Annotated in this window: 55 protein-coding genes and 2 pseudogenes (1 of these 57 running past the window's edge); 26 read left to right on the top strand and 31 right to left on the bottom strand. The window is 63.9% G+C overall.

Annotation, left to right across the window (positions count from 1 at the left end; translation table 11 throughout):
• The 4 genes and pseudogenes from ACNSN4_RS13840 to ACNSN4_RS13825 form a co-directional block, all read right to left on the bottom strand.
• Positions 1–136: pseudogene (locus ACNSN4_RS13840) on the bottom strand (SDR family NAD(P)-dependent oxidoreductase) (it extends 611 nt beyond the left edge of the window).
• 183 nt (positions 137–319) lie between these two features.
• Positions 320–1,624, bottom strand: a complete 1,305-nt coding sequence (locus ACNSN4_RS13835; RefSeq protein ID WP_418286429.1) for a TRAP transporter large permease — start codon at positions 1,622–1,624, stop codon at positions 320–322.
• The gene (locus ACNSN4_RS13830; protein WP_418286428.1) at positions 1,621–2,205 is read right to left on the bottom strand and encodes a TRAP transporter small permease; all 585 of its coding nucleotides are present in this window, start codon (positions 2,203–2,205) and stop codon (positions 1,621–1,623) included. The genes ACNSN4_RS13835 and ACNSN4_RS13830 overlap by 4 nt, the downstream gene beginning before the upstream one ends.
• 32 nt (positions 2,206–2,237) lie before the next feature.
• Complete coding sequence (locus ACNSN4_RS13825; protein ID WP_418286427.1) at positions 2,238–3,317, bottom strand: TRAP transporter substrate-binding protein; 1,080 nt, start codon at positions 3,315–3,317, stop codon at positions 2,238–2,240.
• 85 nt (positions 3,318–3,402) lie between these two features.
• On the opposite strand from ACNSN4_RS13825, the gene ACNSN4_RS13820 reads away from it, so the two are divergent.
• A complete protein-coding gene (locus ACNSN4_RS13820) occupies positions 3,403–4,809 on the top strand; it encodes an NAD(P)H-dependent oxidoreductase (RefSeq protein ID WP_418286426.1) in 1,407 nt (468 codons plus the stop codon).
• Between the two features lie 188 nt (positions 4,810–4,997).
• Positions 4,998–5,447, top strand: a complete 450-nt coding sequence (locus ACNSN4_RS13815) for a universal stress protein (protein ID WP_418286425.1) — start codon at positions 4,998–5,000, stop codon at positions 5,445–5,447.
• A gap of 756 nt (positions 5,448–6,203) precedes the next feature.
• Here ACNSN4_RS13815 and ACNSN4_RS13810 read toward each other — a convergent pair.
• Both ACNSN4_RS13810 and ACNSN4_RS13805 read right to left on the bottom strand, forming a co-directional pair.
• Positions 6,204–6,956: an IclR family transcriptional regulator gene (locus ACNSN4_RS13810; RefSeq protein ID WP_418286424.1), complete on the bottom strand. Its 753-nt coding sequence runs from the start codon at positions 6,954–6,956 to the stop codon at positions 6,204–6,206.
• Positions 6,957–7,284: 328 nt separating this feature from the next.
• Positions 7,285–7,656, bottom strand: coding sequence for a cyclophilin-like fold protein (locus ACNSN4_RS13805; RefSeq protein WP_418286423.1), 372 nt, complete (start codon positions 7,654–7,656; stop codon positions 7,285–7,287).
• A 297-nt stretch (positions 7,657–7,953) separates the two neighbouring features.
• Here ACNSN4_RS13805 and ACNSN4_RS13800 point away from each other — a divergent pair.
• The 3 genes and pseudogenes from ACNSN4_RS13800 to ACNSN4_RS13790 all read left to right on the top strand — a co-directional run.
• Positions 7,954–8,353 (top strand): annotated as a pseudogene (locus ACNSN4_RS13800) (transposase domain-containing protein); the annotation flags it as partial.
• Between the two features lie 189 nt (positions 8,354–8,542).
• Complete coding sequence (locus ACNSN4_RS13795; RefSeq protein WP_418286422.1) at positions 8,543–9,223, top strand: bactofilin family protein; 681 nt, start codon at positions 8,543–8,545, stop codon at positions 9,221–9,223.
• Positions 9,181–9,594 (top strand): hypothetical protein, encoded by a 414-nt coding sequence (locus ACNSN4_RS13790; protein ID WP_496923294.1) that lies wholly within the window; start codon positions 9,181–9,183, stop codon positions 9,592–9,594. The genes ACNSN4_RS13795 and ACNSN4_RS13790 overlap by 43 nt, the downstream gene beginning before the upstream one ends.
• 308 nt (positions 9,595–9,902) lie before the next feature.
• Here the strand turns inward: ACNSN4_RS13790 and ACNSN4_RS13785 are convergent, their stop codons facing one another.
• Positions 9,903–10,865 (bottom strand): DUF7972 family membrane protein, encoded by a 963-nt coding sequence (locus tag ACNSN4_RS13785; protein WP_496923293.1) that lies wholly within the window; start codon positions 10,863–10,865, stop codon positions 9,903–9,905.
• Between the two features lie 320 nt (positions 10,866–11,185).
• Entirely contained in the window at positions 11,186–12,586 is a 1,401-nt protein-coding gene (locus ACNSN4_RS13780) for an FAD-binding oxidoreductase (RefSeq protein ID WP_418286419.1), read from the bottom strand.
• Between the two features lie 149 nt (positions 12,587–12,735).
• Here ACNSN4_RS13780 and ACNSN4_RS13775 point away from each other — a divergent pair, with 149 nt between their 5' ends.
• Both ACNSN4_RS13775 and ACNSN4_RS13770 read left to right on the top strand, forming a co-directional pair.
• Complete coding sequence (locus tag ACNSN4_RS13775) at positions 12,736–13,638, top strand: helix-turn-helix transcriptional regulator (protein ID WP_418286417.1); 903 nt, start codon at positions 12,736–12,738, stop codon at positions 13,636–13,638.
• 472 nt (positions 13,639–14,110) lie between these two features.
• Positions 14,111–15,412, top strand: coding sequence for a hypothetical protein (locus ACNSN4_RS13770; RefSeq protein WP_418286416.1), 1,302 nt, complete (start codon positions 14,111–14,113; stop codon positions 15,410–15,412).
• A gap of 691 nt (positions 15,413–16,103) precedes the next feature.
• On the opposite strand, the gene ACNSN4_RS13765 is transcribed toward ACNSN4_RS13770, so the two are convergent.
• The 6 genes from ACNSN4_RS13765 to ACNSN4_RS13740 form a co-directional block, all read right to left on the bottom strand.
• Positions 16,104–18,581: a heavy metal translocating P-type ATPase gene (locus tag ACNSN4_RS13765; protein ID WP_418286415.1), complete on the bottom strand. Its 2,478-nt coding sequence runs from the start codon at positions 18,579–18,581 to the stop codon at positions 16,104–16,106.
• A gap of 83 nt (positions 18,582–18,664) precedes the next feature.
• Positions 18,665–19,435 carry a helix-turn-helix domain-containing protein gene (locus ACNSN4_RS13760; RefSeq protein WP_418286414.1) on the bottom strand — a complete coding sequence of 257 codons (771 nt, stop codon included), beginning with the start codon at positions 19,433–19,435 and terminating at the stop codon, positions 18,665–18,667.
• A 186-nt stretch (positions 19,436–19,621) separates the two neighbouring features.
• Complete coding sequence (locus tag ACNSN4_RS13755; protein ID WP_418286413.1) at positions 19,622–20,506, bottom strand: NAD-dependent epimerase/dehydratase family protein; 885 nt, start codon at positions 20,504–20,506, stop codon at positions 19,622–19,624.
• A 25-nt stretch (positions 20,507–20,531) separates the two neighbouring features.
• Positions 20,532–21,476, bottom strand: a complete 945-nt coding sequence (locus tag ACNSN4_RS13750; protein WP_418286835.1) for a mannonate dehydratase — start codon at positions 21,474–21,476, stop codon at positions 20,532–20,534.
• A 94-nt stretch (positions 21,477–21,570) separates the two neighbouring features.
• On the bottom strand, positions 21,571–22,848 hold the full coding sequence (locus tag ACNSN4_RS13745; protein WP_418286412.1) for an AGE family epimerase/isomerase: 1,278 nt from the start codon (positions 22,846–22,848) through the stop codon (positions 21,571–21,573).
• A 752-nt stretch (positions 22,849–23,600) separates the two neighbouring features.
• Complete coding sequence (locus ACNSN4_RS13740; protein ID WP_418286411.1) at positions 23,601–23,996, bottom strand: ArsR/SmtB family transcription factor; 396 nt, start codon at positions 23,994–23,996, stop codon at positions 23,601–23,603.
• A 328-nt stretch (positions 23,997–24,324) separates the two neighbouring features.
• Between ACNSN4_RS13740 and arsD the strand changes: the two genes are divergently transcribed.
• From arsD to ACNSN4_RS13710, 6 genes are all read left to right on the top strand, one after another.
• Positions 24,325–24,654, top strand: a complete 330-nt coding sequence (gene arsD, locus ACNSN4_RS13735) for an arsenite efflux transporter metallochaperone ArsD (protein WP_418286410.1) — start codon at positions 24,325–24,327, stop codon at positions 24,652–24,654.
• Between the two features lie 3 nt (positions 24,655–24,657).
• Positions 24,658–26,604 carry an arsenical pump-driving ATPase gene (arsA, locus tag ACNSN4_RS13730; RefSeq protein ID WP_418286409.1) on the top strand — a complete coding sequence of 649 codons (1,947 nt, stop codon included), beginning with the start codon at positions 24,658–24,660 and terminating at the stop codon, positions 26,602–26,604.
• On the top strand, positions 26,601–27,017 hold the full coding sequence (gene hcsL, locus ACNSN4_RS13725) for a halo-CC-star protein HcsL (RefSeq protein ID WP_418286408.1): 417 nt from the start codon (positions 26,601–26,603) through the stop codon (positions 27,015–27,017). The genes arsA and hcsL overlap by 4 nt, the downstream gene beginning before the upstream one ends.
• Complete coding sequence (gene hcsS, locus ACNSN4_RS13720) at positions 27,008–27,226, top strand: halo-CC-star protein HcsS (RefSeq protein WP_418286407.1); 219 nt, start codon at positions 27,008–27,010, stop codon at positions 27,224–27,226. The genes hcsL and hcsS overlap by 10 nt, the downstream gene beginning before the upstream one ends.
• A gap of 239 nt (positions 27,227–27,465) precedes the next feature.
• Positions 27,466–27,858: an Htur_1727 family rSAM-partnered candidate RiPP gene (locus ACNSN4_RS13715; RefSeq protein WP_418286406.1), complete on the top strand. Its 393-nt coding sequence runs from the start codon at positions 27,466–27,468 to the stop codon at positions 27,856–27,858.
• The gene (locus ACNSN4_RS13710) at positions 27,855–29,078 is read left to right on the top strand and encodes a TIGR04347 family pseudo-SAM/SPASM protein (protein ID WP_418286405.1); all 1,224 of its coding nucleotides are present in this window, start codon (positions 27,855–27,857) and stop codon (positions 29,076–29,078) included. Before ACNSN4_RS13715 ends, ACNSN4_RS13710 begins: the two co-directional genes overlap by 4 nt.
• 24 nt (positions 29,079–29,102) lie before the next feature.
• On the opposite strand, the gene ACNSN4_RS13705 is transcribed toward ACNSN4_RS13710, so the two are convergent.
• Positions 29,103–29,708 carry a helix-turn-helix domain-containing protein gene (locus ACNSN4_RS13705; RefSeq protein WP_418286404.1) on the bottom strand — a complete coding sequence of 202 codons (606 nt, stop codon included), beginning with the start codon at positions 29,706–29,708 and terminating at the stop codon, positions 29,103–29,105.
• Between the two features lie 113 nt (positions 29,709–29,821).
• A complete protein-coding gene (locus tag ACNSN4_RS13700) occupies positions 29,822–30,868 on the bottom strand; it encodes a disk-shape morphogenesis protein volactin (protein ID WP_496923292.1) in 1,047 nt (348 codons plus the stop codon).
• A 155-nt stretch (positions 30,869–31,023) separates the two neighbouring features.
• Here ACNSN4_RS13700 and ACNSN4_RS13695 point away from each other — a divergent pair, with 155 nt between their 5' ends.
• The gene (locus ACNSN4_RS13695) at positions 31,024–31,857 is read left to right on the top strand and encodes a geranylgeranylglycerol-phosphate geranylgeranyltransferase (RefSeq protein WP_418286403.1); all 834 of its coding nucleotides are present in this window, start codon (positions 31,024–31,026) and stop codon (positions 31,855–31,857) included.
• Between the two features lie 123 nt (positions 31,858–31,980).
• On the opposite strand, the gene yciH is transcribed toward ACNSN4_RS13695, so the two are convergent.
• The 5 genes from yciH to ACNSN4_RS13670 form a co-directional block, all read right to left on the bottom strand.
• The gene (gene yciH / locus ACNSN4_RS13690; RefSeq protein ID WP_004046732.1) at positions 31,981–32,274 is read right to left on the bottom strand and encodes a stress response translation initiation inhibitor YciH; all 294 of its coding nucleotides are present in this window, start codon (positions 32,272–32,274) and stop codon (positions 31,981–31,983) included.
• A 134-nt stretch (positions 32,275–32,408) separates the two neighbouring features.
• Positions 32,409–34,760, bottom strand: a complete 2,352-nt coding sequence (locus tag ACNSN4_RS13685; RefSeq protein ID WP_418286402.1) for a transglutaminase TgpA family protein — start codon at positions 34,758–34,760, stop codon at positions 32,409–32,411.
• On the bottom strand, positions 34,757–35,854 hold the full coding sequence (locus ACNSN4_RS13680) for a DUF58 domain-containing protein (RefSeq protein WP_418286401.1): 1,098 nt from the start codon (positions 35,852–35,854) through the stop codon (positions 34,757–34,759). Before ACNSN4_RS13680 ends, ACNSN4_RS13685 begins: the two co-directional genes overlap by 4 nt.
• A gap of 3 nt (positions 35,855–35,857) precedes the next feature.
• Positions 35,858–36,904 (bottom strand): AAA family ATPase, encoded by a 1,047-nt coding sequence (locus ACNSN4_RS13675; RefSeq protein ID WP_418286400.1) that lies wholly within the window; start codon positions 36,902–36,904, stop codon positions 35,858–35,860.
• A gap of 253 nt (positions 36,905–37,157) precedes the next feature.
• Entirely contained in the window at positions 37,158–38,480 is a 1,323-nt protein-coding gene (locus ACNSN4_RS13670; RefSeq protein ID WP_418286399.1) for a dihydroorotase, read from the bottom strand.
• Positions 38,481–38,564: 84 nt separating this feature from the next.
• Here ACNSN4_RS13670 and ACNSN4_RS13665 point away from each other — a divergent pair, with 84 nt between their 5' ends.
• Together ACNSN4_RS13665 and serS are read left to right on the top strand one after the other, a co-directional pair.
• Complete coding sequence (locus ACNSN4_RS13665; RefSeq protein WP_418286841.1) at positions 38,565–38,753, top strand: DUF8162 family protein; 189 nt, start codon at positions 38,565–38,567, stop codon at positions 38,751–38,753.
• A 145-nt stretch (positions 38,754–38,898) separates the two neighbouring features.
• Positions 38,899–40,269 (top strand): serine--tRNA ligase, encoded by a 1,371-nt coding sequence (gene serS / locus ACNSN4_RS13660; protein ID WP_418286398.1) that lies wholly within the window; start codon positions 38,899–38,901, stop codon positions 40,267–40,269.
• Between the two features lie 48 nt (positions 40,270–40,317).
• On the opposite strand, the gene ACNSN4_RS13655 is transcribed toward serS, so the two are convergent.
• Both ACNSN4_RS13655 and endA read right to left on the bottom strand, forming a co-directional pair.
• Positions 40,318–40,914, bottom strand: a complete 597-nt coding sequence (locus ACNSN4_RS13655; RefSeq protein WP_418286397.1) for a cadmium resistance transporter — start codon at positions 40,912–40,914, stop codon at positions 40,318–40,320.
• A gap of 49 nt (positions 40,915–40,963) precedes the next feature.
• Positions 40,964–42,121: a tRNA-intron lyase gene (gene endA / locus ACNSN4_RS13650; RefSeq protein ID WP_418286396.1), complete on the bottom strand. Its 1,158-nt coding sequence runs from the start codon at positions 42,119–42,121 to the stop codon at positions 40,964–40,966.
• A gap of 83 nt (positions 42,122–42,204) precedes the next feature.
• Here endA and ACNSN4_RS13645 point away from each other — a divergent pair, with 83 nt between their 5' ends.
• Both ACNSN4_RS13645 and ACNSN4_RS13640 read left to right on the top strand, forming a co-directional pair.
• Positions 42,205–44,496 carry an AAA family ATPase gene (locus ACNSN4_RS13645; protein WP_418286395.1) on the top strand — a complete coding sequence of 764 codons (2,292 nt, stop codon included), beginning with the start codon at positions 42,205–42,207 and terminating at the stop codon, positions 44,494–44,496.
• 6 nt (positions 44,497–44,502) lie between these two features.
• On the top strand, positions 44,503–45,441 hold the full coding sequence (locus ACNSN4_RS13640; protein WP_418286394.1) for a DUF2339 domain-containing protein: 939 nt from the start codon (positions 44,503–44,505) through the stop codon (positions 45,439–45,441).
• A gap of 7 nt (positions 45,442–45,448) precedes the next feature.
• On the opposite strand, the gene ACNSN4_RS13635 is transcribed toward ACNSN4_RS13640, so the two are convergent.
• From ACNSN4_RS13635 to lwrS, 4 genes are all read right to left on the bottom strand, one after another.
• Positions 45,449–45,943, bottom strand: coding sequence for a CopG family ribbon-helix-helix protein (locus ACNSN4_RS13635; RefSeq protein ID WP_418286393.1), 495 nt, complete (start codon positions 45,941–45,943; stop codon positions 45,449–45,451).
• Between the two features lie 25 nt (positions 45,944–45,968).
• Positions 45,969–46,328 (bottom strand): PadR family transcriptional regulator, encoded by a 360-nt coding sequence (locus tag ACNSN4_RS13630; protein ID WP_418286392.1) that lies wholly within the window; start codon positions 46,326–46,328, stop codon positions 45,969–45,971.
• Between the two features lie 87 nt (positions 46,329–46,415).
• Entirely contained in the window at positions 46,416–47,069 is a 654-nt protein-coding gene (locus ACNSN4_RS13625) for an HAD family hydrolase (RefSeq protein WP_418286391.1), read from the bottom strand.
• 83 nt (positions 47,070–47,152) lie between these two features.
• Entirely contained in the window at positions 47,153–47,557 is a 405-nt protein-coding gene (gene lwrS / locus ACNSN4_RS13620) for an LWR-salt protein (RefSeq protein ID WP_418286390.1), read from the bottom strand.
• Between the two features lie 65 nt (positions 47,558–47,622).
• Here lwrS and uppS point away from each other — a divergent pair, with 65 nt between their 5' ends.
• Positions 47,623–48,648 (top strand): polyprenyl diphosphate synthase, encoded by a 1,026-nt coding sequence (gene uppS / locus ACNSN4_RS13615; protein WP_418286389.1) that lies wholly within the window; start codon positions 47,623–47,625, stop codon positions 48,646–48,648.
• A 63-nt stretch (positions 48,649–48,711) separates the two neighbouring features.
• On the opposite strand, the gene ACNSN4_RS13610 is transcribed toward uppS, so the two are convergent.
• Together ACNSN4_RS13610 and ACNSN4_RS13605 are read right to left on the bottom strand one after the other, a co-directional pair.
• Positions 48,712–49,170 carry an NOB1 family endonuclease gene (locus ACNSN4_RS13610; protein WP_418286388.1) on the bottom strand — a complete coding sequence of 153 codons (459 nt, stop codon included), beginning with the start codon at positions 49,168–49,170 and terminating at the stop codon, positions 48,712–48,714.
• Positions 49,170–49,415, bottom strand: coding sequence for a PRC-barrel domain-containing protein (locus tag ACNSN4_RS13605; RefSeq protein ID WP_418286387.1), 246 nt, complete (start codon positions 49,413–49,415; stop codon positions 49,170–49,172). Before ACNSN4_RS13605 ends, ACNSN4_RS13610 begins: the two co-directional genes overlap by 1 nt.
• Before the next feature lie 129 nt (positions 49,416–49,544).
• On the opposite strand from ACNSN4_RS13605, the gene infB reads away from it, so the two are divergent.
• From infB to ACNSN4_RS13585, 4 genes are all read left to right on the top strand, one after another.
• Complete coding sequence (gene infB / locus ACNSN4_RS13600) at positions 49,545–51,338, top strand: translation initiation factor IF-2 (RefSeq protein ID WP_418286386.1); 1,794 nt, start codon at positions 49,545–49,547, stop codon at positions 51,336–51,338.
• A 128-nt stretch (positions 51,339–51,466) separates the two neighbouring features.
• On the top strand, positions 51,467–51,829 hold the full coding sequence (locus ACNSN4_RS13595; protein WP_418286385.1) for a hypothetical protein: 363 nt from the start codon (positions 51,467–51,469) through the stop codon (positions 51,827–51,829).
• The gene (locus tag ACNSN4_RS13590; RefSeq protein ID WP_418286384.1) at positions 51,830–52,777 is read left to right on the top strand and encodes a tyrosine-type recombinase/integrase; all 948 of its coding nucleotides are present in this window, start codon (positions 51,830–51,832) and stop codon (positions 52,775–52,777) included.
• Positions 52,778–52,812: 35 nt separating this feature from the next.
• Entirely contained in the window at positions 52,813–53,211 is a 399-nt protein-coding gene (locus ACNSN4_RS13585) for a hypothetical protein (protein WP_418286383.1), read from the top strand.
• A gap of 311 nt (positions 53,212–53,522) precedes the next feature.
• Here the strand turns inward: ACNSN4_RS13585 and ACNSN4_RS13580 are convergent, their stop codons facing one another.
• The gene (locus tag ACNSN4_RS13580) at positions 53,523–53,708 is read right to left on the bottom strand and encodes a hypothetical protein (protein ID WP_418286381.1); all 186 of its coding nucleotides are present in this window, start codon (positions 53,706–53,708) and stop codon (positions 53,523–53,525) included.
• Between the two features lie 695 nt (positions 53,709–54,403).
• Between ACNSN4_RS13580 and ACNSN4_RS13575 the strand changes: the two genes are divergently transcribed.
• The 3 genes from ACNSN4_RS13575 (at position 54,404) to ACNSN4_RS13565 (ending at position 55,579) form a co-directional block, all read left to right on the top strand.
• Entirely contained in the window at positions 54,404–54,745 is a 342-nt protein-coding gene (locus ACNSN4_RS13575) for a hypothetical protein (RefSeq protein ID WP_418286380.1), read from the top strand.
• Between the two features lie 257 nt (positions 54,746–55,002).
• Positions 55,003–55,251: a hypothetical protein gene (locus tag ACNSN4_RS13570; protein ID WP_418286379.1), complete on the top strand. Its 249-nt coding sequence runs from the start codon at positions 55,003–55,005 to the stop codon at positions 55,249–55,251.
• Positions 55,241–55,579, top strand: a complete 339-nt coding sequence (locus ACNSN4_RS13565) for a hypothetical protein (protein WP_418286378.1) — start codon at positions 55,241–55,243, stop codon at positions 55,577–55,579. Before ACNSN4_RS13570 ends, ACNSN4_RS13565 begins: the two co-directional genes overlap by 11 nt.
• A gap of 192 nt (positions 55,580–55,771) precedes the next feature.
• On the opposite strand, the gene ACNSN4_RS13560 is transcribed toward ACNSN4_RS13565, so the two are convergent.
• Positions 55,772–56,255: GmrSD restriction endonuclease domain-containing protein (locus tag ACNSN4_RS13560; protein ID WP_418286377.1), on the bottom strand; the 484-nt coding region annotated here is incomplete at its 5' end.

Below are 56,255 nucleotides of genomic sequence, written 5' to 3'. Positions count from 1 at the left end.
CGGCCGTCGACGCTGCCGTCTCCCCGTTGATGCCGTTCACGGCGACATCGAAGCCGTGTCTCGCCAGTTCCGTCGCGATCCCTCGGCCGATGCCACGACGGGCGCCGGTAACGAGCGTCGTATCTCCGTCTAGCAGTTGCGCCGCCGACCGTTTCGTTTCTCGCGTTGCTATTTAGCTGTACTGTCGATCCGGTGCGCTCACGAGCGAAAACCGGTGCGCGAACCGAGACTGGAGCCAGCGTCTCGCGTGCCAGTCACGAGCAGCGGATATCGTCCAAGGAAGCGACTCGACAACAAACGCTCCAAAAGAGGGGGTCAGCTACGCGAATCCAAATCTCTCAGGGAGGTACAGCACGATCTCGGGGACGAAGATGATCAGCAACAACACAGCGACGAGTGGGATGTAGAACGGCCCTACACCGCGGATGATGTCGAGCAGGTCTAGCTCCGTCACCCGCTCGAGGACGAACAGGACGACGCCGAACGGCGGCGTGATCAGCCCGATCATGAGCGTGATCATCATCACGATACCGAACACCAGCGGGTCAATACCGAGTCCGGGGAACGTCGGTGCGAGGATAGGGACTGTGATCAGAATGATCGCGAGCGTCTCCATGAACGTCCCGAACACGATGAGCACGAGCACGAGCAGCAACGTTGCAACGAGCGCGCTGTTCGAGACTGAGAGCAGTCCTTCAGTCAGGTACCGCGGGACCCCCGATATCGTAACGAGGAACCCGTACAGGTTCGCAAGTCCGATGATCAGAATAAGCGCGGCCGTGTCCACGAACGTAGTCTTGACAACGTCGTACAGCGACTCTGCGTCAAGCGTTCGGTAGTAGAACAAGCCGAGGAAGATGGCGTAGACGACGGCGACGACGGCGGATTCGGTTGGCGTGAATACGCCAAAGATGATACCACCGACGATGATCACGGGCGCGACGAACGCTGGAACAGCGCGAAGTAGCGTTTTGAGCAGTTCCCGCGCGTTGTACGCTTCGCGCGACGCGAACCCTTCACGGATCGCAATGAAAGTGACCATCACCATCAAGGAGATCCCCATGAGGATGCCCGGAATGATGCCAGCGATAAACAGCGCACCGATCGAGACCTGCGCCATCACGCCGTAGACGATCATGGGGATGCTCGGCGGGATTATTGGTCCGATCGTTGAGGATGCAGCTGTGATCCCAGCCGCGAACTTCGGTTCGTAGCCGCGTTCGGTCATTGCCCTGTACTCGATCGTGCCGAGCCCAGCTGCGTCCGCTACGGCCGCACCACTCATACCCGAGAAGATCATGCTGACGACGACGTTGACGTGACCAAGACCACCGGGGAGGGGGCCGACAGCCTCTTCGGCGAAGTCGAAGATGTCAGATGTCATTCCGATGGCGTTCATTATCCGTCCGGCGAACAAGAAGAATGGGATGGCGAGGAGGACGAACGAGTTCATCCCCGAGTACATCCGTTGTGCAATGACCTGCGCGTTAAACGGTGGCCCTATTGGGAGAACCATCACGACGACGGCGCTCAGTCCGATGGCGTATGCGACCGGGACCCCGAGAACATAGAGTCCGAGGAGGACGAAGACGAACGCTGCTGTCAGCATGAGCAATTCAGTCATTCGTCACTCACCCCCTTTCCGTCCGAGATACCGAAGTCCTCGTCGGGGATATCGGGTTCCACGTCTTTCGCCGTGATCGGTGCTTCATCGGATTGCCACATGAGGATAGTCTGCTCAATGGCAAACAATATCACGATCATGAACATGACACCAAGAACCACATGCGCGTACCCGACAGTCAACCAGTTGATGGTTGCGAGCGTCACGCCGAGCGTGCGGTCCGTCACCTGATCGACGGCGTGGATGATCAATATGGAAAATACAATGATCATGATGTTCGAAAACGTGATTAGTATCTTCTGTGCGACCGGTGGAAGGAGCCGGAACAGCGGGCGGATAGAGATGTTGTCGTCGTTCCGCATTGCGTAAGGCGCGCCGACAAAGACCATAATCACCAGGAGGTACCGAGCGAGTTCTTCTGTCCACACCGTACTAATCCCAATACCGGAGTACCGCATAAGGATCTGAAAGGCCGCAAGAATGGTGATGATGACGAACAGTGCCATCCCAGCGAGTACGGTTCCCTTCTCCAAGTAGTCGAAGAAGCATGCTATTCTTGAAAATGGCTTGAAGTCGTTCATAAATAGATGGCTGTTAGTGGAACGTTGGCGGGTCAGGCTAGGTCCTGTACGTCCTGGAAGGACGGCTCCCAGCGCTCATCGAAGAACCGTTCGAGCTGCGGAGTTCCTGCGTCCACAAACGCTTGCAGGTCAACCTCTTCTGCACGAGTGATGACTGTACCGTGTTCCTCCTCGGCTTGCTGGAGGAGGTCGTCAACTTCGTCTCTTGTCGTCTCGTTCGCCCAGTCAATGGCCTCTTGGAGGCTCTCCTGGATGACATCCTGGTCGCCACCGGAGAGGTCCTGCCAGATATCCTCGTTGATGAGCCAGCCGAGACCCTGGAGAAGATGTTGGGTCTCCGAGAAATGCGTCTGAACCTCGTAGAGGCTTGTGTCCATGAACTGCTGAATTGGACCTTCAGATGCCTCAACAACGCCGGTCTCAAGTGCAGAGTACAGCTCGTCGAAGGACACGGGGGTTGCATCCACACCGATCTCCTCCCAAGTCCTGACCCACGTTTCGAACTGCGGCAGGCGCATCTTGACACCCTGTACGTCGTCGGGATGCTGAACGACCATGTTTGAAGTTGTGCCACGGAGCCCACGGAAGGACTCGCTGAGTTGGCGCTGGTTCCCCTGGCTGATGATCTGCGAGTTGAACCCGCCGTCACTGTAGGTGAATTCGTCCTGCATCGCCTGGAAGTGCTCCCAGCCCTGAGCGACGAACGGAGCTTCGAGGAATCCATATTCGGGGCCGTATGCGGCTGCAACCGACGAGATGCTCGTCCCGTGCATGTCGACTGTACCGGATGCAACTGCTTCGATTTGATCCTCTTCGCCACCGACAGACGCAGCGAGAACATCAAATGTAATTCGGCCGTCGGTCTCGGATTCAACGTTGTCTGCGAATCGACTCGCAAGCCGGGTTTGCGTGTGCTGGGGGTTGAACGGTGTTGCAATGGTGAGATCTCTGCTTTCTCCGCCGCCATTGCCGTCACCACCGTTGTCATCGCCACCGTTGTCATCGCCACCGTTGTCATCGCCACCGAGGCAACCTGCTAGGCCAGTGATCCCGACTGCTGACCCTGCACCGATTGTTTTAACGTAACTACGGCGACTGGTTGGTGATACCATACCATCCACCTTGCTGACTTAGTACATAAATATACTGTATTAAGACTCATTTTCTCTAACCCAAAGATTTATATAGGGCATAGTCATGGTCTGTCACACACTGGCGCAAATAGCGTCCGGTACCAACGGGACTTCAGATATGATCAATATTCATGCCAAACTAGTCGACTTAGACGGACCAATCGACGTTGGAATCATTGGAGCTGGACTATTCGGAACGAAACTGATGGACCAAATCGCGCGCGTGCCGGGAATGAGAACCGTCGCCGTGGCAGACCTGAACCTTGACGCCGCACAGGACTCACTCGAAGAAGCCGGGCTTGACCGAAGCGGGACCCGAGTGACGGGCGTCGAGAGCATCGACCAAGCGATCGCGGACGATTCGATCGCGCTCACCGACGACTCGATCGCACTCACGGAGTCCGGGGTCGACGTTGTCGTCGAATCGACCGGCATACCCGAGGCCGGTGCCCGCCACGCGTACAACGCGATACAGGAGGGAAAACACGTTGTTATGGTGACCGTTGAGACGGACACCGTCGTCGGTCCAATCCTGGCTGAAATGGCCGAAAGCGCAGGCGTGACGTACTCCCTCGCTTACGGGGACCAGCCTGCACTCATCGTTGAACTGTACGATTGGGCGCGAAGCGTCGGGATGGACGTCGTCGCCGTCGGGAAGGGTAATCCGTATCGCGAGGAATACCGCACCGGGACACCGGACGACGTTTTCGAGCGGTACGGGTTCGAGGAGTCGTTCGTCGAGGATCACAACCTGAATCCGCGGATGTACAATTCGTTCCTGGATGGGACGAAGGTCGCGGTCGAGATGTGTGCGGTCGCGAACGCGCTCGAACTCGAACCCGACGTCCCCGGGATGCACCTACCGACCTGCGAGATTCCGGATATCCCGAACACACTCCGTCCCGTGGAAGACGGTGGCGTCTTGGAGGGGACGGGCGTTGTCGACACCGTGAGCACGCTTCACCCCGACGGGACCAGTGTCGACCACAGCATCAGTTTCGGCGTTTTTGTCGTCACCTCGACACCTAACGCCGCCGTCGCCGAGTACATCGAACAAAACAGCGGCGATGGCCTCTACGTGTCCGATGACGGCCAATATCAGGTTTTCTACCGACCGTACCACCTTCCTGGTGTCGAGACGACGATCAGCATCGCTACCGCAGCGCTGGATAACGAACCGACCGGTGTCGCTCGTACGAATGCCGCTGAAGTGGTCGCTGCTGCCAAACGCGATCTCGACCCCGGCGACGAGCTCGACGGTGGCGGCGGGTACACCGTCTACGGGACGCTAGAGACCGCGGACCGTGCAGCACGCAACGGGCACGTTCCGTTCGAATTACTCGACGGGGCAGAGGTCCGCGAGGCAGTTCCTCAGGACGACGTCATCACGTACGACGACGTCCGCATCGACGACACGTCGTTCATCCACACGCTCCGGCAACTGCAGGACGAACGGTCGGTCGAGAGATAACAGAGACCGAGTAGAGGCCCGGCCCCCGACTGTGGCGTGCCGGCGCCGACAGCGGAGACAGTACACTGTGGCTCGTCCCGAGCAGACCGATAGACGTCCACGTCGGTCATCGACAGGTTCCCTTCAGCCCTCTGCAGACCCACAATCAACCGTTCAATATTTATATTTCCTCGTCATCGATTCCTTCCATGGTAATTCTTGTCGTAGTTGGTGGTGGCGAAGACAGCGAAGATGTCGCGGAGACGATCACCGTCGCGGCGGACATGGCACGGGTGTATGAAGAGGAACTGATCGCGCTCAACGTGATCTCAAACGACGAATTCCTCAAGGAGCAACAGGGAAAGACGTCTATCGCTGACGTCAGGTCCGAACCGATCGAGCGCTACGAGAACGAGGCCGCCGCCCGCGCGAAGACGCTCGTGGAAGGGGTTCTTGACGACCCGACGAACGTGACGTACATGGGTCGGGTCGCCGACCCGGCGGACGGCATCGTCAAGGTCGGACAGGAGGTCGACGCGCGATTTATCGTCATCGGCGCTCGCCGGAAATCACCGGTGGGGAAGGCGATCTTCGGGTCGACCACCCAGTCGGTCCTCCTGAGCGCGGACCGACCCGTCGTTACGGTAATGGAAGAATGACGCTTCCGACGAAGGGCCCGGACCTCCCCAGCGCGGACGTGACCGAGGCACCGGAACGCGCACCCCCGCGGGCGATGTTTCGCGCGATAGGTACGACGACGACCTGAGTTCGCCGCTGATCGGTGTCGCGAACCCCGAGTTCTTAGACCACTAGTCTCGGCCCCTTCGAGACCGTCTTTTCCGAACCCGACAGACAGGCGCTGGAATCGTACTCCGAGCGGTTTGGGGAGCGGAGGGGTCAGCGTGTCGGACGCACATGTATATAATGAATGTTCACCAGAGTCGAATTTGCTTGTGAACATACCGCAAGATCGTTCTCGAGGAAATTAGACAGTGTCACCCAAAGATGCGGCGAACCGCCTGCGATGCACCGCCTGCACACGATTCCCGTCGATATGTCCACAGTTGCCGTTCTCTGCTCAGAAACTCCGTCCGATCCTCCTTCCACCTCCTCGACAAGGAAGCGCCTACAGCGTACCGCCACCACCTCCGTCGATAGCCTGTTAAACGCCATACACCCCCGTAATAAGCGCGATTCACCAGAGCCGAACACATATCTACACAGCACGTTGACTGTTCAATTACAAAGATAGAGAGCAAACTGCGTCCAGAGATGCTGCCCGGACGATCGTCGCAGACGAAGATAGCGGATAGTGACTAATATTACAGACGTACTATTGTAATAGTCAACATCGCGTTAGGAATCCGATCGCCTCGACGACAGCTCGGTCACTGTAGCGTTTGACGACAGCGAGACTAGTCGTAGAACGACTGGATGTCATCCTCGAACTGTTGTTTAACGTCGCGGATGGCGTCAGCGAACTCCTCTCGGAGCTTGTCCTCACCGATCCGATAGGCCGGCCCTCCAACGCTCAGTGCGCCACAGACCGACGAGTCAGGGCGTTTCACGGCTACGCCGACAGCGGACAGCCCATTAAGCATCTCCTCGTGGTTGAACGCCAGACCGGTGCGTCGAACCTCCTCAAGTTCCTCGAACAACGTTTCCTCGTCCGTTATCGTTCGATCGGTGTACGCGGGGAGTCCCCACTCTGAGACGACTTCTGAGACCTCCTCCTCGTCCATTTCGGCTAGGATTGCCTTCCCAACTGCCGTGGGGTGCATGTGGAAGACGTTTCCAATGTCGTACGCCGGGTCGGGTGCTGGGCTGGCGCCGTTCAGCACGATGACCTGGCCGTGTTCCTCCACGCAGAAGTTCGCGCCCTCGCTCGTGGTATCGGCGAGACGTTCGACTTTTTCCTGGGCATACTGGTACTCCGGTTTCCGTTGTCTTGTGAAGTTCCCGTAGTGCAAGAACTGCAGCCCGATGTGATACTCGCTGCCCTCTTTGACGATCAACTGATTCGCCTCGAGCGTCTTCAGGTGCCCGTGGACGGTGCTGTTGGCTAACCCGAGCCGCTCGCTGATTTCTGGCATCGTCGCGCCGTTAAGCTCGACCAGCAAATCGAGGATTTCAAAAGACGTCTCGGTCGTCTGGAGTCTTCGTGACATTGCACTAAGGTAACGCGTAACACTCTAAGGTGTTAAAGGTTCGGTTCTCGTGAATTCAAGACTGTTCGGATGTTAAAAATCCGGAAAACAGACACCACTCTAGTAGATTGCTCGCTCAGAGAATAGCACCTATTTTGGCGAAATTGGATCATAAATATACTCATAAATCGCTCTGGACTGAGTTCATCGGCTGGCTGGCGGTGGACATGACCCACCGACGTCACAGTCGTCGCGTCACTGCTCGTCGTCCGGACCGCACCAGAGACAGAGCTCCCCGATTTGAGTGAACCCAAGCTATCGTTGATCAGCCCGACGCTTCGCCCCGAGATCAGGTCTCTTCGATCCGTACCGTCGCACTGCCCTCAACTGCCTGGAGCGGTGTTACGTCATCGACCGTCGCCACGACGTTCACCGGGGCCGCTCCGCGTGGTTCGTCGTCGTGACTGGCCGGCGTCGGCCCCCAGAACAGACACACCGCGTTCCCCGCTGGCCAGTACGCGAGTGCGCCGACGGGGACCGCTGTCTGCGTCTTTTCGGGCGGGACATCGATGTCGGTGCGGAAGTACAGTTCGTCACCCCATCGGCTCGCAGCGCCTTCAAGTGGCAAGGCGTCCGCAATCGCCTGTCGAGTGGTCGGGTTCTTGTCGTTCCACGTCGCGGTTAATTCGTGGGAATCGACGTACACTCGAATGTCGGCCATATGAGCGTGATCGAACGGGTTCGGTATATGTGTACTGCAAAAGCCACTATCGAACAACAGAACCGGCCGCCCCGACCAATTTGAGGTCACTACCTAGAGTGTATCATTCAAGCAGCACCCGACGGTTGTACGGGAGGTTCGGACTAGTACGGCCCACCACGACCAAAGTACCACTTATATTAATATGATTGATATTTTATGTTAATTCGTATGCGACACCGATCTGTCTGTGATTGACAATTGAGTGATACACAATTTGAGCGCCTCTTACAGATATTTTGCGTCGAACTAGCTCGTTCCCATCTCCAAGTTGATGAACCTGTGATTCAGTTTGACGATGAACACTATTGGCTGTACGACGCCATGGACCCCGACTCGATCGGTGTACTCATACAGAGCTTGAACCCACAGGAACGAACGTAATCGCAGGTCAGTTTTCCACGGAGCTCCGCGAAAAACACGATGTAGATGACACGATTTTTTTCGTTGATGGTGCGGTTCCGCTTCATCGAGCCTGCCGTAAACACAGCCTCGATTTTAGATACGAACGACATGGAAATTGGAACCGCGTTAAATATGTCTTCTAAGAGGTAAAACAGCGAACCATCTGTTTCTCAAACTGTTTCAGTAACACCGATGCAGAAACTGCTGACGAGTGGCTGATATCGTTCCTTTCACATGGAATCAGCTTATCTGAACACTGTCTTTTGCAGGCGACCGCACTGACTACAGATCCACCCGTTCATCATAGCCACTCCCTGAGCACGGAACGCTGAGCACCGGTGTTCTGAGACTACCTAAACCGCGACCCCAGCTACTTGGGAAACAGGGTACCTCCCTATATAATCCGGGTAAAGCGCATCATTCTTTTAATTATTTTGTTGGTATGGGCGGTACGCGCCTATCGTCCGGGACGGCGGCACGTGGAGGCGTCGTAGTCGCTCTCGTTGCGGTGCTCCTACTTTCAACGGTGGCGGGCGTCGCGACGGCGCAGTCCATTCAGGGAGCCTCGGGTACCATTGTCGTCGAAAAAGCCCAGACAGTCTCCAGCGCCGACGCACTTGCGGGGAGCACCGTGGTTCGGGGAACCGTCACAGGTGATATCTTCGGCGCCGCCGGAGATGTCCGCATTGACGGCGTGGTCGGAGGCGACGTCAGTACCGGCGGCAGAAACATCCAAGTGACCGAGACCGTCACGATCGGCGGCGACGTCAATATCGGCGCGGGGTACGTCCGCATAGACGGCCGGATCGACGGTGATGTCCGTGTCGGCACTGAGACGGTCGTGCTTGGACCGAACGCAGGTGGCGGTGGCGAGTTCCGCTACGACGCCGTCCAGTTCACGCGAGATCCCGCGGCAACGGTCGCAGGTGGCGTCGTGGAGGATTCGGATCTCCGAGGTAACGTCGGGATATTCACGCTACTCAACTGGGTAACATGGGGATACGGGCTCCTCGCAAGTCTCTTGTTCGGAGCAATTTTACTCGCTCTTTTCCGGCTTTCTCGGCGAGGCTCACAGGGCGTATATCTAACGAGCCTGCGAAAACCGGCGGGGGTGGACTGCTGACGCTCGTCGGAGGTCCGGTTCTCTTGACGCTGGTCGCCATCACGATCATCGGTATTCCGCTCGCCGTTCTTGGCGCAATTGCGTTCGGATTCGCAATCTGGGCCGGAGTCGTCTACGGTCAGTACGCCGTTGGTGCGTGGTTTCTCCGATGGGCTGGACGGGACGATCGGTGGCTCGCGGTCGTGGTTGGCCTCGTCAGATTTGCCGTTGCGGGCGCGAACCCGATCTTGGGCGGGTTCCCTGTATTCGGTGCACTCCTGTTGGGACTGGATGCACTCGCCCCAGAGCTCCGAGACTCGTTCCAGACCCCGCGACGTTCGGGCCCCAGCGATCGACGGACGGCGCTCAACGAGTCGTTCGGCGGTTCATAGACCGGAGATTCTGCTGAACGGATGGCGAATGATCAGTGAGGACGATCGGACACCGGCTGTCGATTCCAAGGTTCAATACAATCGAGGGCGACGACGCACATCCCGTAGGGCGTCCGCAATTCGATGAGTACGCGGCGGTCTATGACGGAGCACTCGGAGTGCAGCTGTTAGTCCTCTATCCTCGGCGTCATTGACCTGCATTTATTGGTTTTACCAGTGGAGAATCAATGACACTTCGACGGACTCGGAGATATCGAGGACGTGCTGAACCAAACGGCACGCGGCCACACTCTTGTCGGTCGGGTGTACTACCGATCGAAATCCAGTCCGACATCGGCCTTGAGAGTGAACACCGTCGATTCGAGGGAGTGTTTCGAGACGGTAAGCATGCGAAGCATGTACGAACTGAGAAGGACGTACGGGGAGAGCGCGATGACGAACGCGAGGTTGACATAGAGGAGTCGCGATCGGATTCCCGGGAGCGTCGTCTGCGGGAAGAGACCGGTATCCATCGCGAGCAGAACGTACGACGTGAAGACGATAACCGGGAGCGAGAGGAGGAGGAGCGCGCTCGATAGGTTCCGGAGTTCCCGCTTGAAATACAGGGTCGTGAAGTACTCTCGGCCGGACGCGAGAATCGTGAGTATCCGGAGCAGTGTCGCGAGCGAGTCGTGATCCGATTCCGTGAGTACGTCCCCGTGGGCGGCTTTCAGGCGGCGGGTCACGTTGATGTGGTGGGCGTAGGGGTAATCGAGCGTGCTCAAAAGGAGGATCGACACCCGAGGGTCGCTTTGCCGGATGCGCCTCTCGATCTGGGACAGTCGTCTGTCGATATCGTCGGCGAAGGCAAGCAGATCCGCCCGCGCTCGCTGGTCGGTCGTCGAGCCATCGGCGGTCCGGAGCGATTTCGTTTCGGAATGGATCGCCTCGATAACGTACTGGAGGAACGGCTGTAGCCCGGCCGGACTGATGCCGTCCTCCACGAGCTCCTCCAGTTCGATCTGGAAGTCGATGGAGTCCTCGATACTGGCCAGTTTGACCTGGAGGGGAGCGAACTCCTGGGCGAGGGCCGCAGTATTGATCGAGAGAACGACCGAGACGAAGAGGATGATCCCGCCGAGCAGCGTGTTGAACAGGGTCTGGACCGCCCGCGTTTCGGTGACGAGCCGTTCCATCTCGAACTCCCAGACGGTTCCGACCGCTAGCAGTGCCAACAGGATGACGATCTCAGTGACGAGTGCGAGCACTCGCCGATCCCCGGACAGGAGCACCCATCGAACCGACCAAGTGAGCGGACTGTCGGGACCGCCCCCGGTAGGGTCGGAATTAGCTCCTGTATCGGCTGTCTCTGTAACCTGGTCGGAAATACTGTCTCAGCCCGATTGGCTCGACTGAGGCGGGGTGTGCTAATCACTATTCGGCTGCTAACGACGGTAAGATTCAGATACTGCGAGAACGACGGACGCGATTCGCCGACCATCGATCGTCTCTTCCCGTAGAGGTACGGGTAGAAGGCCGGTCCGCGCTCACGCTCGGAACCGACACGTACAGTTGATGCATACGAGCAAGCACCGGTCGATACGAGCCACGCTCAATTGGCGGAGTTGGCGTCTCGATTCGGGTCGAACAGGTCCGCTGGATCGTACTCGTCTTTCAACGCGATCAACCGTTCGTAAGCCGCCCCGAACGTGGTCTCCAGCGCGGCCTCACCTCCTTCGAAAAAGCCCGGAAAGTTCAGGTAGAACGACCCGTCGGAGAACTGCCGCGTGTCGGCGACGCAGTCACGGACCCACTCGACGTTAGCCTCGTCATTCGCGGAATCCTCCCAGTTCGCCTCGATCCCGAGGAGGAATGGCGCGTGTCGGCCCACGAACGCACTCTCTTCGGGGTCGATGTCCGTGATCGCACCACCCAACTCCCAGATGTCGACGGTCGAGAGCGGGGACGGTGCGGTCTCCGCCCAGTAGCAGATCCGGTCGATGGCGGACTCGGTGAGCCCATCGAGATAGAGCGATTTCCAGTAGTACCGCATCCCGTCTGGGTAATCCTCGTCGAAGGTTTGCTGGAACTCGGCGTAGGGCATCGTTCCGCTGAAATCGGCGATCGGGTCACCGAGTTCTCGTAACGGTGCGAGCGCCTCCTCGCCTTCCTCGGGAGGTCCCGCGTAGCACCCCAGAAAGCCGATCTTGAGTTCGTCGACCACGTCGCCGGGGAACAGCCCCTCGTCGGGCATCACGCCGGTAGACGAAAGCGTGGTGACCTCATCGGGCGCCGTCGCGACGTACTCGCGATACGCACGCAGACACTCGGCTGCCCGCTCCCCCGGATAGAGCACGAAACAGGTCGCCACCTCCGGTCCGACCGGGTGGAGTTCGAACTCGAAGCCCGTGACGACCCCGAGTCCGCCTCCGCCGCCACGAAGCCCCCAGAACAGCTCCTCGTTCTCGTCGACGGTGGCGGTGAGATACCGGCCGTCCGCAGTGACGATGTCTACCGACCGGAGGTTGTCACAGCTCAGGCCGTACTTGCACCGAAGGTGGCCGATGCCGCCGCCGAGGGTAAGCCCCCCGACGCCGGTCTTCGAGACGACGCCGCCGGGTGTCGCCAGGCCGAACGCCTGGGTTTCGTGGTCGACGTCGGCCCACGCGGCGCCGCCCTGGACCCACGCCGTCCGCTCTTCCGGATCGACCCGCACGCCCCGCATCTCCGAGAGGTCGATCACGAGCCCGTCGTCGCAAACGGCCGTTCCAGCGACGTTGTGACCGCCACCCCGGACGGCCACGTGTAGGTCGTTCTCGCGCGCGAACTCGACTGCACGGATAACGTCCGCCACGCCCCGACACCGTGCGATCAGCGTCGGATACTTGTCGATTATCCCGTTCCACACGGCGCGGGCGTCGTCGTAGTCGTCGTCGTCGGAGGGAATCACGTCCCCGTGTACGCCGGTTCGAAACCGCTCGATCCGTTCGTCGCCGATGGGTGATTGGGCCATACGTACTCGATAGGCTGCGGCGCTGTTAGCCTCATTTACTGACACGTATTCGGCGAGAGACGCGCTGTTTCAGCTCGTGAGATGCCTCTCACTTCCCGTACGCGACAACGTTACTACCCATGCTATCGTATATCAAGCTAGTGAGTCCCATGGAGTTCCACACTGACGAACGGTCGTCTGCTGACGGGCGTCCACCGCCCGGTTCGCCGACTCTAGAGGCCCTGCTCGAGAACGCGCGGAACCAACGGTACCTCGGACAGCGACTTGACGCCGCGGGCGACCGCGTCGACACGGACTCACTCGGCGACGTCGTGCGACACAGACCGGTTCTGGAGGCGCTCCGCACGGAACCGCTCGATCGCCGGGAGATCGAGGAGCGCCTCGAGGTCTCTCGGGCGACGAGTCACCGCTTCACGCGGTGGCTCGGCGAGCAGGGCTTCGTCGAGAAGGCCGACGGTCGGTTTCGGTTGACCGGGCGGGGCGAGGCAGTCGCCGACGAAGTACTCCGGTTCGAAGCGAACGTTCACACCGTCCACCGGCTCGCGCCGCTCTTAGACACAATCTGTGAGGACCATCAGGAGTTCGTCCTCGAACCGTTCGTGGACGCGACGGTGACGCTTGCAGAGCCGAACGATCCATATCGACCGGTCGAGCGGTTCATCTCGCTACTGAAAGAGTCGGAGACGTTCCGCGGGTTCAACACGACGCACATGGCACCGCTCGTTCTCGGCGGGTTCCACCACCAGATATTCGAGGAGACCGACACGGAGATCATCTACCTCCCCCACATCGTCGAGAAACTCTTCGAGACGTATCCGGAGCGCGCCCGCGAGGCGATCGATCGCGGCCACCTCGCCCTTCGGACGCGTGATGACCTGCCGTACGGTCTCGCTGTCTTCGACGAGCGCGTCGGGATCGGAGGCTACGACGAGACCACTGGACTCATGCAGGTGTTCGTCGATACGGACGCATCGATCGCGTACGAATGGGCCGAGCGGGTGTACGCCGCGGTCAGAGCGGATTCAGACCCACTTCATGAGCGGGACTCCTGACTGGTGAGACACGCTCGGAGAGGCGTGATGACGTTTGACTACTGTATCCGGTAGAGATGGAGATTGAAAGCTGGCCTCGGCACTCACGGCTCACGATCTATCCATCGTGAATCCGCTTAGCGGCTCTACCGAGTCCGCTCAGCCCATAATTGGGCATTCGTTGACGAGCTTCCAAGCCCGTTTTGACTGCGACACGGAGACGGTCTCGATTCACCGGTCTCGACTTGTACCAACATGCGTCTGAAGGCCTGAATAGTCGAAAGGTTTATATGTCCTGATGAATCATATAATCTGAATGATTGATAACGATAGTGATAAAAAACCGACGCAGATTAGCAGGCGGCGGATTCTCGCGGCAAGTGCCGGGGTTAGCACTATCGGGTTGGCAGGATGTGTCGATAGAGCGACAGGTCTGGTCGGTCAGTCGGCCGCGGCGAACGCAGTATCCAACAGGGACGCGTTCCCCGCAGCGTTGTTCGGGGGCGACTCCCGCCCGGACAGCACGCTGATCGAGACGGATCACAGATACCAAGAGTTCGAGATCGTCGTCTCCGGCGAGTACCAGGGAATCGAATCGTCGATCGAACTCTACGGCGACTACATCAATTCGCTGGTGAAAGCGGAGAACCACAACGCCTCTCGGGCGGACCGGATGGCGGAAATCCGTGCGTCTGACTCCAGCGGTGAGAACCAGAAGCGGGCACAGGCGCTGTACGACTATCTCGACGGCGAGGCGACGGTCGGTGAGCGGTTCGTCGTCACCTTCCCGGACGCGCGGCTCCGGGACAGCAACGAGGCGCTCGCCAGCCAGGTGACGCCGCCACGGCTACTGCGGTCGACGACCGGCGAGACGATCGGTCGCGCAGCGCAGGACGACGACGGTAACGTCTTCCGGTGGGAGTCGGCGGTACCGCGACTCTCGGCACGGATCAGCCACCCGTGGCCACCGCTCGGAACGACCGGCCCGTTCAATCCGAACGAGACGCTGCTCGCCGCCGGTGGAGATGGCGGGACTGACTCTCCGACCGTCAACGTCGGGCCATTGCTGGACCCCGCCCGAAACGACAACGAGCACGACGGGGTTTCGATCGCGAACGGTGCTGTCACCGGGTTCACGTGGGACGAGCGGGGGTCGTGGGGTGAGGAGACCCGTGTCGGTGCGGCCAGGCTCACGCCGATGCTCGTCGCGTCAGTGTCCGCCCAGCCCGAGGGCTGCCCGGAACCGATACCGGCACTACTCTTCGTCCAGCGCATCCGTCACGAGGGCCAGTGTATCTACGTCGGCGGCTGGACGATCAACGACAACGCTCTGTACCAGGACTCGGTGACGATACTGGCCGCCGAGACCGCGCCCGAAGTCGTCGCGGTAGCCCTCGAAGAGCCCGACGAGAACGACGGCGAGGATATCCGACGGGCTATCCTGTCGGAGTTGGACACCGAAAGGTGCGACGAGCGGTGCCGACTCGGCTCCGTGACTTACGACGGCGAAGTAGGCGAAGACGGGAACCTGAACGAGGCGGTCGAACAGTTCCTGCCGGCTGCCTACGGTGACGGGAAAAAACGCCGACTCCTCGCGGACGATGTCTGGGAGAGCGCCGGCGGTCGGGACAACCGGACGTCGGTACAGGGCATGGTCGTGCCACTCAATCCGCCGATCGTCCACGTGGACTATCCGGCGTCAGCCATCTGTCGACCCTGTGATACGTGGTACTGTTGGCTCCCCTGCCCCTCGACGAATCTGGTACCAGCGGTCAACAATATCAGCTCCCGCTGAGTGTCGATTCGTGAACACCCGTCGGTCGTCGCCTCCGGGGACAGCTCTCCGGAGCGGCTTCGAGCCGGCTCAGAAGTGGTTCCGATTTCTCAGCAACCCTGCCTCTAGACCAGTTTGAGCGAATAACGGAGTATACGGTAAATCGCCGAGTGTGTGTCAGCTGTAATTTGATTTCTAAAACGACAAGACAAATAATGATCCGATAGTTGTCGGCCTCGGCACTCATAGGGCTCGTCATCGCTGGTGCCGAGGCAGCTCGGAGCGGTGCATCGTCATCGGCCGGTCACTCCTATTCGCCTCGTCGCCTAAAAGGGTCCGGGCGGCCGGTCGTCGGGGCGACCGGCGACTTACTCCTCGTCGTGACTCGACCCCGCGTACCGGTTCCAGCGGTCGGTTCCGTTGGGGATTCGATCAGTGTCCGTCGCGTCGAACATCGCTGCGCACTGTGCGACCGCCTCCGCTGCGGTCGGGAGGTCCTCGCTGGAGTTCGACTCGTCGGGCGTCGATTCGATTCGATTCGCCTGGCGCGTGCTCGATCTCCCCGGACCGGCCGCCGGTTCCGGCTCCGAGCTTGCGTCAATCGTGTACTACGGGTGGCACACTCACCCCGATGTGCGCTTCCTTAATAATTGTTCATGTTGTTACCGGCTTTTGCGAGCGCGGCGAGGAGACAGTACCGCCTGCCAAGGGGCTACTCCGGCTCGATCCGAGACAGCCGCATCGCGTTACCCGTGACACCGAGGCTCATGCCCATGTCGCCGACGACGACGGCCATCGCGACGCTCACCAGCCCCAGCGGGACCCCGAGTGCGAGCAGGAACTTCACGCCGAGGCTCGCCCAGACGTTCTGTCGGATCACGCCGTTAGCGGTGTGCGAGAGCGCGTACAGGTACGGGAGTTTCCCGATGTCGTCTGCCATCAGCGCGATGTCGGCCGTCTCCAAGGCCGTGTCCGTCCCCGCCGCACCCATCGCCACTCCCACGTCCGCGGTCGCCAGCGCGGGCGCGTCGTTGATCCCGTCGCCGACCATCGCCACGTCGCCGTACGCGGCCTGCAGCGACTCGACCGCCTCGACCTTCTGCTCGGGGAGGAGCTCGGCGCGGTACTCGTCGACGCCGACTCGCTCGGCGATCGCCCGCGCGGTCCCCTCGTTGTCGCCGGTGAGCATCACGACGCGCTCGACGCCCAGTTCGCGCAGGCGCTCGACCGCCCGCCGCGCCCCGGGGCGCACTTCGTCCGCGATCGCGATGGCTCCCAACAGCTCGCGTTCCGTCCCCACGAGGACGACGGTCTTTCCGTCGCGCTCCAGCGCGGCGAGGACATCGGTGTGGCCTCCTGTCGCGTCAGTCTCGACCGGGTCGCGGTCGGTGTTCGTCACGATCCCCCCGTCGGTCGCCGCGTCGCCATCCGACTGTCCTCGGGGGAGGGCCACCCCGAGATCCTCGAACAGCGCTGGCTTACCCACGTAGTGCGTCTCGCCGCCGACGTCGGCGCGGACGCCCCTCCCGGTCAGGCTCTCGAATGCCGTCGGCTCTGGAAGATCACTCGCGTCCGGCTCGCTGCGTCCGACCGCATCGAAGCCGGACGCATCGACGCCGGAAGCGCTCGCTCGCTCGAGGATCGCCGCCGCGATCGGATGCTCGCTGCGGCGTTCGACGCCCGCGGCACGACGCAGGAGCGTCGCCTCGCTCGTCTCGCCGAACGGCACCACGTCCGTGACGGCGAGCTCGCCTTTCGTGAGCGTTCCCGTCTTGTCGAGGGCGACCGCGTCGACCTCGCCCATCGCTTCGAGGTGGGTGCCGCCCTTGATCAACACGCCGTTTCGCGCCGCGCTCGTGATCCCCGAGACGACGGACACCGGCGTGGAAATGACGAACGCGCAGGGACACGCGATGACCAGCAGCGTGAGCCCGCGCACGAACCAGACGCCCCACTCACCGACGAACGTGACTCCGTACCCCGCGACGGCGACCGATACCGGGTCGGCGATGACGAGCGGCGGAACGACCGCAGTCAGCACCGCGAGGACGACGACGATAGGCGTGTAGTACCCCGCGAAGCGATCGACGAATCGCTCGGTCTCCGTCTTCTCGGCCTGCGCTCCCTGCACGAGCTCGATGATCCGCGAGAGCGTCGAATCGTCGGCGGTCGCGGTCGCTTCGATTTCGAGGTACCCCTCCGCGTTGATCGCACCGGCGTACACCTCGTCGCCCGTCGCCTTGTCGATCGGGACGCTCTCGCCCGTGATGGGCGATTCGTCGACTGCACTCCCGCCCTTGGCGACCGTTCCGTCGAGCGGTATCTTCTCACCCGGGCGGACGACCACCGTCTCGCCGACCGCGACGTCATCGGCCGGAACGGTCACCTCCCCGTCCTCTCGACGAACGGTGGCCTCGTCCGGCGAGAGCTCCATCAGCTCGCGGAGCGAGTCGCGAGCGCGGTCCATCGCGTACTCCTCCAACAGCTCGGCGACGCTGAACAGCACCGCCAGCGTCGCGGCCTCGACGAAGTACCCGATCCCCGTCGCGGCGACGATAGCGGTCCCCATCAGCAGATCGATGTCGAGGCTCCGGGCCCGCGCCGAGTAGTAGCCGGCCCGGACGATCGGCACCCCGCTGGCCGCGACGGCGGCGAGGAACAGCGCGTCGGCGAGCGTGAGCGGAGCGCCGAGCACACTCGCGACGGGGACGTTCGACCCCGTCAGGACGAACTCGAAGAGGAGCCCGGCGGCGACGAAGACCGCTCCCACCCACGTCTTCTTCGCACGGGCGCTTCGCCACACCGCCGCGGGCGGGGCGACCGCCGGTCCGTCACCCGACCGATCGGTTCCCGCCTCTCGGTCTGACGCAGGTTCGGCCGCCGAGGTTTCCGCCGTGTTACCGTCGCGAACGTCGGTTTCCTGCCCGGATCGGTCGACGACCTCGTAGCCCGCGCTCTCGATCGCGGCGACGATATCGCCTTCCGTGGCGTCCCTCGGGTCGTACGTGATCACCGCGGTTCCGGTCGTCGGGTTGAGTGCGGCATCGACGACGCCGTCGACGCGCTCGAGGCGCTTGTCCACCTTCCCGGCACAGGACGGACAGTCCATTCCCGGCACTACGAGGCGGGCCGTCAGCGCTCGGGCCTCCCCGTCGCCGCCCTCCGGATCCGCGTCCGAATCGTCGCTCATTACCGGGAGCTAGCCGGCGTGACACGGTAAGCGTTTATTGGAATGTTCCAACACACAGCACGTGGGGCGATCGTCCGGTTCGGCTATCGGTCGTTGAGAGGGTGTCTACCCACCGCCGACCCCCCCACTTCGTCGTCGGCGAAGTGGGCTTCGATCACCTGCGCCTCGGCCCGCCGGAGGCGGTACGTGAGCGTCGACCGCGGGACGTCCAAGTGCTCGGCGAGTTCGCTGGCGTCGATCGCGCGAGGGGACTCGTAGTAGCCGTGCTCGACGGCGGCTCTGAGCGCGGCCTCCTGTTCCGGTTCCAGTCGGCCGCTGCGACCGCTGCCTTCGCCTCGTGAATCGTCCGGTACCGCAGGGGTGGTCCGAAGCAACTCCGTCCGGGCGGCGTCGCCGACGGCGGCCCGGACGTCGTCGAAGAAGGCGCTCACGTCGCCGACCCCCGAATGGATGAGCCGCCACGTGTAGTGACGCCCTTCGTGACGCGTCTCGAACAAGACGCCGTCGCCGAGGTGCTCGCGGGCGATGTGGGGGACGGACGCGCAGACGGGGGTCCGCTCCCAGTCGGTGTACAGCACCAGCGTGTCGTCGGTCCGATCGAGCACGCGGGTAGTCTGGGCGGCGCCGCAGTCGTCGGTCGCGAGGCAGTCCGCGTAGTAGTCCCCGTCGAGGAAGGCGGCCTCGACGTCGTCGAGCGCCGCTGGAGTTCCGATCGCGTGATCGACGCGCCAGAGTCGATCGGCGGTCACGTGCAGCGACAGCGACCGGACCCGGGAGTCGGGGTGCTCGGCGAGTGCGTCGGCCACCCGGTTTCGCCCGGGTTCGTACTCCAAGGCGAAGACGAGTTCGCGCATACCCGGTCGTACGGTCCCACGAGAGTTAACGTTGGCCGCCTCAGCGCACTGGCGTATTTTATATATCGAAATGTGATTTATAGAAGAGTTCTGCGTGGAAGATCGCCCACAAGAGATTCAACGCACCGGTACAGAAATGTCTCCCTTCAACGTCGGTTAAAGCGCTCTGTCCGGCTGTCCGGCCGTCTACAGGTCGCGCCAAGAGCGTTTCGGCTCCCACCCGAGCAGTTCCGCGGCCTTCGAGAGGTCGACGATCCCTTCCGTTCCGTCGAACTCCGCGCGGCGTTCGGCGGCGGGGTAGAACTCCTCGACGAGCTCGGCGGTGGGCGCGTCGGCGGTGGTGTCGCCGGCGACCGCCCAGAACGCCTCGTGACCGTCGAAGTCCGCTTCGGCCGCCTTGCGGGCGATCCGAGCCCCGTCTTCAATTGCGAGGTACGAGAACAGCACCTCTCTACCGGTCGCGGGGTGGACGTCGTGGAGCGCGCCGATCGACCGATCGGTGTCGACGAAGTACTCCTGCATCTCCTCGTCGCTAGTCACCCACGGGTACCGCAGGGAGGCGATCGTCAGGTCGGAGGAGGGTCGCCGTCCGAAGCCGTCGGCGGTCACCTCCATCGCGTGTTTCGCGATGCCGTACGGGTCGTCCGGCGTCCGCGGATGGTCCTCGTTCATCGGGAGGTAGTCGATTTCGGCCGGGCGTTCTTGGTGTTCGCTGCCCAGCGCGTTGATGCTGGAGGGGAGCACGACGGAGTCCAACCCGAGCGAGTCGGCCGCTTCGAGCACGTGTACGGCCGACATCACGTTGCTCTCGTAGGTCCGAAAATCGGGCGTCCGGTAGGGGTTCGGGATCGTTCCCATGTGGATCACGGCGTCGGCGCCCGTCTTCGCGAGCGCGCCGTACGTCTCCCCCGCGTCGAGCAGGTCCGTCGTGACGTACGTGTCAGAGGTCTCCTCACGGCGTTTCCCCCGAGAGACGTTCGCGGTCTCGTAGCCGTGGTCGGAGAGGTGCTCGAGGATCGCTTCGCCGATCTTCCCGTTGCCGCCCGTGACGGCGATCGTGGTGAGTGTCATGGTGCAGGTGTCTCTCCGGAATCGCTCACTCCAACAGTCCCTTGATGTAACCGATCGCGAACAGCCGACCCATGTCGGTGTAGCCGGCCATCGCGTCGTCGCGATCCTGCTCGCCGACCATCCGCGGGACGTGGTCCGGGCGGATCGGGCCGTCGAAGCCGACCTCCTGATACGCCTCGATGGCCGCCTTCATGTCAGTCGGCCCCTCGTCGTGCCACGTCTCCACGAAGTTCCGCTCGTCGCCCTCGACGTCGCGGAAGTGGACGAAGTGGATCCGGTCGCCGAACTCGCGGATCGCTTCGACGGTGTCGCCCGCCATCGCCGAGAAGTTCCCCTGACAGAACGTGACGCCGTGGCGCTCGCTGTCGTGGAGGTCCAGGATTCGGCGGTAGTCCTCGACCGACTGGACGATCCGCGGCACGCCCCGAACGGGCGAGGTCGGTGGGTCGTCGGGATGTAAGGCGAGGTCCACGCCGTACTCTTCGGCGACGGGAACGATCTCGTCGAGGAAGTACTGGAGGTTCTCCCACAGTTCCGCCTCAGTGATTCCGGCGGCCTCGTGGTCGGGCGCGCGTTCCGTCCACTCGTGGTCGTAGCCGATGCGCTGGGAGCCGCCGCGTCCGGGGAGCGAGTCGGAGGTCCGGATGACGCCGAGGGGGTTCTCGGTCCACACCCAACAGTAGGTGTCGATACCGAGTCGACCCATGTTCTCGATCAGCGTTTTGACCGCCTCGATCTCCGCGTCACGGCCCTCCATTCCGAGAACCGTCTGCTCCATCGGCGGGCGGTCCTCGACGACGTCGAGCGAAAAGCCGTGGTCCGAAAACCGGGTGACGGTCCGCTGGAGGGTGTCGTACTCCCACCAGTCGTCGACCCCCCAGAACCGGACGACCGCGGTGTCTAAGCCCAGCTGTTTAGCGATCGTCCACCGGCGGTCCGGCCGCGGCGGCAGCATTACCGTCGGGTCCATCTCAGTGTCGTTCGTGCTCATGTGTATCGTGGTGTCGCGGTGTGGGTAGACGGCTTCGATCCACGGTCAGCCAGTCGGCGACGAGGGCCGTCCATCACTCTCCCCCGCGCAACCGTGCGGATCGATACGATTCGTACTCCGCACCGAGGGGGTGGTAGTCCGGTTCGACGCCCGGCGGGTCCGGCGCGACGAGTCCACCGCCCGCCTCGGGGGCGAGTCGCTTCTCGTACCAAACGCCGGCTGGCCCGCGATAGAGGTCGGTACAGACCGCGAGGCGCCGGTTCCATCCGTCGAGGCGCTCCGCGTCGCCGTCATCGCCGCGAGCGGCCGCGCGTTCCGCAAGCGCCGCGGACGCGCCGATCGCCTCCGCGAGCGCCCAGCCGTACCGGTCGCCGACGATCGGCGACCCGCCCGCCTCGTGCGTGTAGACGAAGCCGTTCTCCGTCCAGCCGTGCTCGACCGCGGCGTCGAACAGCTCGGCTCCGCGCTCGTACCAGCCGCCTCCTTTCTCTCTCCCTCCCCGCTTCTCGCTTACGGGCGGAGCCGCCTCGTACCGGTCCAACAGCGCGAGGAACTTCGCCCACTCGGCGTGGTGGCCAGGCTGGTACCCCGGCGGTCGGAACTGGTGGCGGGGCTCGTCCCCGTTGTACGCGAAGTCGTGGTCCCACGCGTCCGTGTAGTGTTCCCACAGGAGCCCGTCGGTCTCGGCGGCGAGCTCGACCGTGATCGTCTCGGCGACGTGTCGCGCGCGGTCGAGGTACTCGCTCCGCTCGGTCGCCTCGTACGCGGCGAGGTACGCCTCACAGGCGTGCATGTTCGCGTTCTGGCCGCGGTAGGGCTCCCGCTCGGTCCAGTCCGGGTCGCAGTCGCTCCGGAGCAGCCCGTGATCGTCGCGGAATCGCTCCCCGATCAGTTGGTGCGTCGCCTCGAGGTCGGCGGCGGCCCCGTCGAGCCCGGCGTCAGCCGCGCGGGCGAACGCGAGGAGGACGAACGCGTGGCCGTACGCCGACCGCGTCCGGTCGACCGGGTCGCCCTCGGCGTCGACGACGAGGTGATAGCCGCCGCCGTCGGCGCGGTGCGCCTCCCGGAGGAACCGGAGCCCGTGTTCGGCGGCGTCGCGACACCAGTCCGGGCCGTCGGCGAGCGCGCCGACCGCGAAGTTCGCGATCGATCGGCAGGTCGCGACGAGGTGTCGCCGGTCGCCGGTGTAGTGGTCCCCGGATCGAGGGTGCAACAGGCGGTAGCCGCGGTCGGCGAGCACGTCCGGGTACTGCACGCGGAGCGTCGCGAGGACCCCCCCTCTGGCGGCTTCCGCGCGGTCTCGCATCGCGTCGGCGTCGCCCGCTTCCGTCTCGTTGTGGTTCGATGTCATGGTGGTGGTGATGGTGGCGTGCTGGTGGCTCGTCTCGGTGCGGTCCCTCTTGAGTTAGGTGAAGGGACGCTTGAGTTGATCGATGACCGGCGGATAGTCGCAACGGGCGACTGGTGCGTGTAAAGTGGCTGTTAGCCGACCGGTAGCGCACCGCCGTCCTTGCGAATCGATCACGTCGAGGCGGTAGAGCCCAATCGAGAGCGGGCTTCGATTACGTCACCGCTCACTCATGTTCACCGCACCCCGGTAAGTGGCCCTGAAAAAGCGTAACTCAGACGATCCCATTCGGTTCCCGAACGCACCGGTTATCACCCGTTTCCCGCGTTATCGGTTGCTTCCTGCGCTCAGTATCGGATCGTGAGTGTGGTCGTTTGAACAGAACACCAACTTCGGTTACTCGGAAACCGGAAACACCGTGAGATCGCTCGCTGCGGCGGTAACGGCCGCGCGATCCGTCTCGCATAGCCCGCCGCGATTTCGCTCGACGGTCACCACTTGATCGGAGTCGACCTCGACACGAACGTCGTCGCGACGGCCCACGTCGCGTACGTGCGTCACCGTTCCTCACATCTCGGTCGTACCGTTCTGTCGTCAGACGGCTTTATACCGACTGACGCGTCCGATTGATCGGACAGGGGTAAGTGGACGTACTACTCGATCGCGGATAGCGCGAGTCTCCAGCTGCTCGATCTTCCAGAGACACCGGACAGGGATCGACGATTCCACCGGGTACTGAGACGGCGCGGCTCTGTTTATAATGACCGCGAGCCGTCAAGCGCGACGAGGACGGCGCTCGCGCGCGGCGTCGCACGGTACATCCGCCACTTCCCGTCTTTCCGGCGCGTGACGAGGCCAGCGTCGGCGAGCTTCGAGAGTGCGTGGCTGATCGCGCTGTCGCTCACGTCCAGCAGCGGCGAGAGCTCGCAGACGCACAGTTCGTCGTCGTCGGCCGCGTGGAGCATCCGAACGATCTCGTATCGCGTCTCGTTGCCCAGCGCCGACAGCAGTTCGACGTCGGTCTCCAAGTCTGACCCGCCAGCGGCCTCATTTAAGGCTTCCAGCTCCGCTATTCGCTCGGATAGGTCCTCATCGGTACAGGAGCCGCACTCGTCGGTGACATACCGTCGCAGGCGATCGGTCGATGACATACGAAACAGTTGAACTGATATGCGATTAAGCGTTGTGGACCAGCGGATACAGAGCATCTGAACGCGCGAATATGATTCAGTATATATTCATCTAATTGCGACTCAACACGGGACCTCTCAGTAGCGATCTCAGATGTTGAGTTAATATATATCGACTCAGTCGGCACTTTTATGCTAATATTCGGTACGCCGACGGTGAACACTCCAGTCGAAGGATTTATTAGTAAATGAGAGTTTGTTCAATTGAATTGGTCACTATCGGGGTGTCGATGACACACTCCGTGATGATCGATGGCTCAGACGATTGACGACGATCCAACTCCACACGATGACCGAACTCACACTCTACGAAGAAGCGATGTGTTGCTCTACCGGCGTCTGCGGCCCCGACCCCGACGACGAACTCGTCGAGGTCAGCGCGGCGCTCGACCAGCTCGAAGACGCGTTCGACGACCTCGACGTCAGCCGGGCGAACATGCAACACAACATCGACCAGTTCCTCGAAACACAGCGGATCTACGACCGCGTCCAGGAGAACGGCCCGTCGATCCTCCCGATCACGGTCGTCGACGACGAGATTGTCGCTGAAGGGGAGTACCTCTCGTACGACGAACTGACCGCGGCCGTCGACGGAACCACCACGCCGCAGGAGGCCTAACGAATGTCACAGACGGAGCAGCCGACGGCGACGAGCGCGCGTGAGGTAGTCGAACCGAGCGGCGACGACACCGAGTTCGTCTTCTTCAGTGGAAAGGGCGGCGTCGGCAAGAGCACGGTGAGCTGTGCGACCGCGACGTGGCTCGCCGACAACGACTACGAGACGCTTCTGGTGACCACCGACCCCGCCCCGAACCTCTCGGACATCTTCGGCCAAGACATCGGCCACGAGGTCACCGCGATCGACGGGGTCGACAACCTCTCCGCGATCGAGATCGACCCCGATACCGCCGCCGAGGAGTACCGACAGGAGACGATCGAACCGATGCGTGAACTGCTCGGCGACGAGGCGATCGAGACCGTCGAAGAGCAGCTCAACAGCCCCTGCGTCGAGGAGATCGCCGCCTTCGACAACTTCGTCGACTTCATGGACAGCCCCGAGTACGACGTCGTCGTCTTCGACACGGCGCCGACGGGTCACACCATCCGGCTGATGGAGCTCCCCTCAGACTGGAACGCCGAACTCGAGAAGGGCGGCTCGACATGTATCGGGCCGGCGGCCTCGATGGAGGACAAGAAGGTCCAATACGAGCGCGCCATCGACACGCTCCAAGACGACGAGCGCACATCGTTCGCGTTCGTCGGGAAGCCAGAGGACTCCTCGATCGACGAGATCGAACGCAGTGCCTCGGACCTCGCCGAGCTCGGGATCGAATCGCAGCTGCTGATACTCAACGGGTATCTCCCGGAGTCGGTGTGTGAGGACCCCTTCTTCGAGGGGAAACGCGCCGACGAACAGGCCGTCATCGAGCGCGCCCGCGAGGAGTTCGACGCGGACGCGATGGCGACGTATCCGCTCCAGCCCGGCGAGATCGCCGGGCTCGATCTGCTCGCGGACGTGGGCGACGTTCTCTACGACGACGCGGAGGCGACCGTCGATGTCGGGGCGGCGACGGACGTGGACGCCGACGACACGGTCGACTTCGGCGCGATGACGGACCCCGAGGCGGTCGCCGATCAGCTCTCCCCGGTCGACGGCGAGACGCGCTACCTCTTTTTCACCGGGAAGGGGGGCGTCGGCAAGAGCACGGTCGCGTCGACGGCGGCGACGACGCTCGCCGAGGCGGGCCACGAGACGCTCGTCGTCACCACGGATCCGGCCGCACACTTGGAGGATATCTTCGGCGAGCCCGTGGGGCACGAACCGACCTCGGTGGGTCAGGACAACCTCGACGCCGCGCGGATCGACCAAGAGGAGGCGCTCGCCGAGTACCGCGATCAGGTCCTCGACCACGTCACCGAGATGTACGAGGACAAAGCGGAGACGGGGATCGACGTCGACGCCGCGATCGCGAACGTCGAGGAGGAGTTGGAGTCGCCGTGCGCCGAGGAGATGGCCGCCTTAGAGAAGTTCGTGAGCTACTTCCAGGAAGACGGGTACGACGTCGTCGTCTTCGACACGGCGCCGACCGGCCACACGCTCCGACTGCTCGAACTCCCCTCGGACTGGAAGGGGTTCATGGACCTCGGCTCGCTGACGAAGGGCGCTGCGCCCGCGAAAGGCGACCAGTACGACGAGGTCATCGAGACGATGAAAGACCCCGACCAGAGCACCTTCGCGTTCGTGATGTCTCCCGAGTACACGCCCATGATGGAGGCGTATCGGGCCGCCGCCGACCTCGAAGACCAGGTCGGAATCGAGACCTCGCTGGTCGTCGCCAACTACCTGCTTCCCGAGGAGTACGGTAACAACGCCTTCTTCGCGAATCGGCGAGCACAGCAGGCGCGGTACTTAGCGGAGATCGGCGATCGGTTCGACGCGCCGCTCATGTTAGCGCCGCTCCGTCGGGACGAACCGATCGGACTCGACGAACTGCGTGCCTTCGGGGAGGGGATCGCCGGATTGGCGGACATCGCCGAGTCAGACGCGCCGGAGGTGACGCCCTCGTGAGCGACGCGCAGGACACGGACGATGTGACCGGGAGCGTCACAGACGCATCCGCCGAGGCGGACGTAGAGGCGAACGTCGAAGCGACGCTCCGCGAGTTCCTCGACGCCCTCAGTGAATCGGAAACGTACCGGCGGTTCGTCGCGGCCGATCAGGCGTTACAGGACGACGCCGACGCGATGGCGCTGCTGCGGGAATACCAGCGGAAACAACAGCAGATGCAGCGCGGTGGCTTCGACGAGTCGGTGATGGCCGAGCTGAAACAACTCCAGACCGAGATGTCGAACGACGAGACGATCCGGCGCCAGCAGTCCGCACAGAGCGATCTGATCGATCTCTTCCAACGGACGAACGACGCCATTAGCGACGAGATCGGCGAGGAGTTCGCGCGGTCAGTCGGAGGTGGGTGCTGTTGAGCGCCGCCGATCAGGACGCCGTCGAAGACGGGTCTACCGACGAAGCGGTCGTCGCGGCCGCCGAAGCGCTCGGCGAAGCGCTCGCGGAGGCGAAAGAGTCGTCGTCGGAGTTCGCGTTCACCACGATGGTGGTGCAGTGTAACGAGGCGATACGCGAGGAGACGGGGATCGACTACGGCAGCGCGTGCGGCGCCGACGATTGCTGTTGATCGGATTCGATACCGAGAGACACGCAACCGGGCTCCGAACGGGCGTCGGACCGCCATCCGCTGAGCCCCCTCCAACGGCGTACGCCCGCTTCGTGGGCGTCGTCTCGAGAGACGTTCGTCGAGCACGCGACGACGCGGAGCGGCCCGTCGAGTGTCATCACCCCGAACACGTTCGGGCGAATTCCTCGGGGGTGAAAACGCGCGAAACCGGGTTCGGAGGGGGTGACGTACGGAGGGACATGGTCGAAAAGACGGACCGGACCGCCGAATCGACTGGGCCGCGCTCGGCGGACGGACGCCGGTTCGAGGTGTTCGTCCGCGAGGAGGAGTCGGACCCGCTCCGCCACGTCGGTACCGTCGCGGCGCCGACCCCGGACATCGCCCACGAAGAGGCGAGCAAGCTGTTCGCGTGGTACGCCCGCGACGTGTGGGTGTGTCCGGCCGAGGAGACGCACCGGTACTCCGCAGAGTCGCTGGCCGACGACGACCGATCGCCTGAAGCGGAGTCCGCCCCCTCCGACGACGGCGAACCGCGCGTGTACGAGGAGACCGAGGGAACGCCGACCGTCGCTTGCGGCGGCGCACCGGCCGACGACGCGCCGGTCGACGCCGCGCCGGAGGACGAGCGATGATCTCCGTCAGCAAGCTCCTCTGTGGCCTCGACGCCGAGAGCGACGGGCTCCGGTACGACGCGGCCGACGACTCAGAGAAGCCGCAGATAACCGAGAATCGCCAGCGGCGGCCCGTGGTCGTCTGGAACGCGACGAAGCGGTGTAACCTCTACTGCGAGCACTGCTACGCGGCCGCGGACCAGGAGGGCGCGCCGAACGAGCTGTCCACCGCCGAGGGGAAGGCGCTCGTCGACGACCTCGCCGACTTCGGGGTGCCGGTGCTCCTCTTTTCGGGCGGCGAGCCGCTCGTTCGCGAGGATCTGACGGAGCTCGTCGCGTACGCCGCGGACAGCGGGATCCGGCCCGTCCTCTCGACGAACGGCACCCTACTCACCCGAGAGCGCGCCCGAGCGCTGAAGGAGGCGGGTCTCAAGTACGCCGGTGTCTCCGTCGACGGGCTCCCCGAACGGAACGACCGGATCCGCGGCGAGGAGGGGGCGTTCGACGCCGCGGTTCGCGGTATCGAGGCCTGTCTCGACGTCGGGCTCAAGACGGGGCTCCGCTACACGATCACCGAGCACAACGTCGCGGACCTCGAGGGCGTGGTCGACCTGCTCGTCGACGTCGGCGTCGACCGCTTCTGCTTCTACCACCTCGACTACGGCGGCCGGGGAGCCGACATCGCGGACGTCGATCTCAGCCCGGAAGCGACCCGGCGGGCCGTCACCGACCTCTGTGATCTCACCCGCGAGTACCACGACGCGGGCGAGGAGATCGAGACGCTGCTCGTCGGCAACTACGCCGATGCAGGGTACCTCGTCGAGTACGCGGACCGAGAGATCGGAACGGACCGCGCCCGCCTGATCCGGCGGTACCTCGAACACAACGGCGGCGACCCGACCGGCGAGCGCGTCGCCGACGTCGACCCCGTCGGCAACGTCCATCTCACGCAGTTCTGGCAGGGGTACGCGCTCGGCAACGTCCGCGACCGGTCGTTCGGCGCGATCTGGGCCGACGAATCGAACCCGCTTCTCGTCGGCCTCCGGAACCGCGAGGACCGCCTCACCGGACGATGCGCCGACTGCGCGTACCAAGATATCTGTCGCGGCGGGTCGCGGCTGCGAGCGCTGTCGGCGCACGGCGACCCCTTCGCACCCGACCCGAAGTGTTACCTGACCGAGACGGAGCGTGCCGGTGCCGCGGCGCTGTCTCGACTCGGGTCCGATTCGGCCGCCGACTGACTTCCGTGAACCGACCTCGTTCGGCTACCTCTCGACCTCGTCGAACACGTCCGTGACGAGCTTCGCCTGCGCCGTCCGGAGCCGCTGTGAGAGCGCCGACTTGCTGATGCCGAGCTCCGCGGCGAGGTCGCCGAGCGCCACGTCCGCGTCGTCGTCGAAGTAGCCGCGGACGACGGCGAGTTCGAGGCCTTCCCGCTGTTTCGGGGTGAGCGCGGAGAGGTCGAAGGTCACCTGCTCAGTCGCCTCCGGCCCCTCGACGACCGCGAGCCTGGCGAGCCGGACGCTGTCGAGCGCGTCCCGCAGCGCGTCGACGATCTCGCGCACGACCGTGCGGTCGTCGACGTAGGTCGTCACGAGCATCGTCCCGTCGGTGACCCGCTGCACGTGCGGAACGCACCCGAACTCTCGGAAGATCCGACACAGGCAGTCCTCGGTCACCGCTCCTTGCCCGCGGATCAGCCCGTCGCCGCTCGCTGGCTGGACGTCGACCGTGCACTCGTGGCCGACCGCGTTGATAGCCACGTCCGACGCGTCGTCCGTCTCGTCGACGATCGGACAGTCCCAGTCGTCGCTCGGCGTGACATCGAGGTCGACGCGGAGGCGACGGTCGTCGCCAGCGGCTTCGGCCATACGCGAGGTATCGGTGGCGGCCGCTTATGTGTTCGGCTCATCGGACGAAACTGAGGCTTCGGAGCGACTCGCTGGCGTCGAAAACGTCTCGGTCTTCGGACTCCGGAGTGGTGTCAGTCCTCGGTCTCCGGGGCCGCCTCTTCGGTCGGGTCTTCGGCGCTTTCGGCCGTCTCGGCGTCGTCGGCCTCCTCGGAGCGCGCGGCGACGAGCGCCCCGCTGGCGACGCTGTACATCGGTTCCTCCGCCGAGCGCACGCCGCTGATCGAGAACGGGATGTTCGCGTCTTCGAGGTGGTCCGCGAACAGGTCTTTAAACCCGTTCGGGCTGGAGGTGCCGCCGGTGACGACGACGGGCACGTCGAGACCCTCCTCGACGTCCTCCTCGTCGACCTCGCGGGAGATGTTCTCGATGACGTAATCGAGCAGGTTCTCGTAGTAGATGGCGAGCGCGCCCTCGACGCCGCCCACGTCGGTCCGGAAGTCGAGTTCGAAGTCGTCCTCCTTGATGCTCGTGACCTTGTCGACGGGGGTCCCGGTCGCCTGTGACGTCTGCTCGTCGACCCAGTCGCCCCCGCGGGCGATGGAGAACTTCATCACGGGCACGGCGTAGTACGCGAGACAGACGTTCGTCATCCCCGCACCGAAGCTGATCCCGAGCCCGGTGAAGTTGTTGTCGGCGAGCTCCGAGTAGATGACCGCCATCCCCTCGTTGATCGGCTCGGGGTCGTACCCCATGTCACCGAGCATCGACTCCAAGGTCTTCTCGTGGTACAGCGTGGTCAGCCCGGAGTCGATCGGGTCGGCCGGACTGGAGTAGAAGAGCCGCTCGTTCGGCTTGGAGGGCTGGCCGACCACTTGCTCGGTGATGAGCTTGATCATCGGGATCGCCGACGCTTCCTCACTGGAGAGGATGCCGTGTTGCATCGGGCGGCGCGTCTCCTTGTTGAAGATGTTCGCGAAGTTCAGGGCGTCGTCGCCGACGACGTACACCTTGTCGTCCTTGCGGATGTGGAGGACCTCGCTGCGGGAGAGCATCTGCTCGGCCATGTCGCTGTACTCGATCTCGACGAACGAGTTCCGCTGCTGTACGAACACCGTCTCTGCGCCTTCTTGTCGCCCAGAGAGGATATTCATCGTGCCAACGTCAAGGCCCTTAGCCATACACGCCCGTTTCATTGCACGCGTCATAAACGTTCGTGGCCGATTCCGAGTCGAGAGAATCGCAGGCGGGCCGGTCGGCGCGGCGTCGAACCGCCGTGACTCCCGGTTCGAATCCCGGGTCGTTTATATATCGCGCCGCGGTTCTCGCAGACAAGTTGAACGACACGGCACGCGGCGTCCTCGAACTGGCACGCCCGGGCAACTGCGTCGCGGCGGGGCTCCTCACGGCGACCGGTGCGTTCGTCGCGGGCGTCGGCGGCGCGACGCTCCCGGCCGCGATCGCGACGGTGACGACCGTCTTCGCCGTCGCCGCGGGCAACGCGATCAACGACTACTTCGACCGCGACATCGACGCGATAAACCGGCCGGACCGACCGATCCCGCGGGGAGCGGTCTCGGCGCGGGGTGGACTCGCCGTCTCGATCAGTTGGTTCGCCGTCGCCGTCGCGCTCGCGCTCGCGCTCCTCCCACTGGCGCTCGCCATCGCTGGCGTTAATCTCGCCGCGCTCGTCACCTACACGACGATTTTCAAGGGAACGCCCGGGCTCGGCAACGCTCTGGTCTCGTATCTCGTCGGATCGACGTTCCTGTTCGGCGGGGCCGCCGTCGGCGCGGTCGAGGGCGTGGTCGTGCTCGCGCTGTTGGCCGGGCTCTCGACGTTCGCCCGCGAGGTGATCAAAGACGTCGAGGACGTCGCCGGCGACCGCGAGGAGGGGCTCCGAACGCTCCCGGTCGCTGTCGGCGAGGACCGGGCGCTGTGGGTCGCGGTCGCCGCGCTCGTCGTCGCCGTCGTCGCCAGCCCGGTGCCGTATCTCGTCGGGACGTTCGGCGCCGTTTACCTCGTCGTCGTGGCGGTCGCCGACGCCGTGATGCTGTACGCCTGCTATGAGAGCTTCACCGACCCGACCGCGGCACAGCAGCGGTTTAAATACGGAACGCTGCTAGCGGCGCTCGCGTTCGTCGTCGGACGCGCGGCGCTGTTGTGGTGAGAGCGGTCGCTCGCGACGCGGACGGTGTAACGCGTAGTCGCTCGTACGCTGGCAGTATAAAATGGCCGCCGCTCACCGGTCGATTCGTAGAAAAACGCTCGACTGCGGGTAGTTAGGTGACGGTCACGCGACGTTGAAGCCCTTATCGCGGAGGAAGTCCTCCACGCGACCCGAGTGGTTCCCCTGCAGCTCGATGGCGCCGTCCTCGACGGTGCCGCCGCAGGCGAACTTCGATTTGAGATCCGAGGACAGCGAACTCATGTCCACGTCCTTCGGGTCGAATCCTTCGATGACCGTTACCTCCTTACCGTACCTGCGCTCGTCGATGCGGATGCTGATCTGCTGGGACTCTTTCGCGACGTCTTCGCAGACGCAGAGTTCCTGGGGCAGTCCGCACGTCGAGCAGACTTCCGACATTACGGTCGAACGTACATGGTGCCCGTATTAAATAGTGTCGGGAGTGCGACCGCCGCGCACGTCGACCGGCGATAAAGCGAAACGCGGGACACGACGGACGAACGAGACGCTCGGGAGCGGAGCGCCGAACGAACTCACCGAGAGCGGAACGCGCGGCCGACGACCGGCAGCCGCTCTACCACGAGTCGGCGGACGATCCGCCGCGCCTCCGCGGCCTCCTCGGAACTCACCGTTCCGGCGTACGTCGCCCGTTCGTGAATCTCGCCGACCCGCGCGACCCGTTCGTCCGCGCCGCGGAGACCGATCGCCCGCAGGTACGCCCGCGGCGTCTCGCCGGGCCGTCGCTCGCGGTACTGGTCGGCGAGCAGCCGCTCCAAGACGTCGAACGCGCGCCGGGCGACCGCCGCCGGCGGCTCTCGCGGCCAAGGTACCCAGAGCCGACCGGTCCGCCGGAGCCGCGTCGTCGCGCCGGTTCGATGCGCTCCGGCGACGCCGACCGCGACGGCGATGAGCCAGTAGAGCGCGGCGTCTCGCGACGGGCCCGGGAGCCACCCGTCGTCGTCGGCGGCGGCTGACGCCGATCCGGCACCGGGCGACAGCTCCTCTCGCGGCACCGCACCGCCGTCGCCCCCTTCGGTGACGGGGGTCGCCGCGTCGTCGTCGCCCGCGGAGTCGTTTTCCGAGGCGGCCGTGTCGTTCGCCGTCGGCGCGGAGCGGTTCTCGCCGTCGGGGTCGACAGCGGCGGAGGAGCCCTCGAACTCGAGCGTCGGGTCGATCTCCGACTCCTCAGTATCGACGCCCTCGTCCCCGCTCGCTCGCGCCTCGGCGAGCCGCGCGTCCCGGGTCTGGTCGCGGTCGTCGGCCGGCGTCGGGTCGAACTCGACCCAGCCGTGTTCGGGGACGTACACCGCCACCCACGCGTGGGCGTTCTGACCGCGGACGACGTACCGGTCGTCGCCGACCGCCTCGCCCGTCGTGTACCCGGTCACGAACTGCGCCGGTACTCCCTGCGAGCGCAGCATCGCGACCATCGTCGTCGCGAAGTAGGTGCAGTACCCGGCGTCCATCTCGAAGAGGAACGCGTCGGCGACGTCGCCGTCGGGGCGCTCGACCGTCAGCGAGTACTCGTACTCCTCGATCAGGTACCGTTCGATCGCGACCGCCTGATCGTACGGGTTCTCCGCGTTCGCCTCGTCGACGATCGCCTCGGTTCGCTCGCCGACCCGATCGGGCGTGCCCCCCGGAAGCTGCGTGTATCGGTCCTCGATCGCGGGGTCGTAGTCGGTGCTCGCGTTCCGCAGTTCCGCCGGGTCCGCGTCGAGGACGCGGCTCTCGACGGTCGTCGTGTCACCGGGTAAAATTGCGGCGCCGAGCCGGATCGTCCCGTGGTCGTCGACCTGCGCGGTGGCGCTGCCCGCCCCGCGGACGTCGACGGCCTGCCGCGGGGCGGGCAGCGCCCGCGACTCCGACTCCGGCTCGACCGAGACGTTCACCGTCGTCGTCTCGCCCGGCGGCCCGTCGAGCGGCTCCGCGAGCGACGACTGCTCGCCCGACCGCACCCAGCCGTCGCCCGTGTACCGATCGTAGCCGTTGGCGTGCCAGTTCGACGCCACGGGGCTCTCGATCGTGTACCGCACCTCGGGAGAGAGTCGGGTCGGACCGACGATCTCCACCTCGTCGTCGGCGCCGACGGTCGATTCCAGGGAGGGCGTTCCCCGGTCCAGTCCCCACGGCTGCGCCGCCCCGGCCGGAAGCACGGTGACGGTCGCGCTCACGAGGACCATCACCGCCAGCACCGCGGCGAGCGTGTCCCAGTGGTCCCGGAGTCGTGCTCGGGTCGACAGCGTGGAGAGCCCGACCGCGAGCGCGACGCCGACGACTCCCGCGAGGGTCGCCGTCCCGCCGGCGTCGCCGGTGAGCACCAAGAACAAGAGCGTCCCGCCGGCGACGGTCGCGGCCCAGACGTGTCGCCCGCGTCCGGCGAGGTAGGCGACGAGGAACGTCGGAACCGGCGCCACCGCGAGGATCCACACGTCCGCGAGCGCCAGCCGCAGCACCGAGAGACCGGTCGCGAGCGAGACGAGGTCGAGCGCCACGCTCCGGACGGAAAACAGCGCCCGCTGGCTCGCCGGGACCGCGAAGTAGTAGCCGGCCAGCGTGGCGACGAGCAGCGCGGCCGTCAGCCTGAGCGCCGTGCGCTCGCTCACGATCCGAGCGAGGACCGCGCCCGCGACTCCGGTCACCGCGACCGCGACGGCGACCCGCGCGGTTCCGCCCACGATGTCCGTCGCTGCGAGAAACACGCCGAGGTACGCCGCGGTGACGATCCCGACCCCGACGACCGCGGGGTCCGTGAGCCCGGGCGGAAAGAGTCGAGCGGTCTCAGCGGTTCCCCCGCTCCCACCGCCCGCGATATCGGTCGACTCCGCGGCGGCTTCCTCACCGCGCTCCGATCGCTTTCGGTCGAGGAACGACCGCCCGCTCATCCGCTCGACACCTCCGCGGTGCCGGTTCTCGGTGTCCCGACCGGAGTCTCGGTCGGCGTCCGGTCGCTCCGCTCGTCGAGGTCATCGAACGGAACCGTCCGATCACTGAGCTCGTAGCGCGCCCCCCGGGCGTCCGCGACGACGCGTACGTCCGGATCATCGACCGAGACGGGTCCCGGGCCGGTGCGTGCGGCGAGCTCCAGCACGGCGCGACGGCCCGCTCGGCCCGGTTCCGCCGACACTTCGCCCGCCGGAAGCGTCACGTCGACGGGGACGCCGTCGTTCAAGAGCGCGACGGCGAGGCTGGCGGTCGCGCTCGCGAGCGCGTCGTCGCCGGTGCGATCGTTCGTCGTCTCGCCCGCGATCGACACCCGACCGCGCTCCGTCGACGCGGCGAACTCCTTGACGACGATCTCGTCGCGTTTCGCGGTCGCCGGCCAGTGGACGTCGCGGAGCGGGTCGCCGCGGGCGTACTCGCGCAATCGGTCGAACTCCTCGCGTTCTCGGCTCGCGCCCACCGCGTCGGCGGCGTACAGCCCGCGCCGGAATCTCGACGGGACCGGTCGGCACTCCGGGTACGCGAGGACCGTGTCCACGGTATCGACGAGCGTCCGTCGCTCGAAGAGCCCGAACACGTCGGTCGCGGCGACGGTGACGGGACCGAGTCGGTGCTCGCCGCGCTCGACGTAGCGGACGCGGTACGAGACGGGGTCGGCCCCGTCCGGCGCGGTCCCCTCCGACGCGCTGCCACCGATGGTGGTCTCGACCGGGTCGGTCGGTCCCACCACCCCGTCATCAAGCCGGTCAGACACCGCTGCGGGGTACGCAGGCGAGACCGGCTCTCCGAGGCGCTCGCCGTGGAATCGGAGGCCGACCTCGCGAGTCTCACCGACGAAGCCGTCCGCGGGTCGGATCCGACGGACACCGGGGTCGTCGAGTCGGGCAACGTGATAGTAGCCCGCGGCGAGCGCGACGACGCCCGGGAGCAGCACCGCGTTGAGCGATCGCGTCCCGACCGCAAGTGCCGTGACGACGGCGAAGACGCAGACCGCGACGACGGCCCTCCCCCGTCGAGTCACGGTGATCGTCGCCATCGCTCACTCCACGGGAACGCGTTCGAGGGCGTCGGCGACCACGTCGGCGCCGTCGGTCCCGCCGGCGTCCGTGCGGATCCGGTGGGCGAACACGGTCGGCGCCTCGGCCTGTACGTCGTCGGGGATCACGTACCCGCGACCGTCCAGCGCCGCCCGGGCCTGCGCGGTCCGAAGCAGCGAGAGGCTCCCGCGCGGGCTGACGCCGAGCCGAGCGTGCTGCCGGGTGTCGACGGCGAGACGGGCGACGTAGCGCCGCACGGGCTCGCTCGTCTCGATCGCGCCCACCGCCGCCCGAGCCCGCCGCACGTCCTCGACCGTCGCGACGGGCTCGACCGCGTCGACGGGGTGGTCGCCGACCATCCGCCCGATGATCTCCGCCTCCTCGTCGGTGTTCGGGTATCCCAGCCGGATCTTCTTCGTGAAGCGGTCCACCTCGGCGACGGGGAGTTCGTACGTCTGGCCCGGCTCCACGTCGTTCTGCGTCGCGATCACGCAGAACGGGTCGGGCAGCTTGCGGGTCTCGCCGTCCGTCGTCACCTGATGCTCCTCCATCGCTTCGAGGAGGGCGGACTGGGTCTTCGGCGGCGCGCGGTTGATCTCGTCGCCGAGCACGACGTTCCCGAAGACGGGTCCCGGCTGGAACTCGAAGGCGTCGGTGCGCTGGTTGAACACGTTGACGCCGGTGACGTCGGAGGGGAGGAGGTCGGGCGTGAACTGCACGCGAGTGAACGAGCCGTCGATCGAGCGCGCGACCGCCTTCGCGAGGGTCGTCTTCCCGACGCCGGGCACGTCCTCGACGAGCAGGTGGCCGCGGGCGAGCAGGGTGACGAGAACGTGGTCGATCGCCTCCCGCTTCCCGACGATCACCTCCTCGACGTTGGCGGCGACGCGGTCCGCGAGGGCGGCGACGTCGGCGGGGTCCGTCTGTGACTCCGCGGGAGCGTCAGCGCGGTCCGCGATCGCGGCGTCGCCGTCGACGCGATCCGTGACCGTCGCGTCGCCGTCGACGGGTCCGGCACCGAGCGGTCCCGTCTCTCCCGAGTCAGTCATGCCGCCGCTCGCCGGAGCCGAGCCTCAGTCGTCCGCCGCGCGTGGCGTCGCGGCCGGCGCGAGTCGCGTGAGCCGCTCCCGGCCCGGCGAGCTTCGTGTGAGAGCTACCCATGGTCATCGATATGACTTGGCTACGGGAAGGAACGGCATATGCGTTCCGCCGAGGACGGACCGGTCTGAGGCCGATGCGCCCCGAAAACGACGGCTAGGCCCGTCGACGCCGAGTCGCCGAGTCGCCGAGACGCCGAGTCGACTACGACTCCCTCACGTTCCGCCCGGCGGGTTCCCCGAACGACTCCGCACCGGTGACGGGGTCGCGCTCGTACACGACCTCGCCCCTGACGAGCGTCAGCTCCGGGAACACGCCCTGTACCCCCTCGAACGGCGTCCACCCGCACGCGCTGTGGAGCGCGCCCGCTTCGATCTCGCGGGGGTTCGTCAGGTCGACGAGCACGAGGTCGGCGTCCGCGCCGGGTTCGATCCGGCCTTTGTCGTCGAGTCCGAAGATCGACGCCGGGTTGGCCGCGACCACGTCGCGCACGCGTTCGATCGACAGTTCTCCCGTCCGTACCGATTCGAGCAGGAGCGGGTACAGCGTCTCGACGCCGGGAACACCGCTCGGCGCCTCGCGGAGTCCCCGTCGCTTTTCGTCGACCGTGTGCGGCGCGTGGTCGGTGGCCACCACGTCGACGTCGCCGTCGCGGAGCCGTTCGAAGACGGCGGCCCGTCGCTCCTCCGAGCGGAGCGGCGGGTTCATCCGGCCGAACGTGCCGAGCCGCCCGGCGTTCTCGCGGGATAAAAAGAGGTGGTGCGGCGTGACCTCGCAGGTCGCGTCGGTGTCGGCGACCGCGTCGATCCCCTCCGGCGTCGAGGTGTGCGCGACGTGGACCCGCGCCTCGCTCGCCGCACCGGCCTCGAGCGCGCGCTCGACGGCCGCGATCTCCGCCTCGGCGGTCCGATACGCGGACCACGCGTCGGCGGTCGCGGCGGTACCGACCCCGCCGAGGTCGCCGTCGAGGGCCGTCTCGTCGAACAGCGTCTCGTCCTCGGCGTGGACCGTGACCGGCACGTCGCGGGCGGCGGCCTCGGCGAGCGCCTCCTCGAACAACTCGAGCGCGATCCCCATGTCGCCGGTCGAGTCGGCGAGGAACACCTCGCCGAGCGCGAACAGCGGCCGGTCGAAGAGCGTCTCCGGGTCCCACTCCGCGGTGACGCCGCCGTTGATCCCGTAGTCGACGTAGGAGGCGGCCGCGAGGGCGGCCTTCTCGTCGAAGGCGTCGCCGTCGACGGTGGGCGGCGAGGTGTTCGGCTGGTCGACGACGGTCGTGACGCCGCCGGCGGCCGCGCTCTTCGACCCGGAGGTCCACGTCTCCTTGTGGCTCCCGCCCGGCTCGCGGAAGTGAACGTGGACGTCGATGGCACCGGGGAGCAGGTGTCTCCCGCGCGCGTCGACGACGCGCTCGCCTCCCTTCGGGTCGAGTCCCGCGTTCGTCGGCTCGACCGCGTCGATGGTCCCGTCTCGGATTCGGACGTCCCGAACCCGCCCGTCGGCCAGCTCCGCACCCGTGATGAGCATGCGTACGCGCTCGCGGCGCGACGCTTAAACCGTGGTGATCCGCCGCACCACAAAGCGTTTGACGTGTCCGACGAGCACTCGCGCATGGTCGTCGATCCCGCCAGCGTCGCCAGCGTCGCCAGCGTCGCCAGCGAGGCGATCGGCTGGGACCCGACCGGCTACGGCCCCGACACGTGGGCGCTGCTCGTCGCCGCCGGCGTGTGGTACGCGGCGGTCGCCGCGGTCCCCCTGTTCGCGCTCGCTATCGTCTTCGCGCTTCCCGGAGGCTACTGATCGGGACCATCGGTACGACTGCCGACCGACGACGGCACTCACCGCACCGCGGCTCGTATATCAGCGACCGCCGGCGACGAACTATCGACGAGCCGGTGCCGACGCTCCGATACGGTTTTGGGTCACCCGGCGGAACCTCCGATAAATGCTGTCTCGACAGTTCGTCCGGGAGAACCCCGAGGTCGTCCGCGAGGCGCTCGACAACAAGGGCGTCGACGTGGATCTCGACCGGATACTCGACGTCGACGAGGAGTGGCGGGAGCTGAAACAGCGCGGCGACGACCTGCGCCACGAGCGCAACGAGACCTCCTCGAAAATCGGCGAGCTGAAAGGGGCCGGTGACGAGGAGGCCGCCCAAGAGGCGATCGAGCGCTCTCAGGAGCTCAAAGACGAGCTGCGGGCGGTCGAAGAACGGGCCGACGAGCTGGAGGCCGAGCTGGAGGCCTCGCTGCTCGAACTCCCGCAGATCCCCCAGGAGTCGGTGCCCGTCGGCGCCGACGAGTCGGAGAACGTCGAGCGCCGCCGTGAGGGGTTCGACGACGCGCGATCGGTGCCCGACGACGTAACGCCTCACTACGATCTGGGCGAGGAGCTGGAGATCCTCGACTTCGAGCGCGGCGCGAAGGTCGCCGGCGGCGGATTCTACGTCGCGAAGGGCGACGGCGCGCGGCTCGAACACGCGCTGATCCAGTTCATGCTCGACGTGCATCGCGAGCAGGGGTACCACGACGTGTTCCCGCCGATCCCGGTCAACTCGGCGTCGATGCGCGGGACCGGTCAGCTCCCGAAGTTCACCGAGGACGCCTACCGCGTCGAGGGGACGAACGAGGACGAGTACGACGACGACGACCTCTGGCTGCTCCCGACCGCGGAGGTACCGGTGACGAACCTCCACCGCGACGAGATCCTGCTCGGTGAAGATCTCCCCCTCAAGTACCAAGCGTACACGCCGAACTTCCGGCAGGAGGCGGGCGAGCACGGCACCGAGACGCGCGGGATCGTCCGCGTTCACCAGTTTAACAAGGTGGAGATGGTGAACTTCGTGCGGCCCGAGGAAAGCGACGAGCGCTTCGAGGGGCTCGTCGACGAGGCCGAGGCGGTGCTGCGTCGCCTCGAACTCCCGTACCGCATCCTGGAGATGTGCACCGGTGACCTCGGATTCACGCAGGCGAAGAAGTACGACATCGAGGTGTGGGCGCCCGCCGACGACATGGACGAGGGCCCCGCGGAGGGCGGCCGCTGGCTGGAGGTCTCTTCGGTCTCGAACTTCGAGGACTTCCAGGCGCGGCGAGCCGGGATCCGGTATCGCGAGGAACACCACGAGTCGGCCGAGTACCTCCACACCCTGAACGGCTCGGGGCTCGCGGTCCCGCGGATCGTCGTCGCGATCTTGGAGTACTACCAGAACGACGACGGCACCGTCACCGTTCCCGAGGCGCTGCGCCCGTACATGGGCGGCACCGAGGTCATCGAGGGCCACGACGCGGTCGGCGAGACGAAGCTGGGCGGGGAGTAGGCGACGAGACCGCGACGAGCTCGCATATCTCCGAGTCCGCCATCCCGATCACGGCAGCTGAACGATCCCCGCCGCGTTCGCACCGGACACGAGCACGTACACGCCGACGACGATCAACACCACCGGAACGAACCACGTGTTGACCCACGGCGGTGGTCCGAAATCTCCGGCCACGCGAGCCATCACAAGCCCGATCACGAACAACGCCCCGGCAGCGACGAGGTAGCCGACCACGACGAGCGCCACCTGCTCCGGTGTGAGGGTGACGAAAAAGGAGACGAACACGGCCACGTTCTCGCCGTTCATCCCGATCGTCGTCGTCGTGACGACGCCGATTCGCCCGGCCGTGCCCGGAATCACCTGCAGTTCGTCGCCGTGAGGGTCGGGATCGCGCCGCACCAGTCCCCACGCGCCGACACCGATCGGAACGAGGCCGAGCAGGAACACCCAGCTACGGGCGGTAGCCGTCGCGACGAACGCACCGATCACCGCCCCCGCGAGCGCGACGACGACTCCCGCGTAGTGCCCGGCGAGGACCTCGCTAGCCGTGTAGTCCTCGTCGAGACAGAAGGCGGCAACGACGAGCACGTTGTCGACGTTCGTCGCGACGAACAGCCCGGTCGCGACGATGGCGATACTCAGCACACGTCGCTAGACGAAAACGAGACTTATAAACGGTTCATCCGAGAGCCAGTCAGGGAGTCAGCCGCCCGATCGAGAGCCACTCCACGTCGGCGTTGCGGACCGCGTCGCTGTCCCCGTCACCGCCCGCCGCGACCGTCGTCAGCGCGAACACCATCTCCTTGCGGACGCCGCCCGCGAGCCGCACATCGAGCGACAACTCGCGCGGCGAGAAGCGGTGGTCGGGGTCGACGACGCGCACGAGGTGCTCCGAGTGCGGCAGGTCGTCGACCGTCTCCACGTCGAGATAGGTCCGGAAGTCGGCACCGAACTTGAAGCCGGTCTTCGGGACGGTGTCGGCCTCGCGGAGGCGGTTGTAAACCGCGAGCCGCCGATCGAACCGCTCGCCCTCGACCGCGCGACCGCGGGCGACGATCGCGGCGGCGGGGCCGTCGCCTCCCACTTCACCAGAAGAGTCACCCACCGTCTCCACCGAGGCCGACAGCGACAACACGTCGTCGGCCGCGAGCGACGCGGCCTCCACGAGCGAGAGCTGGATCGCGCCCTCGACCGCGGCGGCCCGTCCGGTGAGCGGCTGACCGTAGAAGCCGCGCTCGTAGAGCCCCTCGGGCGCGTCCCAGACGACGACCCGATCGGAGAGGAGAACGCCCATCAGCGCCGCCGGCGGCTCGTAGTCGGTCGCGCCCGCGATCCGACCGCTCTCGGCCGCGAAGTACGTGATGTCGGACTCCTCGTCGACGATCGCGAGCGTTCGGCCCGCGAGCCCGGCCGCCGACAGCGACTCGCGCTCGCCGACGACTTGTACCGGATACTTCACGTTTCCCGTATCGGGCGTCGACCCGCGCTCGTACGCCACGAAGTCGACCGCGTCGGCGACCGCGGCGCTCCCGCCCGGCCACGGATCGCGGGCGGGCGAGAGGTAGAACCCGCGGTCGCGGAGGTCGGCGTACACGAGGTAGCGAACCGCGAACCGGTCGGTCGCGGCCGCGCACTCGACGAAGAAGCGCTCGAAGCCGACCGGGTCGGCGTCGGCGGCGAGAGCGATCCCCGAGAGGTCGCCGCGAAAGAGGAGGTGGGCGGCCTCGACTCGCGAGAGCTCGATCTCGTTGCCCGCGAGCGGGCGACCGTATCCTCGCGAGTCGTAGAATCGCTGGCGGGCGTCGCCGGCGACGCGAACCGCGTCGCCGTGTACGTGCCCTGTCGGTTGCATATCTGTCTGCCCGCTTTCGGGAGGGAAGGCGGTTGCGGTCGCGGTCGGATAAGGATAAAGGGTCGGCGGCCGGAACAACGGGTATGAACGACACCGCCGGTCTCCGGCTCACGGTGCGTGCCGCGGAGAAGCGGGACGCGGGCCGAGGCATCGCTCGGCTCCCCGAATCCGCCCGCAAGCGACTCGGCCTCCTCAGCGGCGACACCGTCGAGATCCGCGGCGAGCGCACCGCCGTCGCGAAAGTGTGGCCCGGCGGTGCGGACGCCCGTAACGGCTCGGTCCTCATCGACGCCGACACCCGCGCGAACGCCGGCGTGAAGGTCGGCGACACGGTCACCGTCGGTCCGGTCGACGTCGAGGACGCCGACCGCGTGGTCCTCGCCGCGCCCGCCCGGCTCGCCGACGTCGACGTCAGCCGCGAGGTCGTCGAGCGAGCGCTCGCCCGCGACCTCCGAGACCGCCCCGTCACCGAGGGCGAGGCCGTTCACGTCGAGCGGCTCGGCGGCCTCCGATTCGTCGTCGCCGAAACGCGGCCCGCGGGGACCGTTCGGGTGACGAACCGGACGGAGGTGTCTGTGACGTACGGCGACGGCGGGGAGGCGAGTCCCGTCGGCGCCGGGAACGCCCGTGAAGGCGGGAGCGCAGGGAGCGGCGGGCGAGCGACCCGCGACGCGTCAAGCGGAGGGGACCGCGCTGGCGGGGACGATCATGCGGGCCGGACAGCCCCGCCCGGAACCGACGCTCACCCGAAAGGCGGCGGAGCCGCACCTCCCGAAGAACACACCGCGGGCGCGACCTACGAGGACATCGGCGGGCTCGACGAGGAGCTAGAGCTGGTCCGCGAGACGATCGAACTCCCGCTCTCGGAGCCCGAGGTGTTCACCCGCCTCGGCGTCGACCCGCCGAAGGGAGTGCTACTGCACGGGCCGCCGGGGACGGGGAAGACGCTCATCGCCCGCGCCGTCGCCAACGAGGTGGACGCGACGTTCATCACCGTCGACGGCCCGGAGATCATGTCGAAGTACAAAGGAGAGTCCGAAGAGCGGCTCCGGGACGTGTTCGAGCGCGCGAGCGAGGAGGCCCCGACCATCGTCTTCTTCGACGAGATCGACTCGATCGCGGGCAAGCGCGACGACGGCGGCGACGTCGAGAACCGCGTCGTCGGCCAGCTCCTCTCGCTGATGGACGGGCTCGACGCCCGCGGGGACGTCATCGTTATCGGCGCGACGAACCGCGTCGACAGCCTCGACCCCGCCCTGCGCCGGGGGGGCCGCTTCGACCGCGAGATCGAGATCGGCGTCCCCGGCGAGGCCGGGCGTCGACAGATCCTCGACGTCCACACCCGCCGGATGCCGCTCGGCGACGACGTCGACCTCGACCGTATCGCGAGCCGGACCCACGGGTTCGTCGGTGCCGACATCGAGGGGCTCACACAGGAGGCCGCGATGATCGCGCTCCGTCGCGCCCGCGAGATCGACCGCGCCGCGCTCGACGAGGTGGTGGTGAGTAAGGCGGACTTCGAGGCGGCACACGCCGCGGTCGAGCCGAGCGCGATGCGCGAGTACGTCGCCGAACAGCCGACCACCGACTTCGCGGACGTCGGCGGGCTCCCGGACGCCAAAGAGAAGCTGGAGCGAGCCGTCTCGTGGCCGCTGACGTACGGCCCGCTGTTCGATGCGGCCAACGCCTCCCCGCCGACGGGCGTGCTCCTCCACGGTCCGCCCGGCACCGGGAAGACCCTCATCGCGCGGGCGATCGCCGGCGAGAGCGGCGTTAACTTCATCCAGGTCGCCGGGCCGGAGCTGTTGGACCGGTACGTCGGCGAGTCGGAAAAAGCGGTCCGAGAGCTCTTCGACCGCGCTCGACAGGCGGCGCCGGTGATCATCTTCTTCGACGAGATCGACGCGATCGCGGCCGACCGCGACGGTGCCGGCGGCGACAGCTCCGGCGTCGGCGAGCGCGTCGTCTCCCAGCTGCTCACCGAGCTGGATCGGGCGAGCGACAATCCGAATCTCGTCGTGCTCGCGGCCACGAACCGGCGGAACGCGCTCGATCCCGCGCTCCTCCGTCCCGGCCGCCTGGAGACGCACATCGAGGTCCCGGAGCCGGACCGCGACGCCCGCCGAAAGATCCTCGACGTTCACACCCGCGAGAAACCGCTCGTCGAGGGCGTCGACCTCGAACGGCTCGCCGACGAGACCGAGGGGTACTCCGGCGCGGAGATCGCGGCGCTCTGTCGCGAGGCAGCGCTCCGGGCGATCGAACGCGTCACCGACGAGCACGGCGAGGCCGCGAACGACCACGCCGACGAGGTCGGTATCACCGGCGACGACTTTAGCGCGGCGCTGGCCGCGATCCAGCCGGCGAACAACTGAGGGCCGATGGCCGCCGAGGACAGCGGAGAAGGCGGGACGTCGGACGCCTCACCGCGAGAGCCGCCGACCGTCCGCGGGCTCGCTGCGAGCCTCGCCGTCGCGATTCGGTCGCGGCCGCCCGTCGAGCTCGCCTTAGTCGCGCTGCCGATTCCGGTGCTCCTCGTCGCCGTCAGCCTCTACCCGGAATCTGCCGCGTGGCGGCTCTCACTGGCCGCCGAGGGCGTCTTCGAGAGCCGCCGGACGCTGTGGACGGCGTTCGCGTCGAGCTTCGTGCACGCGAACGCGACGCACCTCCTCGACAACGTCGTCAACTACTGGCTGCTGCTCGCGGTCGCCTATCCGCTCTCCGTCGTGGCGGAATGGCGTCGTCGACTCCTGTACGCGAGCCTGACGTACCTCGCCGTCGTCCCGCTCGTCTCCGCGTGGGCGACGATCGTCGCGCTCGGCGGAGTGACCGACGCGCCGACGGCCGGCTTTTCCGACTTGAACAGCGCCTTTTTAGGATATCTCGTGGTCGTCTGGTTCGCCGCGCTGGCGACGGAATCGGAGCGCCCCGTGCGCGAAACGGACGGACCGCCGCCGCAGCTCTCCGGCGTGGACGCCCGTTGGTCGATGGTCGTCGCGTTCGCGACGCTCGCCGTCGCGTACCTCGCGCCGAGCGGGGTCGGGTACTTTCCCCCGCTGCCGGCCGTCGGCTCGCTGTTCGCCGTGGCCGCGGTCGTCGCCGCCGGCGGACTGTACGTGGCGACCGGCCGACCGCGGGTCGTCGGCCTCGACGTCGGGCCCGAACGCGAGTTGCTGTACGTCACCGGGGCGAGCGTCGCCGTCGCGGGCGTGATCGGGTCGCTGGTGCTCGTCCCGTTCGGCAGCAACGTGTTCGCGCACCTCGCCGGTTACGTCGTCGGCGTCGTGGTGCCGTTCACTGCTGTCCTCGGTGATCGGTGACTCCGCGCTAGTCGCCGTGGTCGTGTCCGTGCCCGTGACCGTGCCCCGTATCCTCGTTCGCGTCGACGTCACCGGCTGCAGCAAGCGCCCCGGCACCGAACTCGTCGACAGGCGTCACGCTGTAATCGACCGTCAACGTGTCTTTCGTCGCGCGGATCTTCCCCACGAACGTCGAGATGTCCTCGAGTTTCCCCTCCAGCACGAACAGCTCCATGCAGTACCGAGAGCCGACGTGGCTGTGGAAGTTGGAGGCGACGAGCCCCTCGTGTTCGTGACGCAGCCGCATCATGCGCTCTTCGACGCTCGTGGTCTCGTAATCGAACAGCACCGTCACCACCGCCATCAGGTCTCTGTCCTCCAGTTTCGCGTCCTCGAACTCGCCGAGAAGGTTCCGGGAGGCTTCACGGACGACCTCGCTGCGGCCGGTGTAGCCGTGCTCGTCGGCGAATCCGTCCAGTCGCTCCAGTAACTCCTCCGGCATCGAGACGCTCACTACCGTCATGTAATAACCTACGGCACCGATATTGTTAATCCTTGAGGTTCGTCTGTGCGTGGCTGGAACCACCGTCGTCTCGCGTTTCGCGCTCTGTTCCGTCGATCCGAGCCGCTCTCTCTTCGAGCTGCTCGGTGAGCCACTCGTAGTGGTCGCGGACTCCTCGCTCGCCAGCGTCCGTGAGCGCGTACACGTCCGCGAGCCCCTCGGTCCGTCGATCGAGGTGCCCGGACTCGACGAGTGAGTTCAGCGTCGCGTAAAACGATCTCGGATCGATCCGTTCGTCGTAGTGCGATTCGATCCGATTCTTCAGCGACTGCGCCCGCAGCTCACCGGCGTCGTACAGGAGCGTGCAGATGTCGCGCCGGCGTCCGCTGTGGAGCCACTTCGCCATGCGTTATGATTCATACGGAGCGTGAGGACGGTTTCGGTCGCAAGCGGAGGATCGCCGGGACCGCAGTGCCCCCTCAGCCCCTGATACTCAGGTCGGACCGAGCAGTTCGTCGAGACGGCGCAGTCGACGGTCACCGAGCACGCACCGGCCGCGGTCCGCGTGGCCGACGCGCTCGACGTGAATCGCGTCGACGCCCGCGTTCCACGCGGCGCCAACGTCGCTCTCGCCGTCGCCAACGTAGTACCCGCGCTGGCTGCGGGGGTCGACGCCCAGTTCCGCCATCGCCAACTCGATCGGGTCCGGATCGGGCTTCCACCCCGTCTCGTCGGTACAGCAGACGACGGCGTCGAACCGGTCGTCGAGATCGACTCGATCGAGCACGGGGTCCGCGAGGAACTGCTGGCAATGCGTGACGAGACCGGTCGGACCGCCGACCTCGTCGACGCGGTCGAGCAGGCGCGCGGCGTCGTCGTGGAGGTACGTCGCCTCCGCGCGAGCGACCGGGTCCTCGACGTCGTGGAAGGCCGGCCAGAAGGTCGCCGGGTCGATACCGATGTCGCGGAGGGTGTGGCCGCGTGCGCCGCCGAGCCCGTGCCAGAGCACGTACGCCTCGCGGTCGCTGAATCGACGGCCGAGCCGGTCGCCGACGCGGTCGAACACCTCGCGGGTGTACGACCAGTCGGCGTCGACGAGCGTCCCGTCGAGGTCGAACAGGTGGAAGTCGTAGTCGGCGACGGCCATGGAGCCGACCGTAGGCGGTCGATTGATAAGTGCGTTGTGGGGTCGGGCGACGAGTGTGTGCTGAGGTCGAGCAAAGCGATCGCTCACTCGTCGCGCACGTGAACCGACGAGCCGAGGTACTTGTGGAGGACCTCGTCGACCGAGTCGGCGTTGAATCGACCGAGATCGGCGGCTATCGCGCCTCTCAGCGCCGTTAAGTACGCCTCGTCCGTGCGGAGTTCCCGGAAGTCGGCGGCGGCGACCTCGACCCCGAGCCGCTCGCCCGCGAACCGTCGAAACGACGGCTCGTCGCCGATCTCTCCGCGCCAGAGCCGGTCGCGGAAGAACAGCCATCCCGGATCGCCCGAGCTAGTCGGACCGTCCGAGCCGTCCGGACTGCTCGGATCGCCGGCGGGAATCTCCATCGTCGTCTCAAATCGGTCCGGATCGACCGTCGCGGCGTCGGGGGTCAGACGGAACGCGACGCGGAAGACGTATGCGGCGTCCATCGTCGTCCCCCTCGACCCGTCGGAGCATAAAAGTACATAGCGCTCGGTCGTGTCGCTAGACACATATGTTACGTCGGCTCCGTGGACTCGTGGAGCGCGCCTATCGGAGACACCTCCGCCGCGAGATCGAGGACGTCCCGGCCCACGTCGCCGTCATTCAGGACGGAAACCGACGATACGCCCGCAAACAAGGGGACGACGCCCCCGAAGGACACCGCGCCGGCGCCGACACGACCGAGCGCGTGCTCGACTGGTGTGCCGACCTCGGCGTCTCGGAGCTGACGCTGTACGCCTTCTCGACCGAGAACTTCGAGCGGCCCGACGAGGAGCTGGAGCCGCTGTTCGACCTCCTCGAAGCCAAACTTCGCGAGTTTGCCGACGCCGACCGCGTCCACGAGCAGGGCGTCCGCGTCCGGGCGATCGGCGACGTCGATCGACTCCCCTCGCGCGTTCGGGACGCGGTCGCGTACGCGGAGCGCCGCACCGCCGACAACGAGCGATTCGTCCTCAATATCGCGCTCGCGTACGGCGGGCGAACGGAGCTGCTCGACGCCGCACGCGGCATCGCGAGGGACGTGGCGGCGGGCGATCTCGACTCGGACGCAGTCGACGTCGAGACGGTCGAGAGGCGTCTCTACGACCGACCGATCCGCGACGTGGATCTCATCGTTCGGACCGGCGGCGACGAGCGGACCTCGAACTTCCTCCCGTGGCACGCGAACGGAAACGAGGCGGCGGTGTACTTCTGTGCGCCGTACTGGCCGGAGTTCTCGGAGGTCGAGTTCCTGCGAGCTATCCGGACGTGGCAGGCGCGCGAGGAGTCGTGGCAGCGAGCTCGCGTCGAACGGGCCGTCGCCCTCGTCCGGGCGGTCGCGGAGGTAGAGCTGGCGGAGGCGCAGACCGTTGCTCGGCGGCTTCGGGAACGGGTTCCGCGGCTCGATGGCGACGTGCTCGACGGCGCTCTACCGGGAGATGACAGCGACGATAGCGACGACGACCCGACGGCGGGAGTCAGTTCGGCGGAGGCCGTTGAGTCGGCGGAGGCCGTTGAGTCGGCGGAGACAGTCGATTCGACGGAACCAGCCGACTGAGCGGCGTCGAAAACGGTCACAGCTCTCGAATCGGTGCGGCCGCAGAACGCTTCCTACTCCCCGCTACGCCGGGTTCTTCCGCGACAGATCGCTCCCGCAAATGGGGCACCGGTCCTTGTTCTCATCGAAGGTCCGACCGCAGCCGACACACTGGAAGCGCCACTCGCGCTCTTCGGTGATCCCGTCTCGTGCGATCGGTTCGACGGCGATCTCGAGTCGTTCTGCAACGTTCTGCATGGCGTAGTCGTCGGTGACGAGCGTCGCGCTCAGCTCGAGTGCGGTCGCGATCAGGCGCGTGTCGGTGTCGGACAGCTCGTCGGCGTCTCCGGAGCCGCGCGCGGCGCGTCGCACGTTGTCGATCACCTCCGGAGCCGGGACGTGAATCGTCATCCCGGACCCCTCCATCGCGTCGAACCGGAGCGCTCCCTGTCCGGTGAGCTCCTCGTGCACTTCGGGCACCGAGACCACGTCGCTGTCGGTGGTGTACTCGTGAATGAACGCCGAGGTGTCCAGAACTTCCATCAGCGGGCGACGACGATGTAGTCTTTCACCGCCTGCACGTTGCCGACCGGCACCTTGAGTCGGCCCATTTCGTCGACGTCGAAGCCCGAGCGCTCCGGGCTGAGGTGCTCGTGTGGACTGACGAGCAGGTCGTTCAGCTCCCCCGATTTGAGGTCCATCGTGATGTTGTACAGATCGCCGAGCTCCGTGCCGTCAGCGCTCATCACCGCCTTCCCGGAGAGGTTCTCCGCGAGGATGTCTACCATGTGCGCATCGTCCCGCGCAACGGTCTTAAACGCCACGGGGATGTCCGACGGGCGACGGACACGTTCTGAAAGGCTTAACTGACGGCCCAGCAGAATATGTGATAACCGACTTTCTCGGGGCGATCACTGATGACCGACCACACAAACGCGGACACCCTTCGGACGCCGATCGTCGCCGTGCTGGGCCACGTCGACCACGGCAAGACGAGCCTACTCGACAAAATCCGCGGCTCCGCCGTCAGCGAAGGCGAAGCCGGCGCAATCACCCAACACATCGGAGCGACGGACATCCCGCTCGCCACGATCTCCGAAATGGCGGGCGAGCTCATCGACCCCTCCGACTTCGATCTGCCCGGGCTCCTGTTCATCGACACGCCCGGCCATCACTCCTTCTCGACGCTGCGTGCTCGCGGGGGCGCGCTCGCAGACATCGCGGTGCTCGTCGTCGACGTCAACGACGGGTTCCAACCGCAGACCGAGGAGGCGATAGACATTCTCCGCCGGACCGGTACTCCCTTCGTCGTCGCCGCCAACAAGGTGGATACGACGCCGGGATGGAACCCGCAGGAGGGCCAACCGATCCAGCGGAGCCTGGAGGCGCAGTCGGAGCGCGCCGAGTCGATGCTCAACGAGAATCTCTACGAGATCATCGGCCAGCTGTCCGACGCCGGCTTCTCGGCCGACCTCTATTGGCGCGTCCAAGACTTCCAGAAGAACATCGGGGTCGTCCCGCTCTCGGCGATCACGGGCGAGGGCGTCCCCGACCTGCTCACCGTCCTCATGGGACTCTCCCAGCGGTTCATGAAAGAGGAGATGGCCATCGACGTGCAGGGAGCGGGCGAGGGGACCGTGCTCGAAGTGAAAGACGAGCGGGGCTTCGGAGCCACCATCGACACGGTCGTGTACGACGGCGTCGTCCGCAACGGCGACCAGATCGTCGTCGGGGGACAGAACGAGCCCATCGTCACGGAGATCCGTGCGTTGCTCCAGCCGCGGCCCCTCGCGGAGATCCGCACGGAGAAGCAGTTCGAGAAGGTCGCAGAGGTCGGCGCCGCGTCCGGAGTGAAGATCGCCGCGCCGGACCTCGACGACGCGATGGCCGGCGCGCCGGTCCGCGTCGTCCGAGACCGTCCTCTGGAAGAGGTCGTCGAGGAAGTGAAAGCCGAACTCGCCGAGATAGAGGTCGACACCGCCGAGAACGGCGTCGTCGTCAAGGCGGACACGCTCGGGTCGTTAGAGGCGATGGCGAACGCGCTCCGCGAGGCCGAGGTCCCCATCCTTCGCGCGGAGGTCGGCGACATCGCCCCGCGGGACATCGCCGTCGCCGAGACCGCGAACCAGGACGAGCACAAGGCGATTTTGGGGTTCAACGTCGATCTCCTGTCGAACGCGGAGACGGAACTGGAGACCGCCGACGTGAAGCTGTTCACGAACGACGTCATCTACCAGCTCATTGAGGACTACGAGACGTACGTCGAGGAGAAGCAGCGCGCACAACAGGAGACGGTGCTGGACAAGGTCGTCCGCCCGTCGCGGTTCCGTATCCTCCCCGACCACACCTTCCGACAGAACAACCCCGCCGTCGTCGGCGTCGAGGTAATCTCGGGAACGGTCCAGAACAACCGCAACGTCGGATTCTTCGAGGGCAACGAGTTCGAGCGCGTCGGTCAGCTCTCCGGGATTCAAAAGCAGGGCGACGACGTCGACGAGGCGCGGGCCGGTGAGCGCGTGAGCATCGCTATCGACGGGCCGACCGTCGGGCGCGACATCGAGGAGGGCGACACGCTCTGGACCGAGATCCCCGAGAAGCACGCGAAGATCCTCGAACAGGAATTAAAAGAGGACATTCCGGCGGACGAGCGCGAGGCGCTCGCGGCGTACCTCGAGACCAAGCGGAAGCGGGACCCATTCTGGGGGAAGTAGGAAGAATTGTACAGTTTTTGTACGAATTACAAGATAATCTTGTATGTTTCTCAAGTTTAGGGCGTAGTTGTCTTACAATACAGTAAAAAACTAGGAAAGTATATCAAGCAACCCGGCAACAGTACGGTATGGCCCGAATCGAAGTACGAGTACCCGAATCGACCAAAAAGGAGTGGACAGAATACGTAGACGACCATTCCGGACTAGCTTCACTCTCTACACTCGTGCGTCTATCCGTTGCTTCGTACGTACGAGAAGAAGACGTTGAAATGGGTGTCGAGGAACAGCTCATCTCAGACTTTTCGGAGTTGGAATCACAAATCCAAGAATTAGAAAGGCAGACACACAAAGTCAGAGCCGGTCAACTTGACCAAGAAGATTTGGTAGATGGGTTATCTTCACTGCTAGACAGTTACTTTGAACCCGTCTACAAGGCTGACTCGGACGATATGTTTACGGTTGCGTCAGACCTCCCCGGAGGAGATTGGTAAATGTCGACTGAGGGATTGCTAGCATACGAGTCTGACCGTTTGCCAGCGTTTACGAATAACACGTATTATAACCGTAAAAACGTGCTCAAATACTGGATAACGTTTGCTGAGAGCACTGGTTTAGACCTCGACAACGTCGACCATCAAGACGTAATTGATTGGTTAGTTTGGCTAAGGGATGAGAGGGGACATGCGCATAGTTCAATTGCTCAAAATTTGCTAGAATTGAAATCGGTGTATAACTGGATTGACCGTAATGAGTACGGAGAGAGCCCGATGGATAAGCTGGTCAAAAAAGAGCATTATGATTGGCTGAAACCAACTCCGGAAAAAGTTAAAGAATCGGCGGAGGGAGTCACGTATGTAACCAAGCCCGAGTATCAGTTATTATTAGAGGCTGCTGACGGGATGCGGGAGCGTATTATTATCGCTACTCTCGCCGAACTCGGTCTGCGTCGACAAGAGCTCTCTTGGTTAAAATTAGATGCATTTGATTGGTCGTCTGGAGTCGTTCAGATACGTACCGCAAAACGGGAAGAGTATATCCAATTACCCGGGTTCTTCTCGGACGAATATAGAATGGTAGCTAAAAAATGGGTGAACGGGGATAGAGCTGGTTGGGCTGCTGGCTGTGGTGGGTCTGATTATCTCGTCACCGGTCATAAAATCCCATCTATACGCACAGGTGAGACGACAGAGATTGTGCGAGATGCAGCGGATAGGGCGGGCATCCAATCGTACCGAGAGGATGCACAGGGGCGGTACTGGGCTACTATCACACCCCACGCCCTACGTCACTCCTATGGAGTGTGGCGAGCAAAGGCAGGTATGCCATTGACGCAGATTAGTAAGTTAATGAGGCATACTGATATTTCCGTGACTTATGATTATTATCAAAATTTCAGCACGCAAGACCTGAAAGACGAATACGATAAATATCAACCATAAACACACCTTAGCAGTCCCAGTACGTACGTTTTAGCATGACAGAAGAGAAGCTATGGACACACAAAACGGCGAACGAAATCACTACCCGGGAGCTCGTGGGAGAACGTACTACATTAGTAATTTTTCCTGATGATGCATTCGTCACGAGTGGACAGAACTACATGCTCATAAAAATCCCGTACACAGATGGTGACGGCGACGAACAATCACTCTCAGCCTTTGACTCATCGTGCCCGGATGACGTTTGGGATGAGCTCTTAGACCTCGTCAAGTACTGGGATAGACGGCGTGGAGACCGTGTTATCGCCATCACAGACGCAGTAGCAACGATTGATGGTGAGTATTTGAATATCAACCCTACACAAGGGTCTAAAATCCATGTGGGCAAGGGTGTCGGTGGAAAATTAATTGACTGGGGCTATGTTGAACCCTAATCCTTTGCCCACTCTAGTTTTTCCTCAGATATATTCATCATCAGCTCTGCTTTAGGCCCTGCTCTCCAAATAGAGCTATGCTCAGAGTCCCTTGTGACCCATCCATACCCCTCAGCTTCTCGGAGGCACCTACGGACGGTGTGCCTCTCCGATTCCTTGAACGGAAGGTCGGCTAGTTTGAACTTCCCGGTGCGTGCGAGTTGGTCGAGGGCTGCATTCCACGCCTCATCTCGTAAGGTCATCTGTACTTATACAGATGTGATATGAATATATAAAAGAGGTATCTTAGTTCACACAAACGAGAAAGAAAATTAGTAGTGATAGTCGTCTAGGGCTTGTTCTAATCGTTTTCGGTGTTCTCGCATCAAATCTATGGCGTCTTCGATTGCGTCTTTTGTGTGTTCGTTTTTTTCGCCATCGAGGAGGATTTGGTAGCCGTATATTTTGGATTCAACACCAGCTAGTTTCTGGATTAGCTCGGTCTCGTCGTCACTCATCAGAATCACCCTTGTCGTCCCCAACTACCTCTGCCAGCTGGTCTTCAAATTTGAATCCGAATGCGACTGAAATCCGTTCAGTTAATTCATCCAATTCAGTCATCGAGAATCACCGTTGCACCGGAGCTTGTGGATGCCCTCTCTGATTTCTCTCAAACTGCACTTTACCCCGCACGTTTTGCACTTATACCAGTTATCTGCATAGTGTCGATACTCGTTATCACCATCTGACTTATTTGTCCGTCTAACCATACCGATATAAACACTGGCAGAGTGCTTTGGTGCTCGGGCGTTTGGTTTTCGAGAGGGTGTGGAAGTAGTGGGGGTGAGTTTTGCTGAACTTCTGGTATAAGTATTTTTGTCTACCAATGGGTTTCTCAGCTTGTGAGGAGGGGGTTTTGGGGGTTCAGTAGACGGAGGTTTAATGACGGTTGGTATGATGAAATTGTATGGCTCGACGAAATACCGGGAAGTACGAGTCGGTCGAGGATAGTTGTGGTGAGTGCTATAGTCGTGACTTGTGGAGGGACGTAACGACTGACATGGTCACTTGTGGTGAGTGTGGTTGGAGTGTTTCATTGGCTGAATTTCGAGATGAGAGTAGTGGGGAGGCCGGGCGTAGGTCTTAGCCGTTTGAGAGCGGAACGGAGCCGAACACGAATTGATTTATTAGGCTGTTGAACTGATTCGAATATATGACTGAAATTGGGACGTGTGAGAAATGTGCGTCTGAAATCTCAATCGAAGCAGACCGCTGTCCAGAGTGTGGATACGAGCCAGCTAGTCAGGGGTGGATAAGTTCGATTCTCATCGGTCTCTCAGTCGGAGCCTCGATACTTCTCGGTGGTCTCATACTCATTATTTGGCTCGTTGCTATCGCTGGAACTCTATCCATCACAAACGCACTAATCGCAACAGCATTCTTTGGAGTTATTCTGCTATTCCCTATAGGGATTATCTATCTCGGGGTCAAGAAAGAGACAAAAACACCAACTGGGAAAAAGAAGGATTTGAAGGAAGAACTTCTCGATGATTAGGGGTTTCTGCCTCCACACTCTTCACAGTGCCAAGATTTGATTTTTGTACTTTCGGTTTCCATGTTGGGTGATTGGTTCGTGATTTCATCGCAGTTTAGGCAGTGACGTTCCTTCTTTTTTGTATTAGACATCAGGTGGTTGTCTGTTCAGTGTTATCTTGAGTATGGTTTGCCTACGGTCGTTGTAGGTCGGTGGAAGAGTTGGAAGTAGTGGGGGGTCGGGGTAGACCTTTGCAGTTTCTCTGAGTATTATTTTGTATGGTAAAACCAGATAGTGATGAGCAGACGAATGTTGAGATTGTAGACCAGATTATCGAGGAAGAAGGAGTTGACTCACCGAAGCTTAAGCATTATACAAAAAAGTTAGTTGTTTACGAGTGCCAGAACTGCGAATCTCGTTATAGTCGGGAGCACCATCAAGCGTTTGGTTATTGCACCAAGTGTGTAGATGGAGAGGTAGAGCGGAGGACGATTACGGTTGTGAAGGGTGATTCTGATGAGTGCTGAGCAGACGTACAATCGTCAAGAGGTCGAGTCTATGTTGTGGGCGGCTGCTGGTTTCGGTGCTTGCGTTACGTTGTTGGTGGTGGTTGTATCGACGCTGTTGATTGGGTATGTCGATGTCGGTCTGGAGCCTGAGCATCGTGGCCCATCCATGGTTGTGGAGCCGACTACAATGGTGCTTATTGATTGTGACGGGGACGGGGAGATGGATGCTATCGTTGCGGTCGATATGGCGTACCCGGGTGCGTACGATATTGCTGATTTAGAGGATGAGTACGCTTTGTACTGCGAGTATGAGGGATACGAGTTCAACACTGGTGATTCTCGATGAGGAAAGATGAGATGTTACCTGAACGAGTGTGTACTAATATGCGAGGTCTTGCTGAAGAGAACGGATTTACATATGTTAGTAATTTCGAAGAGTTAGAAGAGTTCATGCAGTCTGTTAGGATTGGGGCGTTCTACTTTAACTGGTGATTGTCGGATTTTACGCAAACCCGGCTCTCTAAAAAGATGAAACGTACTACTGAGCTGTTCCTTCTATAACCTCCAATTCTTCGCCTAGCATAGATTCGATGTCTTCAGACATTTTCCGAATCCGTGTAACTATGAGTTCTCCACGGGCTTGTATGAAGTCGTCAAACCGTTCAATTGAGTATAGTTCAGGGTCTTTCGGAATCAGGTGACGCTCGAAGTACTCTTCGCTACGACTCTCAATCCACTCTTCGAACGGCATATCTGACTTCTTTCGATTAGCATTTCGACTTACTAGCTGGAGGTTACGAACGTTATCCCGCAGCGTTTCAAACCGCTCAGCTTTCTCAAGGTCGAAGCCGTGGTTGTTGACGAGATTTGCCCGTTTGAGCTCACTTCTCGGGAATATGTGGTCTATCTCAAACTGCTCGTGCTCATTAGCAGGGGCTGGGTAGTATAGTAGTGAAAGGAACACAAGCGCTCTCTTGTTGGTGCTTTTGAGTGTCCGAATCTGGTCACGAACTTCTTCTTCT

The organism is Halorubrum marinum, assembly GCF_048381195.1.
In the GTDB taxonomy this organism is placed as follows: domain Archaea; phylum Halobacteriota; class Halobacteria; order Halobacteriales; family Haloferacaceae; genus Halorubrum.
This window is presented reverse-complemented; position numbering and strand designations above follow the sequence as displayed.

Coding starts and splice junctions, on each gene's coding strand:
- ACNSN4_RS13640 (WP_418286394.1), top strand. CDS start 44,503: ATGGCCGCCGAGGACAGCGGAGAAGGCGGGACGTCGGACGCCTCACCG.
- ACNSN4_RS13665 (WP_418286841.1), top strand. CDS start 38,565: ATGGTCGTCGATCCCGCCAGCGTCGCCAGCGTCGCCAGCGTCGCCAGC.
- ACNSN4_RS13740 (WP_418286411.1), bottom strand. CDS start 23,996: ATGTCATCGACCGATCGCCTGCGACGGTATGTCACCGACGAGTGCGGC.
- ACNSN4_RS13685 (WP_418286402.1), bottom strand. CDS start 34,760: ATGAGCGGGCGGTCGTTCCTCGACCGAAAGCGATCGGAGCGCGGTGAG.
- ACNSN4_RS13675 (WP_418286400.1), bottom strand. CDS start 36,904: ATGACTGACTCGGGAGAGACGGGACCGCTCGGTGCCGGACCCGTCGAC.
- uppS (WP_418286389.1), top strand. CDS start 47,623: ATGTTACGTCGGCTCCGTGGACTCGTGGAGCGCGCCTATCGGAGACAC.
- ACNSN4_RS13750 (WP_418286835.1), bottom strand. CDS start 21,476: ATGGACCCGACGGTAATGCTGCCGCCGCGGCCGGACCGCCGGTGGACG.
- infB (WP_418286386.1), top strand. CDS start 49,545: ATGACCGACCACACAAACGCGGACACCCTTCGGACGCCGATCGTCGCC.
- ACNSN4_RS13585 (WP_418286383.1), top strand. CDS start 52,813: ATGACAGAAGAGAAGCTATGGACACACAAAACGGCGAACGAAATCACT.
- ACNSN4_RS13580 (WP_418286381.1), bottom strand. CDS start 53,708: ATGAGTGACGACGAGACCGAGCTAATCCAGAAACTAGCTGGTGTTGAA.
- ACNSN4_RS13645 (WP_418286395.1), top strand. CDS start 42,205: ATGAACGACACCGCCGGTCTCCGGCTCACGGTGCGTGCCGCGGAGAAG.
- ACNSN4_RS13805 (WP_418286423.1), bottom strand. CDS start 7,656: ATGGCCGACATTCGAGTGTACGTCGATTCCCACGAATTAACCGCGACG.
- ACNSN4_RS13630 (WP_418286392.1), bottom strand. CDS start 46,328: ATGGCGAAGTGGCTCCACAGCGGACGCCGGCGCGACATCTGCACGCTC.
- ACNSN4_RS13570 (WP_418286379.1), top strand. CDS start 55,003: ATGGTAAAACCAGATAGTGATGAGCAGACGAATGTTGAGATTGTAGAC.
- ACNSN4_RS13625 (WP_418286391.1), bottom strand. CDS start 47,069: ATGGCCGTCGCCGACTACGACTTCCACCTGTTCGACCTCGACGGGACG.
- lwrS (WP_418286390.1), bottom strand. CDS start 47,557: ATGGACGCCGCATACGTCTTCCGCGTCGCGTTCCGTCTGACCCCCGAC.
- ACNSN4_RS13590 (WP_418286384.1), top strand. CDS start 51,830: ATGTCGACTGAGGGATTGCTAGCATACGAGTCTGACCGTTTGCCAGCG.
- ACNSN4_RS13795 (WP_418286422.1), top strand. CDS start 8,543: ATGGGCGGTACGCGCCTATCGTCCGGGACGGCGGCACGTGGAGGCGTC.
- ACNSN4_RS13595 (WP_418286385.1), top strand. CDS start 51,467: ATGGCCCGAATCGAAGTACGAGTACCCGAATCGACCAAAAAGGAGTGG.
- ACNSN4_RS13815 (WP_418286425.1), top strand. CDS start 4,998: ATGGTAATTCTTGTCGTAGTTGGTGGTGGCGAAGACAGCGAAGATGTC.
- ACNSN4_RS13830 (WP_418286428.1), bottom strand. CDS start 2,205: ATGAACGACTTCAAGCCATTTTCAAGAATAGCATGCTTCTTCGACTAC.
- ACNSN4_RS13820 (WP_418286426.1), top strand. CDS start 3,403: ATGGTCTGTCACACACTGGCGCAAATAGCGTCCGGTACCAACGGGACT.
- ACNSN4_RS13635 (WP_418286393.1), bottom strand. CDS start 45,943: ATGACGGTAGTGAGCGTCTCGATGCCGGAGGAGTTACTGGAGCGACTG.
- endA (WP_418286396.1), bottom strand. CDS start 42,121: ATGCAACCGACAGGGCACGTACACGGCGACGCGGTTCGCGTCGCCGGC.
- ACNSN4_RS13760 (WP_418286414.1), bottom strand. CDS start 19,435: ATGCGCGAACTCGTCTTCGCCTTGGAGTACGAACCCGGGCGAAACCGG.
- ACNSN4_RS13700 (WP_496923292.1), bottom strand. CDS start 30,868: ATGGCTAAGGGCCTTGACGTTGGCACGATGAATATCCTCTCTGGGCGA.
- ACNSN4_RS13765 (WP_418286415.1), bottom strand. CDS start 18,581: ATGAGCGACGATTCGGACGCGGATCCGGAGGGCGGCGACGGGGAGGCC.
- arsA (WP_418286409.1), top strand. CDS start 24,658: ATGTCACAGACGGAGCAGCCGACGGCGACGAGCGCGCGTGAGGTAGTC.
- ACNSN4_RS13755 (WP_418286413.1), bottom strand. CDS start 20,506: ATGACACTCACCACGATCGCCGTCACGGGCGGCAACGGGAAGATCGGC.
- ACNSN4_RS13710 (WP_418286405.1), top strand. CDS start 27,855: ATGATCTCCGTCAGCAAGCTCCTCTGTGGCCTCGACGCCGAGAGCGAC.
- ACNSN4_RS13715 (WP_418286406.1), top strand. CDS start 27,466: ATGGTCGAAAAGACGGACCGGACCGCCGAATCGACTGGGCCGCGCTCG.
- ACNSN4_RS13780 (WP_418286419.1), bottom strand. CDS start 12,586: ATGGCCCAATCACCCATCGGCGACGAACGGATCGAGCGGTTTCGAACC.
- arsD (WP_418286410.1), top strand. CDS start 24,325: ATGACCGAACTCACACTCTACGAAGAAGCGATGTGTTGCTCTACCGGC.
- ACNSN4_RS13610 (WP_418286388.1), bottom strand. CDS start 49,170: ATGGAAGTTCTGGACACCTCGGCGTTCATTCACGAGTACACCACCGAC.
- ACNSN4_RS13680 (WP_418286401.1), bottom strand. CDS start 35,854: ATGGCGACGATCACCGTGACTCGACGGGGGAGGGCCGTCGTCGCGGTC.
- ACNSN4_RS13775 (WP_418286417.1), top strand. CDS start 12,736: ATGGAGTTCCACACTGACGAACGGTCGTCTGCTGACGGGCGTCCACCG.
- serS (WP_418286398.1), top strand. CDS start 38,899: ATGCTGTCTCGACAGTTCGTCCGGGAGAACCCCGAGGTCGTCCGCGAG.
- ACNSN4_RS13670 (WP_418286399.1), bottom strand. CDS start 38,480: ATGCTCATCACGGGTGCGGAGCTGGCCGACGGGCGGGTTCGGGACGTC.
- ACNSN4_RS13705 (WP_418286404.1), bottom strand. CDS start 29,708: ATGGCCGAAGCCGCTGGCGACGACCGTCGCCTCCGCGTCGACCTCGAT.
- ACNSN4_RS13835 (WP_418286429.1), bottom strand. CDS start 1,624: ATGACTGAATTGCTCATGCTGACAGCAGCGTTCGTCTTCGTCCTCCTC.
- ACNSN4_RS13810 (WP_418286424.1), bottom strand. CDS start 6,956: ATGTCACGAAGACTCCAGACGACCGAGACGTCTTTTGAAATCCTCGAT.
- ACNSN4_RS13605 (WP_418286387.1), bottom strand. CDS start 49,415: ATGGTAGACATCCTCGCGGAGAACCTCTCCGGGAAGGCGGTGATGAGC.
- ACNSN4_RS13575 (WP_418286380.1), top strand. CDS start 54,404: ATGACTGAAATTGGGACGTGTGAGAAATGTGCGTCTGAAATCTCAATC.
- ACNSN4_RS13825 (WP_418286427.1), bottom strand. CDS start 3,317: ATGGTATCACCAACCAGTCGCCGTAGTTACGTTAAAACAATCGGTGCA.
- yciH (WP_004046732.1), bottom strand. CDS start 32,274: ATGTCGGAAGTCTGCTCGACGTGCGGACTGCCCCAGGAACTCTGCGTC.
- ACNSN4_RS13745 (WP_418286412.1), bottom strand. CDS start 22,848: ATGACATCGAACCACAACGAGACGGAAGCGGGCGACGCCGACGCGATG.
- ACNSN4_RS13565 (WP_418286378.1), top strand. CDS start 55,241: ATGAGTGCTGAGCAGACGTACAATCGTCAAGAGGTCGAGTCTATGTTG.